Here is a 56,866-nt window from a genome sequence, read left to right as displayed (position 1 = left end):
TGGCCTCCTCGAGGATCGCCTTGTTCAATTCATCGAACTCGCCGTTGGCGCGGCGCACGTAGATGGCGGTGAGCACGAACGCCGAGACGATCAGGCCGACACCCAGGGGAATACCCCAGGTGATCGACGAATCGGGGCTCAACTTGGCACCCAGCAGATGCGGGCCATAGGCGATGAGGAGGATGAAGGCGCAGTAGAGGCCGAGCATGATCGCCGAGAGAATCCAGGCGAAACGCTCGCGCTTGGTGACCAGCTCCTTGAAGCGCGGGCTGTTCTGTATCGAGAGGTAAATGCTGTCGTTCATTGTTTTTGTCCTAGCAGCACAGATTAGGGAGAACCCGACTCCACTTTATGCTGCCGTTGGACGCCAACCAGACGACCTTAGTCTTAGATGCAACGGTGTTTTACAGATTTGGTAACAACCCGTCGTAGATCGCGGGCCAAGCCCACTCCCACGCAGTACTTCGAAATCCGCGGGAGCGGGCTTGGCCCGCGATAGGCATACGCCAACTTCCGATTATTTACCCGTCCACTCCTTGACCCGTTCCGGGTGCTTGGCCACCCAGTCCTTGGCCGCGGCTTCAGGCTTGGCACCCTCCTGGATCGCCAGCATCACCTCGCCGATCTCATCCTTGGACTGCCACTGGAATTTCTTCAGGAACTCGGCCACTTCCGGTGCCTTGCTCGCCAGCTCCTTGCTGCCGATGCTGTTGACCGTCTCGGCCGCGCCATAGACGCCCTTGGGGTCCTCGAGGAACTTCAGCTTCCACTTGGCGAACATCCAGTGCGGCACCCAGCCAGTCACCGCGATGGACTGCTGCTTGGCGTAGGAACGCCCCAGCTCGGCGGTCATCGCCGCGCCAGAACTGGCGGTGAGCTTGTAGCCCGTCAGCTCGTAGTCCTTGATCGCCTGCTCGGTCTTGAGCATCACCCCGGAACCGGCGTCGATGCCGACGATCTTCTGCTTGAAGCTGGTGTCGGTCTTGAGGTCGGCAATGCTGCTGGCCTTGACGTACTCGGGGACGATCAGGCCGATCTTGGCGTCCTTGAAGTTGGGGCCGTAGTCGACCACGTTGTCCTTGTTCTTGGCCCAATACTCGCCGTGGGTCACCGGCAGCCACGCCGACAGCATGGCATCCAGCTTGCCGGTGGCCACGCCCTGCCACATGATGCCGGTGGCCACCGCCTGCAGCTTCACGTCATAGCCGAGTTTCTGCCTGATCACTTCGGCGGCCACGTTGGTGGTCGCCACGCTGTCCGACCAGCCGTCCACGTAACCGATGCTTACTTCCTTGGCCATTGCCTGCGCGGTGCTCATGGCCAATACCAGGGCGGTGCCCACGCCCAGGAAACGTCGCATTCTTGTAATCGTCATCAAGGCATCCCCTCGTCAGGTCTTGGAGAGTGCATCATCGACCTGCCCCCGCGCGCGACCTGCTCTGTCAGCGACCTCCAGCGAACGATCAGCGACAGCACTGTGCCATTAACGCCATCGCGCGCCGTGGCCCTGCGCGATCCTTGCATGCCAAAGGCTTGGCGGCGGGCTACTATCACAGGCCCTTGGGGCGGCACAGCAGCCCCGTATCCGAATTCGACGATGGACCGCCCGATGTCGCGCCTTCTCTACCTGTTCGCCTGCCTGCTGGCCATGCTTGGCCTGGGCGCCCTCTGGCATGGCCTGGGCAAGCCCGTGCACCTGCCCGACGCCGCCAGCCCGACGCACAAGCTGCAATGCGCCTCCTACACCCCATTCGACAAGGACCAGTCGCCGTTCGACCAGCCGTTTCGCTTGCGCCCAGCACGCATGGACGCCGACCTGGCACTGCTCGCCGAGCGTTTCCAGTGCATTCGCACCTATTCGCAGACCGGCCTCGAGGCGATCCCGGCGCTGGCCCGCAAGCACGGCCTGAAAGTGATGCTCGGCGCCTGGGTCAACGCCAACCCGGTCGACACCGACAAGGAAATCGACCTGCTGATCGCCGCCGCCAAGGCCAACCCGGACGTGGTCAGCGCGGTGATCGTCGGCAACGAGGCGTTGCTACGCAAGGAGGTCACCGGCCAGCGCCTGGCCGCGCTGGTCGCCAAGGTCAAAAGCCAGGTGCAGGTGCCGGTGACCTACGCCGATGTCTGGGAGTTCTGGCTGCAACACCCCGAGGTGGCGCCGGCGGTGGACTTCCTGACCATCCACCTGCTGCCGTACTGGGAGGACAATCCGCACGGCATCGACGCGGCGCTGGCCCATGTCGCCGAGGTGCGCCAGGTGTTCGGCAAGCGTTTCGCGCCCAAGGATGTGCTGATTGGCGAAACCGGCTGGCCCAGCGAAGGCCGCCAGCGCGAGACCGCGGTGCCGAGCGGGGTCAACGAGGCGCGTTTCATCCGTGGCTTCGTCGCCCTGGCCGAGGCCAATGGCTGGCGCTACAACCTGATCGAGGCCTTCGACCAGCCGTGGAAACGTGCCAGCGAAGGCGCGGTAGGTGGTTATTGGGGCCTGTACGATGCCGACCGCCAGGACAAGGGCGTGCTCGAAGGGCCGGTGAGCAACCTGGCGCTGTGGCCGCAATGGTGGCTGGCCAGCGCACTGGTGTTGCTGGCCACCCTGGCGTTGGCCGGGCGCCCGGCGGATCGCCGCGCCGCCCTGCTGCTGCCGCTGCTGGCGGCGCTGGGCGCCGCCAGCCTGGGACTGTGGGGCGAGCTGATGCGTACCCATGCGAGGTTCGCCGGGGAATGGCTATGGGCGCTGGCATTGACCGGGTTGAACCTGCTGGTGCTGGCCCACGCGGCCTTGGCCCTGGCCCGGCGCGAGGGCTGGCGGCAACGGCTGTTTGCCTGGCTGCAGGCGCGCGCCGGCATCTGGCTGCTGGCCGCAGGCTTCGCCGCGGCGGTCAGCATGCTGGCGCTGGTGTTCGACCCGCGCTATCGCAGCTTCCCCAGTGCCGCGCTGCTACTGCCGGCGGTAGTTTATCTGCTCCGGCCGGTGCCGGCGCGGCGGGCGGAGGTGGCGTTGCTGGCGTTCATCGTCGGCGCCGGCATAGCACCCCAGTTGTGGCGCGAGGGGCTGGCCAACCAGCAGGCCTGGGGCTGGGCGCTGGTTAGCGTGCTGATGGTCGGGGCACTGTGGCGCAGCCTCAGGTTGCGCCCCGCGCTCACCTCCTGACCAACCGCAAGCCGGCCAAGACCAGCGCAAATACCGCGATGCTCGCGGTATACAGCACCAACGCCGGTACCCCGCACAGCAGCGCCAGCCCTGCCAGCCATCTGCCGCCCCGACGGGGCGTTACCTGGGCCAACAGTGCCAGCCCCAGCGCCGCCCAGGCCATCACCTGAAAGTGAATCGCCAGCCCCATCAGCGACCGTACCCGGCACTGCCAGAGTTCGCCAGGCACCGCGCACAAGCCCACCCAGCGGGCGTCCTCCATCAACCCGTAACGCACGCCATAACTGGCTGCCAGCCACGACGCCAGACACAACACCGCCCAGACCGGCCACGAACGCGTCATCCAGCTCTCCCATTGCGGTAATCGAAATGCTGCATGATCCCCCAGGGGGCGTTGTAAGGCAAAATCATGGCCCTGCAGCTATGTTGCACAAGACACGGATTGCCGGCTGCGGCAACATCTGGCGCGACAAAGGCATGAGCGGCGGGCAACTTTGCACCCGTTGCCATGGTCCTAGCCTGCGTACTGCACGACCTTGCGTTTTCCTGGGGGACTACATGCTTCGATCTTTGCGCCTGGCCGCCCTGCTCGGTGGCCTGCTCGTGACGGCGATCGCTTCGGCGCGGGACATCGACCCGCAAAGCTACGGCTATCCGCTGAAAAACCCGTTCGAGGCGACCATCGCCACCACCCCGCCGGACCAGCGCCCGACGCTGCCCAGCGACGATGACATCGACCAGGCCGATTACAGCCTCAACCTGCGCCCAGAGCGCGAGTTCACCCTGCCGGACAACTTCTGGCCGGTGAAGAAGCTGCGCTATCGACTGGCTCGACAAGACCACCAGGCGCCACTGATCTTCCTCATCGCCGGCACCGGGGCGCCCTATTCCAGCAGCATCAACGAATACCTGAAGAAGCTGTTCTACCAAGCCGGCTACCACGTGGTTCAATTGTCCTCGCCGACCAGCTGGGACTTCATGAGCGCCGCCTCGCGCTTCGCCACCCCCGGCGTGTCGCGCGACGACGCCGAGGACCTGTACCGGGTGATGCAGGCCGTGCGCGCCCAGCACGCGAGCCTGCCGATCAGCGAGTTCTACCTCAGCGGCTACAGCCTCGGCGCGCTGGATGCGGCGTTCGTCAGCCACCTGGACGAAACCCGGCGCAGCTTCAACTTCAAGCGCGTGCTGCTGCTCAATCCGCCGGTCAACCTGTACACCTCGATCAGCAAGCTGGACAAGCTGGTGCAAACCCGAGTCAAGGGCATCGACAAGAGCACCACCTTCTATGAGCTGATGCTGGAAAAACTCACGCGTTACTTCCAGGAAAAGGGCTACATCGACCTCAACGAGGCACTGTTGTACGACTTCCAGCAGTCCCGCGAGCACTTGTCCAACGAGCAAATGGCCATGCTCATTGGCACCTCGTTCCGCTTCTCGGCGGCCGATATCGCCTTCACCTCCGACCTGATCAACCGCCGCGGCCTGATCATCCCGCCGAAGTTCCCGATCACCGAGGGCAGCAGCCTCACGCCGTTCTTCAAGCGGGCCCTGCAATGCGACTTCGACTGCTACCTGACCGAGCAGGTGATCCCCATGTGGCGCGCGCGCACCGACGGCAACAGCCTGCTGCAACTGATCGACCAGGTCAGCCTGTACGCCCTGGAAGACTACCTGCGCAGCAGCCCAAAGATTGCCGTGATGCACAACGCCGACGACGTGATCCTCGGCCCCGGCGACATCGGTTTCCTGCGCCGGGTGTTCGGCGAACGCCTGACGCTCTACCCCCATGGCGGCCATTGCGGCAACCTCAACTACCGCGTCAACAGCGACGCCATGCTGGAGTTCTTCCGTGGTTAACAGACTGCTGCTCGTCACCGCCCTGCTCGCCAGCGCCCAGGCCCTGGCCGACGAAGTCGCGCCACGGGCCAGCGTGGTCGAGGCCGACAACATCGGTACCTTGTCGGCCGAGGCCGATGGGTTTCTCGACCCGCTGCGCGAACTGAAATTCAACCCTGGGCTCGACCAGCGCGAGTTCGAACGCTCGACCCTGGCCGCGCTGAACGTCTACGACCCGCTGGAATCGATGAACCGGCGCGTCTACCACTTCAACTACCGCTTCGATCAGTGGGTATTCCTGCCGGTGGTGGATGGCTACCGCTACATCACCCCCGGCTTCGTGCGCACCGGGGTAAGCAACTTCTTCAACAACCTCGGTGATGTGCCGAACCTGTTCAACAGCGTGCTGCAGCTCAAGCCCAAGCGCTCGGCCGAGATCACCGCGCGGCTGATGTTCAACACCCTGATTGGCGTGGGCGGCCTGTGGGACCCGGCGACCAAGATGGGCTTGCCGCGCCAGAGCGAGGACTTCGGCCAGACCCTGGGTTTCTATGGCGTGCCCGAAGGGCCGTACCTGATGCTGCCGATCCTCGGCCCGTCGAACCTGCGCGACACCACCGGGCTGGTGGTGGACTACGTGGGGGAGAAGGAAATCAACTACCTGGGCGTGCCCGACAGCGCCAGCGACCATCCGGAAATTACCCTGCTGCGGGCGGTGGACAAGCGCTACAACACCAACTTCAGCTATGGCCAGACCAACTCGCCGTTCGAGTACGAGAAGCTGCGCTACGTGTATACCCAGGCGCGCAAGTTGCAGATCGCCGAATAAGGCCCTCCACGCCCCCTGTAGGAGCGGCCTTGTGCCGCGAAAGGGCTGCAGAGCAGCCCCGGGATGTCTGCCCACCTCAAGATTGCCGGGGCCGCAAAGCGGCCCTTTCGCGGCACAAGGCCGCTCCTACAGAGGCAGGTGTGCGACCTGGATCATCAGATCCCCAGGAACTGACACAGCTCGCGCTTCTTGGCCAAGGCATCCTTGCGTCCCAACTCGATCAACTCGCTGCAATAGCTGGCCTCGAACAACAGGTAGCTGAGCACCCCCGCCCCGCTGGTTTTGGTGGCCCCCGGCCCACGCAGGAACAACCTGAGCGCCGCAGGCAATTCACGCCTGTGACGGGCGGCGATCTCGTCCAGAGGCTGGCTGGGCGCCACCACCAGCACCTCGATCGGCGCCAGGCCCAGGCGGCGGGCGTCCAGGTGCGCGGGCAACAGGTGGCTGAGGTGGTTGAGCCGCTGCAACAGCTCGATATCGTCCTCGAGGCTGTCGATGAAGGTGCTGTTGAGCATGTGCCCGCCGATCTGCGCCAGGCTCGGCTGCTGGCCACTGAACAGCCGTTGGCTTGGCAAGGGTGGCGCTGGCCGCTGTGGGTTGCCACTGACGCCCACCACCAGCACGCGGCTGGCGCCCAGGTGCAGCGCCGGGCTGATCGGCGCCGATTGGCGTACTGCGCCATCGCCGTAGAACTCCTCGCCCAGGCGCACCGGGGCGAACAGCAGCGGGATCGCCGAACTGGCCAGCAGGTGGTCGATGGTCAAGGGCGTGGGCATGCCGATGCGCCGATGGCGCAGCCAGGGTTCGATGGTGTCGCGGCCCTGGTAGAAGGTCACCGCCTGGCCGGACTCGTAGCCAAAAGCGGTGACGGCAATGGCACGCAGCTGGTTGCTGGCCAGGGAATGGGCGATGCCGTCCAGGTCCAGGTGCTCGCGCAACAGGCCACGTAACGGGCTGCTGTCGAGCAATGCCACCGGTGCCTGGCCGCCTATGCCCAGCAGGCTGTGGCCAACGAAGCGGCTGGCCTGGCGGATCACCCCGGGCCAGTCGCTGCGCAGCACCAGGTGGCTGCGAAAATTCTGCCAGAAGGCCGTCAGGTGCTGCACCGACTCGCCGAAACGCGTGGCGCCACTGGCCAGCTTGACGGCATTGATGGCGCCAGCGGAGGTGCCGACGATCACCGGGAACGGATTGGCGGCGCCGGCGGGCAGTAGTTCGGCGATGCCGGCCAGCACGCCGACCTGGTAGGCGGCGCGGGCACCGCCGCCGGAGAGGATAAGGCCGGTGGTTGAGGTCATGCATCCTTCCTGGAGTCAGTAGTTGCCAGTACCGGCCCTAGCGCGGGGCAAGCCCGCTCCCACGCAGCCTAGCGCTGTTTCTTGTCGTACAACCGCGGTTCGCCCTCAGGCCGCGACTTGAAGCGTCGGTGCGCCCACAAATACTGCTCCGGGCATTCGCGCAATACGCCTTCGACCCACTGGTTGATACGCAGGCAGTCGACCTCTTCGGTTTCGCCAGGGAAGTCCGCCAGCGGCGGGTGCACCACCAGACGATAGCCGCTGCCGTCCTCCAGGCGCTTCTGGGTGAACGGAATCACCCGCGCCTTACCCAAACGGGCGAACTTGCTGGTGGCGGTGACGGTTGCGGCAGGAATACCGAACAGCGGTACGAAGATACTTTGCTTCATGCCGTAGTCCTGGTCCGGCGCATACCAGATCGCCCGGCCCTTGCGCAGCAGCTTGAGCATGCCGCGCACGTCGTCGCGCTCCACCGCCAGCGAGTCGAGGTTGTGCCGCTCGCGGCCCCGACGCTGGATGAAATCGAACACCGGGTTGCCATGCTCGCGGTACATGCCGTCGATGGTGTGAACCTGGCCCAGCAGCGCGGCGCCGATCTCCAGGGTGGTGAAGTGCACGGCCATCAGGATCGCGCCCTCGCCGTCGCGCTGGGCGGCCTGCAGGTGCTCGAGGCCTTCGATATGCGCCAGGCGCGCCAGGCGGGCCTTGGGCCACCACCAGCTCATCGCCATCTCGAAAAAGGCGATGCCGGTAGAGGCGAAGTTTTCCTTGAGCAGGCGCTGCCGTTCGTCGCCGGACAGCGCCGGGAAGCACAGCTCAAGATTGCGCGCGGCGATGCGTCGGCGCTCGCCGGCCACCCGGTACATCACCGCGCCCAGGCCGCGCCCCAGCCCGAGCAGGGCGCGGTAGGGCAGCTGCGCGACCAGCCACAGCAGGCCCAGGCCCAGCCACAGGGCCCAGAATCGGGGGTGAAGGAAAAGGGGGCGAAAACGCGGGCGTTCCATTGAAGCTTCCGGCAAGACAAGGGCTGGGCATTCTACATCGGTTGCGGGCAATCGGTCTTATCGCTATAAGTCAGGGCACTTTTCTCGCAACAAGCCGTCTATGCAGACCATGAGCCTCAACCAGACACCCGACAACGCCCCCGTGTTCCAGCTCAAGGGCAGCATGCTTGCCATCACCGTGCTGGAACTGGCGCGCAACGACCTAGAATCCCTCGACCGCCAGCTGGCGGCGAAGGTGGCGCAGGCGCCGAACTTCTTCAGCAACACCCCGCTGGTGCTGGCCCTGGACAAACTGCCCGCCGACGAGGGCGCCATCGACCTGCCCGGGCTGATGCGCGTGTGCCGTCACCATGGCCTGCGCACCCTGGCGATCCGCGCCAGCCGCATCGAGGACATCGCCGCGGCGATCGCCATCGACCTGCCGGTGCTGCCGCCGTCCGGTGCCCGCGAGCGCCCGGTCGAGCCTGAGCCCGAGGTGAAGGCGCCCGAGCCTGCCCCCGCGCCACCACCGGCGCCGGCCGAGCCCGAAGTGCGCCCGACGCGGATCATCACCTCGACCGTGCGCGGCGGCCAGCAGATCTACGCCCAGGGCGGCGACCTGGTGGTCACCGGTTCCGTCAGCCCCGGCGCGGAACTTCTCGCCGATGGCAACATCCATGTGTACGGCGCCATGCGTGGTCGTGCCCTGGCAGGTATCAAGGGTAATACCAAGGCACGCATCTTCTGCCTGCAGATGACCGCGGAAATGGTCTCGATCGCCGGCCAGTACAAAGTCTGCGAAGACTTGCGCCGCGACCCGCTGTGGGGCTTGGGCGTACAGGTCAGCCTGTCCGGCGACGTGTTGAACATCACCCGTCTTTAACGGATACTTGCCGGCATTTTTAGCGCAACTTTTTCCTGTTGCCGTTTTTATGTATTTGCAGGGACGCCTGTCCCGTTTATTTAGGGGTGAAACACCTTGGCCAAGATTCTCGTGGTTACTTCCGGCAAGGGGGGTGTGGGCAAGACCACCACCAGCGCCGCTATCGGTACCGGCCTCGCACTGCGCGGGCACAAGACTGTCATCGTCGACTTCGACGTCGGCCTGCGTAACCTCGACCTGATCATGGGCTGCGAACGCCGCGTGGTGTACGACTTCGTCAACGTGGTCAATGGCGAAGCCAACCTGCAACAGGCCCTGATCAAGGACAAGCGCCTCGAGAACCTGTTCGTGCTGGCCGCCAGCCAGACCCGCGACAAGGACGCACTGACCAAGGAAGGCGTCGAGAAGGTGCTGATGGAGCTCAAGGAGCAGTTCGACTTCGTCGTCTGCGACTCGCCCGCCGGTATCGAGAAAGGCGCCCACCTGGCGATGTACTTCGCCGACGAAGCCATTGTCGTGACCAACCCCGAGGTGTCCTCGGTGCGTGACTCCGACCGCATGATCGGCCTGCTGTCGAGCAAGTCGCGTCGTGCCGAGCAAGGCGAAGACCCGATCAAGGAACACCTGCTGATCACCCGCTACCACCCCGAGCGCGTCGAGAAAGGCGAAATGCTTGGCGTCGAAGACGTCAAGGAAATCCTTTCGGTCGAACTGCTGGGCGTGATCCCCGAATCGCAAGCCGTGCTCAAGGCTTCCAACCAGGGCATCCCGGTCATCCTTGACGACCAGAGCGATGCCGGCCAGGCCTATAGCGATACCGTCGACCGCCTGCTGGGCAAGCCAAAGCCGCTGCGGTTCATCGAAGTGCCGAAGCAAGGATTCTTCGCGCGCCTGTTTGGAGGCAAGTAAACCATGAACCTTTTTGACTTCTTTCGTGGCAGACAGAAACAAAGCAGCGCGTCGGTAGCGAAAGAGCGTCTACAGATCATCGTGGCGCACGAGCGTGGCCAGCGCAGCACCCCGGACTACCTGCCTGCCCTGCAGAAAGAGCTGGTCGAGGTGATCCGCAAATACGTCAACATCGGCAACGACGACGTGCAGATCGAACTGGAAAACCAGGGCAGCTGCTCGATCCTGGAGCTGAACATCACCTTGCCCGAGCGCTGATCCAGCAGCTTCGAGCCGATCCTGGGGCTGCTTCGCAGCCCTTTCGCGACACAAGGCCGCTCCTACAGGGTTACGCAACCTCTGTAGGAGCGGCCTTGTGTCGCGAAAGGGCCGCAAGGCGGCCCCAGTGGTTTCCATACGCATAGAGAACCTGCAATGCCGCTGTCGAACATCCAGATCCTTCACGAAGACGCCGCCATCCTGGTGATCAACAAACCGACCCTGCTGCTGTCGGTGCCGGGCCGCGCCGAGGACAACAAGGACTGCCTGATCACTCGCCTGCAGGAAAACGGCTACCCCGACGCCCTGATCGTCCACCGCCTGGACTGGGAAACCTCAGGGATCATCCTGCTCGCCCGCGACGCCGACAGCCACCGCGAACTGTCGCGCCAATTCCACGACCGTGAAACCGAAAAGGCCTACACCGCACTGTGCTGGGGCCAGCCGGCCCTGGACAGCGGCAGCATCGACCTGCCGCTGCGCTACGACCCGCCGACCAAGCCACGTCACGTGGTGGACCACGAACAAGGCAAGCACGCCCTGACCTTCTGGCGCATCGTCGAGCGCCGCGCCGATCATTGCCGGGTCGAGCTGACGCCCATCACCGGGCGCTCGCACCAGCTGCGCGTGCACATGTTGTCGATCGGCCATCCGCTGCTGGGCGACCGGCTGTACGCCAACCCTGAAGCGCTGGCGGCCCATGAGCGGCTGTGCCTGCATGCGTCGATGCTGAGCTTTACCCATCCAGTTTCTGGCGAACGCCTGAAATTCGAGTGCCCGGCACCGTTTTGAAGTTGTTCGCCGGCAAGCCGGCTCCTACAGAGTGCCCGTTGTAGGAGCCGGCTTGCCGGCGAACAGGCCGACACAATTTGTCGAGCAATTACGCTAAACTCGCGCCACTGCTGTCTGGAGTGACTTATGCGCGATGCCCTGAACGCCGGCCTGATCGAATTCCTCAAGGCCTCCCCGACGCCCTTCCACGCCACCGCCAGCCTCGTGCAGCGCCTCGAGGCTGCTGGTTACCAGCGCCTGGACGAGCGCGACAGCTGGGCCACGGTGCCTGGTGGTCGCTACTACGTGACCCGCAACGACTCCTCGATCATCGCCATCAAGCTCGGCAAGCTGTCGCCGCTGCTGGCCGGCATCCGCATGGTCGGCGCCCACACCGACAGCCCGTGCCTGCGGGTCAAGCCGCAGCCTGAACTGCAGCGCCAGGGCTTCTTGCAACTGGGCGTCGAAGTGTATGGCGGCGCCCTGCTGGCGCCATGGTTCGACCGCGACCTGTCGCTGGCCGGTCGGGTGACCTTCCGCCGTGACGGCAAGGTCGAGAGCCAACTGATCGACTTCAAGCTACCAATCGCGGTGATCCCCAACCTGGCGATCCACCTCAACCGCACCGCCAACGAAGGCTGGCCGATCAACCCGCAGAATGAGTTGCCGCCGATACTGGCGCAGGTGGCGGGTGACGAGCGTATCGATTTCCGCGCCCTGCTCACCGAGCAACTGGCCCGCGAGCACGACCTCAACGCCGATGTGGTGCTCGACTACGAGCTGAGCTTCTACGACACCCAGGACGCCGCCCTGATCGGCCTGAACGGTGACTTCATCGCCGGCGCGCGCCTGGACAACCTGCTGTCGTGCTATGCCGGCCTGCAGGCGTTGCTCGGCGCCGACAGCGACGAAACCTGCGTGCTGGTGTGCAACGACCACGAGGAAGTCGGCTCCTGCTCGGCCTGTGGCGCCGACGGCCCGATGCTCGAGCAGACCTTGCAACGCCTGCTGCCGGACAACGACGACTACGTGCGCACGGTCCAGCGCTCGCTGATGGTCTCGGCCGACAACGCCCACGGCGTGCACCCCAACTATGCCGACAAGCACGACGGCAACCATGGGCCCAAGCTCAACGCCGGGCCGGTGATCAAGGTCAACAACAACCAGCGCTACGCCACCAACAGCGAAACCGCCGGTTTCTTCCGCCACCTGTGCATGGCCGAGGAAGTACCGGTGCAAAGCTTCGTGGTGCGCAGCGACATGGGCTGCGGCTCGACCATCGGCCCGATCACCGCCAGCCATCTGGGGGTGCGCACCGTCGACATTGGCCTGCCGACCTTCGCCATGCACTCGATCCGCGAACTGTGCGGCAGCCAGGACCTGGCTCACCTGGTGAAGGTGCTCATGGCGTTCTACCGCAGCCGCGATTTGCCTTGAAATGCCGTTCGCCGGCAAGCCGGCTCCTGCGCAACGCCTGTAGGAGCCAGCTTGCTGGCGAACCAGGCGACGCGGTGAATGGCACCGGCTATGCCGGTGTTCGCCGGCGAGCCGGCTCCTACGCCGTCTGCGACCTGCCCACCCGCAGGCCGACTGGCCGGTGCCCCCTCACCTGTCCCCGGTCAACCCGCTTCGCCGGTAAGCCGCTATGCTTGAAGCATGGCCCCAAAAAACAGAAGGATTCTGTCCATGTCATCGCCGTTCCTGTCCTTGTTCGTGCCGGTGTTCCTGTTCCTGATGCTGCTGACCATCGGTTTCAGCCTGCGCGAGCGCAACGTCGGGGTGCTGATGATGTGGATCGGCACCCTCGGCATCTTTGGCCTCACCTGTTGGAAGATCCTCGAGAAACTGCCGTCGTAAACCTCTACACTCGGGCAATCGTTTGACCTGAGGTAGATTTCCCGGTGCCAGCCTTCCTGCGTTGCATCACGTTGCTGTTCCTGTTGTTCGTCACCCCGGTGCACGCCGCCGGCCTGCCGGGTCTGCTCGGTTCGAGCGCCCCCGCCCAGCCCGAGGCCAGCGAGCCCTTGGGCAAGTCACTGGACGAGGTGATCAAGAACCTGGAAAACGACCAGCAACGGGCCAAGCTGCTGGCTGACCTGAAGAAGCTGCGCGACGCCACCAAGCAATCGCAACCCAGTGTCGAACAGGGCGTGCTCGGCTTGATCGGCGGCGCCCTGCACGACTTCGAAAAGCAGTTCAGCGGCGATGCCAGCCCGTTCAACCGCTGGTCGCAGGAGATCGACCAGGCCCAGGAGGAACTGGCCGCTCTAGTGGTGCCGGTGCACCAATGGCCGGCGATCCTGTTCGGCTTCGCCGGGGTGATCGCGGTCTGGGCCCTGCTGGCCTACGCCTTCAACTGGATCGGCCACCGCGTGCGCCTGCGCTTTGGCCTCACCGAGGAACTGCCCCAGCATCCGCGCACCTGGGACCTGGTGCGCTTCGCCCTGCGCAAGCTCGGGCCCTGGCTGGTGGCGCTGGTGTTCACCGTCTACCTGAGCATCGTGCTGCCCGCCTCGCTGGGCAAGTCGATGGCCATGGTGCTGGCCTACGCGCTGGTGGTCGGCACCCTGTTCTCGGCGATCTGCGTGATAGCCTTCTCGCTGCTCGACGGCCCGCACCGCCACCGCGCCCTGTACATCCTGCGCCACCAGGCGTTTCGCCCGCTGTGGCTGATCGGCAGCTTCGCCGCGTTCGGCGAGGCGATGAGCGATCCGCGCCTGACCACGGCCCTGGGCAGCCACCTGGCCCACGCCCTGGCGACCCTGGCCAATGTCGTCGCCGCGCTGTGCACCGGCTTGTTCATCCTGCGCTTCCGTAGGCCGATCGCCCACCTGATCCGCAACCAGCCGCTGTCCCGGCGCCTGACCCGGCGCACCCTGAGCGACACCATCGAGATCCTCGGCAGCTTCTGGTACATCCCGGCGCTGATCCTGGTGGCGATCTCGCTGTTCGCCACCTTCGTCTCCGCCGGCGACACCAGCACCGCCCTGCGCCAATCGCTGATGTGCACTGTGCTGGTGGTGGTATGCATGGTGCTCAACGGCCTGGTACGCCGCCACGCCGCCAACCCCAAGCGTGCCAACAAGCGCCAGGCGGTGTACGCCGAACGCCTGCGCAACTTCGCCTACCTGCTGGTGCACCTGTTCATCTGGCTGGTGTTCATCGAACTCGGCCTGCGCGTGTGGGGCCAGTCGATGATCGGCTTCGCCGAAGGTGATGGCCATGAGGTGAGCCTGCGCCTGCTGGGCCTGGCCGGCACGCTGATCGTCGCCTGGCTGGTGTGGATCCTTGCCGATACCGCCGTGCACCACGCCCTGGTGCGCTCGCGCCGGGGCATGGCCAACGCCCGCGCGCAAACCATGATGCCGCTGATCCGCAACGTGATGTTCGTGGTGATCTTCATCATCGCGGTGATCGTCGCCCTGGCCAACATGGGCATGAACGTGACCCCGCTGCTGGCCGGTGCCGGGGTCATCGGCCTGGCCATCGGCTTCGGCGCGCAGTCGCTGGTGGCCGACCTGATCACCGGGCTGTTCATCATCATCGAGGACTCGCTGGCCATCGACGACTACGTCGATGTCGGCGGCCACCTGGGCACGGTCGAGGGCCTGACCATCCGCACCGTGCGCCTGCGCGACATCGACGGCATCGTGCACACCATCCCGTTCAGCGAGATCAAGAGCATCAAGAACTACTCCCGCGAGTTCGGCTACGCGATCTTCCGCGTGGCGATCCCGCACAGCATGAATATCGATCAGGCCATCACGCTGATCCGCGAGGTCGGCCAAAAGCTGCGCAACGACCCGCTGATGCGTCGCAATATCTGGTCGCCGCTGGAGTTGCAGGGGGTGGAGAGTTTCGAGTCGGGCTCGGCGATCCTGCGCGCGCGGTTCAAGACCGCGCCGATCAAGCAGTGGGAAGTGTCGCGGGCGTTCAACCTGGCGTTGAAACGCCAGCTCGATGAAGCCGGCCTGGACCTGGCGACGCCGCGGTTGTCGGTGCAGGTGGTGACGGCCGGTGGCGGCGCGGCGGCCGATTAACCTGCAGTGTCGGAGCGGCGCAGGCTTGAGATTGTCTACCCCGCCTCGGCGCGAATGCGGATCGCATCGTGCCGCCAATACTCCAGGTCGCAGTCGATCAGATGCCCATGCTGGTCGCTGTTGACCCGGGTGATATGCAGCCCCGGGCTGCCCGTCGACACCCTCAGCGCCGCCGCCGCCTCGACCGGCAAGGCCGTCGGCAAGATCTCGAAGCGCACCTGCCCGTAATGAATGGCGTACTCCCGCGCATAGATCTCGGTCAGCGACTGGGCCAGGTCCAGGGCGAGGATCCCGGGGAAGTAGCACGGGTTGAGGTAGTGCTCGGCGTACAACACCGCCCGCCCGTCGATGCGCCGTAGCCGGCAGATTCGCACCACGCTGGACAGCGCTGGCAGGCGCAAGCGCGCACAGATCGCCGCCGGCGCCGGTTGCAGGCGCGCTGACAACAGCTCGGTACTGGGTAGGCGCCCCTGGTCACGGACCATGGCATGGAAGTGGCTGCGCTCGATCAGGTCGTAGGTCAGGCGCTGCGGGGCGACGAACCAACCACGCCGTTCCTCGCGGTAGATCAGCCCCTTGGCCTCCAGTTGCACCAGCGCCTCGCGCAGGGTGATGCGCGTGGTGTCGAATACCTCGCTGAGCCGCCGTTCGGCCGGCAGCTTGCCGCCTGGGGTCAGCAGGCCGTGTTCGATCTGCTCCTGCAAGGCATGGCAGATGGCTGTTACCGCGCGCGGTGGCGTCGCTTGCATCGAAAGGTTACCTATCTGGACTAGTCCAGCCCTGAAACAGGGCAGGTGGGGCGTAGTGCAAGCCTAGGCACGGCTGATGAACATCCTGTGACAAAGACCCTCGACAGCACTTTCCAGATCCGCGCCAGCCCACGGAAATCAGGGTTTTCGATCTGGTCTACGCTGTATTTCCAGGGCCAGCGGCCTGCCCTTCACGCCCACTCCTTACATCAAACTGTCACGCAACAGGCCTACCTTGGCTCGAGGCTTGCTGACCTAGACCACAGGTCGCAAGCACAGGATTCCTTCATAACAACGATTGCACGGCACCCCACCCAAGGAGCTTCGGATGAAAAAGTTGTTCATGGCCTCACTGCTCGGTTCAGCCATCGCTTTTTGCACCTCGGCCATGGCCCAGGACCTCAAGGCCCTCGAAGACGCCGCCCGCAAGGAAGGCACGGTAAACAGCGTGGGCATGCCCGATGCCTGGGCCAACTGGAAAGGCACCTGGGAAGACCTGGCGAAAAAATACGGCCTCAAGCACAGCGACACCGACATGAGCTCGGCCCAGGAAATCGCCAAGTTCGATGCCGAAAAGGATAACGCCAGCGCCGATATCGGCGACGTCGGCGCGGCCTTCGGCCCGATCGCCGCCAGCAAGGGGGTCACCCAGCCGTACAAGCCGAGCACCTGGGACCAGGTCCCGGCGTGGGCCAAGGACCAGGACGGTCACTGGGCGCTGGCCTATACCGGCACCATCGCCTTCATCATCAACAAGGACCTGGTCAAGGAAGGCGAACGCCCGACCACCTGGCACGACCTGGAAAAGGGCAAGTACAAGGTCGCCATCGGTGACGTCGGCACCGCCGCCCAGGCCGCCAACGGCGTGCTCGCCGCCGCCATCGCCTACAAGGGCGACGAGCGCAACATCGAGCCAGGCTTGCAGCTGTTCACCAAGCTGGCCCAGCAGAAGCGCCTGTCGCTGGCCAACCCGACCATCCAGACCCTGGAGAAGGGCGAGGTGGAAGTCGGCGTGGTGTGGGACTTCAATGGCCTGAGCTACCGCGACCAGATCGACCCGAAGCGCTTTGAAGTGCTGATCCCCTCGGATGGCTCGGTTACCTCCGGTTACACCACCATCATCAACAAGTACGCCAAACACCCCAACGCCGCCAAGCTGGCCCGCGAATACATCTTCAGCGACGCCGGGCAAACCAACCTGGCCATCGGCCACGCCCGGCCGATCCGCGCCGAGCATCTGAAGCTGCCGGCGGATGTACAGGCCAAGCTGCTGCCCAACGAGCAGTACAAGGCGGCGCAGCCGATCAAGGATGCCGCTGCCTGGGAAGCGACCTCCAAGGCCCTGCCGCAGAAGTGGCAGGAGCAGGTGATCATCGAGATGGAGTAAGGGGGCCGGGTTCTCTGGCAACCTGGACTGGCCTCATCGCCGGCAAGCCGGCTCCTACAAGGAATGCGTCCCTCTGTAGGAGCCGGCTTACCGGCGATGCAGGCAACGCGGTATCTGACTGGAGCGAACATGCAACACAACGTCATCCTGGTCCTGCTCGACGGCCTCAACCACCAGGTCGCGCACCACGCCATGGGCCACCTGCACGCCTATGTCGAGGCCGACCGCGCCGCGCTGTATCGCCTGGAGTGCGAACTGCCGTCGCTGTCGCGGCCTCTGTACGAGTGCATCCTCACCGGCGTGCCGCCCATCGACAGCGGCATCGTGCACAACAACGTCAACCGCCTGTCCAACCAGCGCAGCGTGTTCCACTACGCCCGCGAGGCCGGCCTGGGCACCGCCGCCGCGGCCTACCACTGGATCAGCGAGCTGTACAACCGCTCGCCGTTCGACCCGCTGCGCGACCGCCACACCCACGCACCGAAGCTGCCGATCCAGCACGGCCTGTTCTACTACGCCGACCACTACCCCGATTCGCACCTGCTGGCCGACGCCGAATACCTGCGCCGCCGCCATGCGCCGAACTTCCTGCTGGTGCACCCGATGAACATCGACGACGCCGGCCACCGCCATGGCCTGGACAGCAGCCAGTATCGCAATGCCGCGCGCAGTGCCGACATCCTGCTGGCCGACTACCTGCCGCGCTGGCTCGAGGAGGGCTACCAGGTGCTGGTCACCGCCGACCACGGCATGAACAACGACCGCTCGCACAACGGCCTGCTCGCCGAGGAACGTGAAGTGCCGCTGTTCGTGTTCGGTGAAGCCTTCAGCCTCGACCCTGCGGCCAAGCCGCTGCAGACCGAGCTGTGCGGCACGATCTGCGAACTGCTCGGCGCCGCCCACGACAAACCGGTCTGCCGGGAGTTGCTCAAGTGAATGCAAGCCATCGCGGTCGCTACCTGGCCCTGCTCTGCCTGCTGCCGTTCGCCGTGTTCTTCATCATTTTCCAGATCGCGCCGCTGGCCTGGGTTGCGATAAACAGCCTGCAAAGCGAGAGTGGCTGGGGTCTGGCCAACTTCAGCAAGATCTTCGCCTCGAAGTTCTACCTGCAGGCGTTGCAACGCAGCCTGGAGATCAGCTTCTGGTCGAGCCTGTTCGGCATCGTCATCGCCACCCTCGGCGCCTATTCGCTGCGCCAGGTCGATTCGAAGCTGCGCGATTTCGTCAGTGCCTTCGCCAACATGACCAGCAACTTCTCCGGGGTACCGCTGGCGTTCGCCTTCATCATCCTGCTCGGTTTCAACGGCGCGCTGACCCTGCTGCTCAAGCAAATGGGGCTGCTCGGCGACTTCAGTATCTACTCCAAGACCGGCCTGATCCTGGTCTACACCTACTTCCAGATCCCCTTGGGCGTATTGCTGCTCTACCCCGCCTTCGACGCCCTGCGCGAAGACTGGCGTGAGTCCGCCGCGCTGCTGGGCGCCAGCCATTGGCAGTTCTGGCGGCACATCGGCCTGCCCGTGCTTACCCCGGCGCTGCTCGGCACCTTCGTCATCCTGCTGGCCAACGCCCTGGGCGCCTATGCCACCGTCTACGCCCTGACCACCGGTAACTTCAACGTGCTACCGATCCGCATCGCGGGCCTTGTGGCCGGTGACATCAGCCTCGACCCGAACCTGGCCAGCGCCCTGGCCATGGTGCTGGTGGGCCTGATGACCGTGGTCACGGTGGCCCATCAATGGCTGCTCAAGAGGAGCTACCATGCGCGCTGAAAACAAACCCGGCGGGCTCTACCACCGCGCGGTGGTCTACCTGCTGTTCCTCATCCTGCTGCTGCCACTGGCCGGCACCCTGCTCTATTCGCTGGCCACCAGCTGGTCGGCGACCCTGCTGCCCAGCGGCCTGACCTTCAAGTGGTATGTGGCGCTGTGGAGCGAACCGCGCTTTCTCGCCGCCTTCGGCCAGTCGCTGCTGGTGTGCGTGGGCGCGCTGGTGCTGTCGGTGCTGCTGATCCTGCCGCTATTGTTCGTGGTGCACTACCACTTCCCGAAACTCGACGCGCTGATGAACGTGCTGATCCTGCTGCCGTTCGCGGTACCGCCGGTGGTATCGGCGGTGGGCCTGCTGCAACTGTACGGCAGTGGGCCGCTGGCCATGGTCGGCACGCCGTGGATCCTGATCGGCTGCTACTTCACCATCGCCCTGCCATTCATGTACCGGGCGATCACCAACAACCTGCAAGCCATCAACCTGCGCGACCTGATGGACGCCGCCCAACTGCTCGGCGCCAGCCCCCTGCAGGCAGCGTTGCTGGTAGTGCTGCCGAACCTGCGCAAGGGCCTGATGGTGGCGCTGCTGCTGTCGTTCTCGTTCCTGTTCGGCGAGTTCGTGTTCGCCAACCTGCTGGTGGGCACCCGCTACGAGACCCTGCAGGTATACCTGAACAACATGCGCAACAGCAGCGGCCACTTCAACAGCGCCCTGGTGATCTCCTACTTCGCCTTCGTGCTGGCACTCACCTGGGTTGCCAACCGCTTGAACAAGGACAAGACCTGACATGAGCTTCGTCAGCGTGCAGCAACTGCAAAAAAGCTACGCCGGCAGCCCGGTGTTCGAGAACATCGACTGCCAGATCCAGCGCGGCGAGTTCGTCACCCTGCTCGGCCCCTCGGGCTGTGGCAAGTCCACCCTGCTGCGCTGCATCGCCGGGCTGACCCCGGTGGACAGCGGGAGGATCCTGCTCGACGGCCAGGACCTGGTACCTGTGAGCCCGCAAAAGCGCGGCATCGGCATGGTATTCCAGAGCTACGCGTTGTTCCCCAACATGACCGTGGAGCAGAACGTCGCCTTTGGCCTGCGCATGCAGAAGGTCAAGGCCGAGGAAAGCCAGGCCCGGGTGCGCGAGGTACTCGACCTGGTCGAGCTGGGCAGCTTCGCCGGGCGCTACCCGCACCAGCTGTCCGGCGGCCAGTGCCAGCGCGTGGCCCTGGCCCGCTCGCTGGTCACCCGCCCACGCCTGCTGCTGCTCGACGAGCCGCTGTCGGCGCTGGATGCACGCATTCGCAAGCACCTGCGCGAGCAGATCCGCGCGATCCAGCGCGAGCTGGGGCTGACCACCATCTTCGTCACCCACGATCAGGAAGAGGCGCTGACCATGTCCGACCGCATCGTCCTGATGAACCAGGGGCGCATCGTCCAGAGCGGCGACGCCGAAACCCTCTACACCGCGCCCGTGGACCTGTTCGCCGCCGGTTTCATCGGCAACTACAACCTGCTCGACGCCGACAGCGCCAGCCGCCTGCTGCAACGCCCGGTGACCGCGCGCCTGGCGATCCGCCCGGAGTCCATCAGCCTGGGCCTGAACGGCGATCTGGACGGCGAGATCCGCAGCCACAGCCTGCTCGGCAACGTCATCCGTTACCGTGTCTGGGTGCGCGACGTCGAATTGGTGGTGGATGTGCTCAACCGCTGCGCCAGCGATCTGCACGCGGACGGTAAACGGGTATCCTTGTCGATCGACCCCACGGCGCTACGGGAAGTGGCCTAAGGAGATTCAACCCATGGCATTGGCAATTTTCGATCTGGACGAAACCCTCATCCACGGCGACTGCGCGTCGTTGTGGAGCGAGCAGATGGCCCGACTGGGCTGGGTCGACGGCAAGAGCTTCCTCAAGCGCGATCATGAGTTGATGGAAGCCTACGGCAAGGGCCACCTGCGAATGGAGGACTACATGGCCTTCAGCCTGGAGCCCATCGCCGGGCGCACGCTGGAAGAGGTCGAACACCTGGTCGAGCCTTGGGTGGAGGATGTGATCGAGCCGATCATCCATGGCAATGCCTGCCGCTGCATCGCCGAACACCGCCAGCGCGGTGACCGGGTCCTGATCATCTCGGCGAGCGGCGTCCATCTGGTCGGGCCGATCGCGGCGCGGCTGGGGGTGGATGAATACCTGGCCATCGAGCTGGAGGCGGTGAACGGCGTGTACACCGGCAAGACCCATGGCGTGCTGACTTACCATGAGGGCAAGATCACCCGCTTGCTGGAATGGCTGGACCAGGAGCAGGAGAACCTGGAGGGGGCAAGTTTCTATTCCGATTCACGCAACGACTTGCCGTTGTTGCTGAAGGTGGATCATCCGCGTGTGGTGAATCCGGATCCGGTATTGCGCGAGCATGCCCAGATCAATGGCTGGCCGATTTTAAGTTGGTCGTGATGCCGCTGTTCGCCGGCAAGCCGGCTCCTACACCGAACCTGTAGGAGCCGGCTTGCCGGCGAACAGGCCTAGCTCAGGCTCGAATCGATCACCATCACCAACTTGCCCGACACCTGGTTGCTCTCAAGCTCGGCATACGCCGCCTGGGCGAATTCAACCGGGTAGCTATCGACCAACTGCGGCGACAACCGCCCTTCGCTGAACAACGGCCACACCTGCTGTTGCAGCTCGCGCAGCAACTCAGCCTTGAAGCCATCGTCACGGTTGCGCAGGGTCGACCCGGTGATTTGCAGGCGCTTGCCCAGCACCAGCGCCAGGTCCAGCTCGAACTTGCGACCGCTCATCAAGCCAATGATCACCCAGCGCCCATCGCGGGCCAGCGCCTTGAGGTTCAACGGCCCGTAACCGGCGCCCACCGGGTCGAGGATCACATCGAACGGCCCAAGCTGCTCCAGCTCGTCGAGGTTGGCGTTGCGCACCACGCCACCCGCCGCGCCCAAGCCCTGGCAGTAGGCCAGGCGCTCCGGCGAACCGACGCTGACCCACACCGGGCTGGCGAAGGCCTTGCATAGCTGGATGGCCGCCGAACCCACGCCACTGGCGCCAGCATGCACCAGCACCTTCTCGCCAGGCTTCAGGCCACCGAGCTGGAAGATGTTCAACCAGGCCGTGGCATATACCTCAGGCAGCGCCGCCGCCTCGTGCAGGCTCAGGCCTTCGGGCACCGGCAGCACGTGACGGGCATCGACCACCACCTCCTCGGCCATGGCCCCGCTGGCCAGCAGCGCGCACACCCGGTCGCCCACGCGCCAGTCGGCGCCGGCGCCCACTTCCTCGATTACCCCGGCGCATTCCAGGCCCATGTAGGGGCTGGCACCTGGCGGTGGAGGGTACAGCCCCTTCATTTGCAACAGGTCGGCGCGGTTCAGCCCCGCCGCGGCCACGCGGATGCGTACCTGCCCGGCATCACAGGCCGGGCGTTCGGCCTCGACCCAGGCCACATGTCCGTCAACGCCTTGCAATGCCTTCACAGTGCCTCCATAGTTGAATCATATGACTGAGCCTGGGCGAGCATGTCCCAGGCTTTTTGCAGTATGCGTCCGGCTCCCCTGGAGCCGGCGAACGGAAAAGACGGCCTACTATGCGTGATCAATTGCCTCCACGTCGAATGAGCATGAAGCATTTCCTCCCCAGCACCGCCCTGGCCCTGATGATCGGCCTGGGCAGCCTCACGCTCGGTGGCAATGCGGCCGCCGCCAACAAATGGGACAGCCTGCAGCCAGACCGCGACGAAGTGGTGGCCAGCCTCAATATCGTCGAGCTGCTCAAGCGTCACCACTACAGCAAGCCGCCACTGGACGACGCCCGTTCGGCCATCATCTACGACAGCTACATCAAGCTGCTCGACCCGTCGCGCAGTTATTTCACCGCCGCCGACATCGCCGAGTTCGACAAGTGGAAGACCCAGTTCGACGATTTCCTCAAAAGCGGTAACCTCGACCCTGGCTTCACCATCTACAAGCGCTACCTGGACCGCGTGAAGCAGCGCCTGGACTACGCCCTCGGCGAGTTGAACAAGGGCGTCGACAAGATCGACTTCACGGTGAAGGAAGACCTGCTGGTCGAGCGCAAGGATGCGCCGTGGATGAAGGACCAGGCCGCCCTCGACGAACTGTGGCGCAAGCGCGTCAAGGATGAGGTGCTGCGCCAAAAGATCTCCGGCAAGGACCTCAAGCAGATCCAGGACACCCTGACCAAGCGCTACAAGAACCAGCTGGCGCGCCTGAACCAGACCCGTGCCGAGGACATCTTCCAAGCCTACATCAACACCTTCGCCCAGTCCTACGACCCGCACACCAACTACCTGTCGCCGGACAACGCGGAAAACTTCGACATCAACATGAGCCTGTCGCTCGAAGGCATCGGTGCGGTGCTGCAAAGCGACAACGACCAGGTCAAGATCGTGCGTCTGGTGCCGGCCGGCCCTGCCGCCAAGACCAAGCAGGTCGCCCCCGCCGACAAGATCATCGGCGTGGCCCAGGGCAACAAGGAAATGGTCGACGTGGTCGGCTGGCGCCTGGACGAAGTGGTCAAGCTGATTCGCGGCCCGAAAGGCTCGGTGGTGCGCCTTGAAGTGATCCCGGCGAGCAACGCGCCGAACGACCAGACCAGCAAGATCGTCTCGATCACCCGCGAAGCGGTGAAACTCGAGGAGCAGGCAGCGAAGAAGTCGGTGCTCAAGCTCAAGCAGGATGGTCGCGACTACAAGCTGGGCATCATCGAGATTCCAGCCTTCTACCTCGACTTCAAGGCCTACCGCGCAGGCGACCCGGACTACAAGAGCACCACCCGCGATGTGAAGAAGCTGCTGACCGAGCTGCAGAAGGAAAAAGTCGACGGCGTGGTGATCGACCTGCGCAACAACGGCGGTGGCTCGCTGCAGGAAGCCACCGAACTGACCAGCCTGTTCATCGAGAAAGGCCCGACCGTGCTGGTGCGCAACGCCGACGGCCGCGTCGACGTGCTCGAGGACGAGAACCCCGGTGCCTTCTACAAGGGCCCGCTGGCGCTGCTGGTCAACCGTCTCTCGGCCTCGGCCTCGGAGATCTTCGCCGGCGCCATGCAGGACTACCACCGCGCGCTGATCATCGGTGGCCAGACCTTCGGCAAGGGCACCGTGCAGACCATCCAGCCGCTCAACCATGGCGAGCTGAAACTGACCCTGGCCAAGTTCTACCGGGTTTCCGGGCAGAGCACCCAGCACCAGGGCGTGCTGCCGGACATCGCCTACCCATCGATCATCGACACCAAGGAAATCGGCGAAAGCGCGCTGCCCGAGGCCATGCCATGGGACACCATTCGCCCGGTGGTCAAGCCGGCCTCCGACCCGTTCAAGCCGTTCCTGGCTCAGCTCAAGGCGCAGCATGACGCGCGCAGCGACAAGGATGCCGAGTTCGTCTACATCCGCGACCGCCTGGCCCTGACCCAGAAGCTGATGAACGAGAAGACCGTCAGCCTCAACGAACAGGAGCGTCGTGCCCGCCACGACCAGATCGAGGCCAAGCAACTGGCCCTGGAGAATATCCGCCGCAAGGCCAAGGGCGAAGAGCCGCTCAAGGAACTGAAAAAGGAAGACGAGGACGCGCTGCCGGCCGAGCCGGACGACACCAAGCCGGAAGACGACGCCTACCTGTCGGAGACCGGTCGCATCCTGCTCGACTACCTCAGCCTGAGCACCTCGGTGGCCAAGCACTGAGTGATGGCGAAATAATGTGATCTGTCATCAAACAGTCATCGGACTGTCGTGAAATAGAAGGGCCGGGCGTGCAAGCGTCCGGCCTTTTTTCATTCAGGAAGCAGGCCATGACCATCAACGAACAGCTCAGCGCATTGAGCGCCATCCTGGCTCAACGTAGCGTCCACAGCTTGTTCCAGCCCATCGTCTGCCTTTCCGAACGCCGCGTGCTCGGCTATGAAGCCTTGAGCCGCGGCCCGTCCAACAGCCCCCTGCACTCGCCGCTCAACCTGTTCGCCATTGCCCGCCAGGCCGGGCGCCTGAGCGAGCTCGAGGTGCTGTGTCGGGAAACCGCCTGCCGGCGCTTCAGCGAACTGAACCTGGGCGGCAAACTGTTCCTCAACGTCTCGCCCGAGTCGCTGCTCGAACCCCACTACCCGTCCGGGCAAACCCTGAAAATGCTCGAGGCCGTCGGCCTGCCGCCGAGCCGGGTGGTCATAGAGCTGACCGAACAGACCCCCACCGAAGACTTCCAACTGCTGTTCAACGCCCTGCACCACTACCGCGACATGGGTTTTTCCATCGCCCTGGACGACCTGGGGGCCGGCTATTCGAGCCTGCGCCTGTGGTCGGAACTACGCCCCGACTATGTGAAGATCGACCGCCACTTCATCGACGGCATCCATCAAGATCCGCTCAAGCGCGAGTTCGTCGGTTCGATCCTGCAAATCGCCCGCGCCTCCCGGGCCCAGGTGATCGCCGAAGGGATCGAGCTGGGCGAGGAGCTGGCGGTGCTCGGCGAGATGGGCGTGGACCTGGTGCAGGGCTATCTGCTCGGCCGCCCGCAAGAATTCCCGCCCTGCGACCCGCTACCCTTGCTGCCGCAGGCAAGCGCCGGCGTCGTGGCCCTGGGCGAGGACAACGGCGACCTCGACGCGCTGCTTATCCAGCAGCCGGCGGTGCCGCTGGAAACACCTACTCAGCAGGTGCTCGAAGCCTTTCGCCGGCAGGCCAACCTCAATTCCCTGGCGGTGCTGGATGAGCGTGGCAAGCCGTATGGCATCGTTCACCGGCATTCCCTGGCCGATGCGCTGCTACAGCCGTTCGGCACCGACCTGTTCGCACGCAAGCCGATCAGCCGGCTGATGAGCCAGGACTTTCTTGCCGTGGAGCGCGGGCAGTCGCTGCAACAGGTCAGCCGCCTGCTCACCAGCCGCGCCCGCCAGCGGATCGAGGAAGACTTCATCATCACCCAGAGTGGTCGCTACCTGGGTCTGGGTCGTGTGATCGATGTGCTCAAGCTGATCACCGAACAGAAGATCCAGCAGGCTCGGCATGCCAACCCGTTGACCTTGCTGCCGGGCAACGTGCCAATCCAGCAATGCCTCGCGCGCCTGCTGCAACAACGGCGCGAGGCGGCGGTGTGCTATGTCGACATCGACAGTTTCAAACCCTTCAACGACATCTATGGCTACGCCCGCGGCGACGAGGTGCTGTTGAGCCTGGCGCAATGCCTGAACGACAGCGTCGACCCGCAGCGAGACTTCGTCGGGCATATCGGCGGGGACGATTTCATGCTGGTATTGGGCTCGGCGGACTGGCGCGAGCGCTTGCAGATGCTGGTGGAGGCGTTCACACGCCAGTGCCGGCGCTTTTACCGCGCCGAGCACCTGGAGGCCGGCTGCTTCATCGCCCACAACCGCCAGGGGCAGCGCGAGACGTTCGCCCTGCTGTCATTGTCGATCGGCGTGGTGTGGCTGACGCCGCGCAGCGGCGGCCAGCTGGATGCCGGGCAACTGGCCGAGCTGGCCTCCCAGGCCAAGCGCCAGGCCAAGGAAAGCAGCGGTTCGAGCCTGAGCCTGATCGAAGCCTGAACCCCAGCCATTGCACCTGCCTCGGGCCCGTAGGAGCCAGCGTTGCTGGCGAACCAGGCGACGCGGTGGGTGGCAGAGCCGCTCAGGCCTCTTCCGGATAACGGTACTCGAACACTCGCACCACCTCCGAGGCATGCCACGACGCCGCCTCCATGCCATCCACCGGCCCGGAGAAACGCCCCAGGCGCTCGACACACTCGAAAAAGCCCGTGCGTGGCAGGCGGCTGGCTCCCTGGCTGATCACCAGCGAACTGCGCAGCGGTTGCTCGGCGCGGGCATCGAGCAGCGCCAGGTATTCCAGGGCCGCGGTAAGGGTCTGCATGGCCGGGCTGGGCAGTTGCAGGCGCTCCAGCAGCGCCCGGTAGGTGAGCAGGTGGCGTTGCCGGCGGGCCAGGTCGAGCTCGGTCAGCAGGCTCTGCCATTGCTGACGGCTGATCCTGACCTGGCTCATGACGGCTCGCTCCAGCCCGCCACCCCCAGGTGCCAGGCCAGGCTGCGCAGGATCGCGGCATCGGGGCGGCGCTCGCCGGCCTCGATCAGCGCCAGGTAGGCCGGGCTGATCCCGACGCTGCGCGCCAGTTGCTCGGGCGCCAGGCCCTTGGCCTCACGCAACGACGCCAGCTGGTCCAGGGCGGACAAGCTGGCGTCTGCGGGTTCGGCGGCGACCTTGTGTGCGGCGGGCGCTGCGCCAGGTGCCTGGCCGGCGGCGGCCAGCAACGCCTGGTACTGCTCCCAGGGAACGACTGCGTACTCGGGCTGACCGTCCCGGCTGATGACCTGAATACCCATACAACCCCCTTGACGTTGGACTACGGCATGTAATCCATAGGCATAACCCTTATGCCAATTATATTACCAACCTCGGGGGCATGCCGTGAATCAGTTGCCGGGGCGCTCCAGGCGCAACGCTTCGGGGCTATTGGGCAGGCGCTCGACCACCCGCAGCCGCTCCGGCGCCTGGCTGGCGCGCCAGGTCTTGAAGCGGGCCAGCTCGTCGGCCACGGTCTTGAGCACCCAACCCAGCACGGCGATGTCGTCAAGCAGGCCGACCCCCAGCAACCAGTCGGGAATGGCGTCCAGCGGGCTGACGAAGTACAGCAAGCCAGCGACGATGGTCACCAGTGCCTTGGGGCTGACGGCACGGTACTCGCCGCGCCACCAGGCCAGGCACAGCGCCTGCATCAGGCCCAGGTCCTCACGCAACTGACCGAGCTTGGGGCCTTTGCGGGCCACGGCGAACAACAGGGCCGGCAACCGCCCGCGGCTGAGCAGGCGCTCGGCCAGGGGCAGGAAGCGGGCGAAATTCCAGGGTGCGCTCATGAGACCTCCAGAGGAGCAGGCAGGTTATCCACATTTATTGTGGATAACCTTGTGAACAGGGCGGCGTTGGCGCCGCGTCGTGCCCGCCAGGCAAGGGCCGGGAACGGATCGGGCGTTTTTTACACAACCGTTGCAACGGCGCAAACGTTTTGCGACAGGCACACCCGCGATTACGCCGTGGCATTGCTTGCGACAGTGAATGACGCCGCCGGTTCGCGTCAAGCAGCCGAAAACGACGACGCCCCGTCAAAACGGGGCGTCGTTGCAGCAGCAGACTGGCGCTTACTTGGCCGGGGCGGCTTCGGCGTCGGCCTTGGCCGGGTCCTTGATGCCCAGCAGCTCCAGGTCGAACACCAGCACCGAGTTGGCCGGGATCAGCGGGCTTGGGCTCTGGGCGCCGTAGGCCAGCTCGGCCGGGATGTACAGCTTGTATTTTTCGCCGACATGCATCAGTTGCAGGCCTTCGACCCAACCTGGGATCACGCCGCTGACCGGCAGGTCGATCGGGCTGCCGCGCTCGACGGAGCTGTCGAACACCTTGCCGTCGGTGAGCTTGCCTTCGTAGTGGACGGTGACCACATCGGTCGGCTTGGGCTGCGGGCCGTCGGCCTTCTTGACCACTTCATACTGCAGGCCCGAGGCGGTGGTGACCACGCCAGGCTTCTTGGCGTTTTCCTCGAGGAATTTCTTGCCGGCCGCGGAGGCTTCTTCGCTGGCCTTGGCCAGGCGCTCTTCGGCGCGCTTCTGCAGGGCGGTGAAGGCCTCGACCAGTTCCTCGTCCTTGATGCGCTGTTCTTTCTTGCCAACAGCGTCTTCGATGCCTTGGGCGACGGCTTTGGAATCCAGGTCGTCCATGCCTTCCTGGGCCAGGCTCTTGCCCATGTTCAGGCCGATACCGTAGGAGGCTTTCTGTGCCGGAGTCTTCAGCTCGACGCTGCTGGTCTGGGCGTCGCAGCCCGCCAGGACCAGGCCTACCAGGGCAACCGCAGCCGCCAAACGATGCTGTTTCATGCTATTTCCTTGTTCATGCGCCATGAGGGCAATCAGGGTAAAGCCGCGAGCTTAGCAGGCGGCCGCGACCAATGGCTACCGGCATAAGAGCGGGTTGTGGGCTGGAAGTTCCTGGGTTAAAGGTTGTTCATGATCGCGCTTGCAGCCAATGGCCAGTATTGATGGCTTCGCCAGGGTTTGCCCGGAGATGTTCAAGCCCATGGAGGCCGCCCAGCTTCAAGGGTATCCACCCTGCCGATACTCCCCCGCCACCTCGCGCAATACCTCGCACACCCACTGCGCCGCCAGGCCCTGGGGCACCGCAGCGTTGCGACAGATACCCACCGAGCCCCCCGGCTCGCGCACCCCGAGGTCAAGTTCGGCCAGCTCGCCGCGCGCCAGGTCGATCAGCACCGCATCGCGCGGCGCCACCCACACCGCGTCGCTGCCCAGCACATAGCGCCGGCTCAGCGCCAACGACAGCGTCTCCAGGCGTTGTGCCGCCACGCCGATCGCGCCTTGCACGAACAGGCTGTCGGCATGCTGGCGAATGGTCGTCCCCGACGGCGGCAACACTTGCGCGTACTGCCCCAGCAGTCCCCGGTCGACTGGCTGGCGCGCCAGCAACGGGTGCCCGGGGCGCACCACCAGGGCCATCGACTCGCTGTACAGGTGTTCGAACGACAACCCCTGAATACGCGGGCTGTCAGTCATGCGCCCGACCACCAGCTCCAGCTCGCCCACATGCAACTGCCCAAGCAACTGCGCACTGACCCCGGTGACCACGCTGATCACCAAGGCTTCATGGCGCTGGTGCAGGCGGCACAGCACCTCGGGCATCAGCAGGCCTTCGACCGTGGACAACACACCGATACGCACCTGAGATGGCTGCAAGGCCTCGCCGCGCACACTGCCAACGCCTTCGCGCAGGGCGTGCACGCTGGGCCCGGCATAACGCAAGAAGCGCGCCCCCGCCGCGGTCAGCGATACGCCCTGGCGGCCGCGCTCGAACAGCCGGGTCTCGAGCAGGTCCTCGAGCTCCTTGAGCGTCTTGGAGATTGCCGGCTGGCTGATCGCGAGCACGTCGGCGGCCCTGGCCAGGCTGCCCTGCCGGGCAATCTCCAGGAAGCACAACAGATGACGGAACTTGATGCGGGTATCGAGGTTCATGCCTGGCAGTGTATCCGCGCGCCGGGCCTGCAAGCCATGGTGATTCGGTGACTTGCGTCACTCGGCGCCAGCCACGCGCTTGCAGGCTCGGTGCCGAAGCTTTAGCGTGTGCCGCTTCAACGCATGGAGCAGCGCTATGGCCGCCTACCTGACCCAGGACCTGATCCTGGACCTGGGCGATGAAACGCCCGAAGACACCAGCATGAACATGCTCGCTTTTCGCGAACGCGGCACCAGCCTGGTGATCGCGCGCAGCCCACTACCCGAGGGGCAGACCCTGGAAAGCCTCTACCAGCAGCAACTGGCGCAACTGCGCGAACGCCTTGCGGCGGTCATCAGCGAACCACAGCCGGTCAGCGCCGGTGTGGCCCGCGACATCCACGGCCTGGAAACCAGCCTGCAGTTCAAGCGTGCAGATGTGGTCTCCTACCAGCGCCAGTTGGCCTACGCTCCTGCCGGCCAAGCCCGTTTCGTCGCGGTGAGCTACAGCAAGCAAACACCACTGGAGCCCGCTGACCTTGCCCATTGGGAGACGATCAAGGCCGGTTTGCGACTGAACTGACCACCCTTTCAGAGATGGCTCATGGATGACAGCCTGCACGCCGCCCGCCAGGGCGATCTGATCCTGCACCCGCCGTTGATGGCCGATTTGGTCAGCGCAGTCAGCGAGGCGGTTATCTACGCGGCAGCCACGGCGGCCGTGGCCGCCGCGATTGGCGGTGCAGTGGTGGCCGTAGTCGGAACTGGCGGCGCCGCCGCGGCGCTTACGCCATTGATCGCCGGCGCGCTGGTCGGCGCTGCAGCCATGCTGCCCGGCGGGGAGGAGAAGAGCCTGGGTGATCGCGTCAGCCAGTTCAGCGACTGGCTGGGCGGGGCGATGTTCCCACCAGAACCGCATGGCCGGATCGAAACCGGCTCGGGCAACACTCGCATCAACGGCAAGCTGGCCGCGCGCGCCGCAGGCATCAGCATCGGGCCGGCCGGTGATGCCGAACCAGCACCGCAGCCGTCGTTCCTCGAGACCGTCAGCGGCTACGCCATGACGGCCGGCATGATGCTCATGCCGGTGCTGGGGCTCGCCTCGGCCATCAACGATATCTTCAACCCCCCCGTCAGCACGCCGGCCGATGCCAACACCGAGCCCCGTCCGCTGGACAAGGTCACGTGTAAAAAGCACCCGCCAATGCCAGAACAGTTTCTCGCGCAAGGCTCGGACAAGGTCTTCATCAATGGCCAGCCCGCCTCCAGGGTCGGCGATAAAAGCACCTGCGACGGCCCTGTGGGCATGACCTTCTCGCCTGATGTACGCATCGGCGGCAAAACCATGACCGTACGCGATATTCGTGATGGCAAGAGCGCACTGGCGAAGATCGTCGGCATAGTGGCCGGCATGCTGCTGTCACGCAAGATGAAAGGCGGGTGCAGCGTAGGCAACCCGGTGATGCCTTCCAGCGGCAGCAAGACCCAGGCAGGCCCCGAGGATCTCGATTTCAGCCTGCCGGGTTTGCTGCCGATCGAGTGGCAACGTAGCTACGACAGCGACGACCTGCGCGAGCACGGATTGTTCGGCAAAGGCTGGAGCGTGCCGTACGAAGCGTACATCGAACGTATCGTTCACCCCCAAGGCGGTGAGTTGTGGGTCCACATCGACGAGCAAGGCGTGCGCATGGAACTGGGCCGCCTCGCCACAGGCAGCGCCTTCGTCAGCGTGCTCGACGGGCGCGCGTTCTTTCAGCTGGAAACAGGCCTGACGATCGTCGAAGACATCAACAGCGGCCAGTACCAAGTGTTCCAGGTCGACCCACGGGTGCCTCGACGCTCGCGCTTGGTCAAGGTAGGCGATCGCAATCTGAACATGCTCGATCTGCTGTATGACGAGCGCGGTCGCCTGCAGTACCTGGCCGACACCTACGGTCGCACGTGCATCGAGCTGCACTACGACGCCGCGCATCCTGAACGCGTCGGCGAAGTCCAGCGCCTGCTGTTGGCAAGCGGCGCGGACTTTGTCGTGCAACAGCGCGAAACCCTGGCCAGCTACCAGTACACCGCGCACGGCCAACTGGCGGTGGTGATGGACTCCACTGGCCGGGAGGTCCGCCGATTCAGCTACACAGACGAAGGTTTGATGGCCAGCCACACGCTGGCCAGCGGCGCAGTACGCCATTATGCCTGGGCCCGCTTCGAGGTCCCGCGACAAGGTCCAAGCCCGAAGCGCCTCGACGGTACGCCGTACGCGCTGCCTGTTGTGCTGGAGGCTCAGCCAAGTCATCAGTGGCGGGTTGTACGGCACTGGGGCAGCGACGGCGAACACTATGAGTTGAGCTACGACCTCGAGCTAGGCCACACCCAGGTTCGCGATAGCCTTGGCCGCGAGGAGCATTACTTTTGGGGGCCACTGGCCGAGGTCTATCGTCACATCGATGCCTTGGGCAACATCTGGCAATGGGACATGGTTGCTGGCCAGGTTCTACGCATGATCGATCCCCTTGGCCAGGAACACCACTATAGCTATGACAATCTCGGTCGGCTGATTGCCATACGCGACCCACTGGGCCGAGTCCAGAGCTGCACCTATACCGAGCACTGGGCGCTGCCAGTAAGCCTGACCGATAGCGCAGGCCATACCCTGCGCATCATCTACGACCGCCACGGCAACCCACTTGTCGTGCGTGACCCACTGGGCCGCGAAACCCAATACCAGCATGACAGCCATGGACGCTTGGTGCAGATCATCGACGCCCAGGGCCGGCAACGGCAGCTGAGCTGGAACGATCGCGGGCAGATAACTGCCGAGCGTGACTGCTCCGGCCAGCTCACCACCTATAGATACGATGCGCGCGGACACCTGAGCGATACCAGCAACGCGCGCGGCGAACGCAACCGCTTCGAGCACGATGCACGAGGCCACTTGCGGCTGTGGCAACACCCCGATGGCCGCCAGGAACATTATGACTTCGACGCAGCCGGGCAACTTGTGCGACATCGCGATCCAGCAGGCCAGGTCACGCAATGGCGCTACGATCCCAGCGGCCGAGTGACCGAACGCATAGACGCCATTGGCCTGGCAATCGGCTTCAGCTACGACGCCTTCGGCCGTATTTTGCAAGTGCGCAATCAGAATGGTGAACACTACCACTTCGCGTGGGATGCGCTCGACCGCGTCAGTAGCCAACGCAACCTCGATGGCAGTGGCTACAGCTTCAGCTATGCCGCCACGGGTGAGCCGACCCGCATCTTGCAGTATCCAACCCAGGAAGCGGAGCCAGCCATGCCCGGTAGCCCGCCGGATCGGGACGCCGCAGTGTTGCAGCAAAGCTTCGAGTACGACGCCAGTGGCCGCTGCATACGCAAAACGACCGCCGATGGCGTAACAGACTATGCCTGGGATAGCGCCGACAACCTTGTGCAAATCGTCTTTGCCGATCTGCACGGCACCACCCAGCAACTGCATTTCGCTTATGACGCACTTGGGCAGCTCTGCACGGAAACCTGTGGCGACGGTCAATTGCACTACCTGCACGATGAACTGGGCAACCTGCAGAGCCTCCTGCTCCCCGATCAGCGCCGCATCAACCACCTCTACTACGGCAGCGGTCATTTGCATCAGGTCAACCTGGATGGCCGGGTGATCTGTGACTTCGAACGCGACGAACTGCACCGTGAGGTACTGCGCACCCAGGGCCGGTTGCTGACCCGTAGCCGCTATGACAGTTGCGGCCGCCTGCTGCAACGGAGCCTGCATGCCCCTGAGCGCCCCTCCCAGGCCATGGCGCTGCTGCAGAAGGACTACCAATACGACGCCGCCGACAATCTGATCGCCGAGCTGTTTACCCAGAGCCCGCAGACCACAGGCCAAACCATGCCAGGCCAGCCAATGCTCGGGGCACTGGGCGGTTTCAGCCTGCACACCAGCGTCGGCTATGACCTGGGACCTACCGAGCGCGTGCATGGCGTACGCCGACATCAACGCGATCGACCAGCCCTGCAAGTGCAGACCTACGCCTATGATGGTGCCGATAACCTGCTGGACGGCTACCGACTCAAGGGCCATGTGCTCCACGACCGGCTCAAGGTCTACCAGGACAAGCACTATCGTTACGACCGCCATGGCCGTTTGAGCGAAAAACGTAGCGGCCGTCATTTGCTGCAACGTTTCGAATACGATGCCGAACACCGTGTAGTACGCATTCATCAGCACCGCGGTACCGTGCATGAACGCATCGAGTTCACTTACGATCCGCTAGGGCGTCGCACGCACAAGGCGCTGTACCGCAACGACCACCCGACACCGGTGAGCCAGAGCACATTCCACTGGCAGGGGCTGCGCCTGCTGCAGGAGTGTCAGGACGGCCAGCCCTGCTTGTATCTCTATGCCGACAGCGAGAGCCACGAACCGCTGGCCAGGCTCGATGGTGCTGCCGGCCACGAGCAGGTGCGTTACTTCCATCTCAATCTGGCAGGGCTACCGGAGCAAATGACCGATGAGGCCGGCGACAGCCTGTGGCACGCCACCTGCCAAGCCTGGGGTGGGCAAGAGGAGGAATGGCATGCCCCCCACACCCGTGTCAGGCAGAACCTTCGCTTGCAGGGCCAGTACCTGGACCGCGAAACCGGGTTGCACTACAACACCTTCAGGTATTACGACCCTGATATCGGGCGCTTCACCCAGCCCGATCCCATCGGACTGCGTGGCGGGCTGAACCTTTACCGTTATGCCGCCAATGCCCTGACCTGGATCGACCCGCTGGGGTTGGCGTGCTACCGCAATATCTACTTCAATGCCTTCCCGCGGATGAAAAAATTCATTGGCAAACTGAAGTTGGAGGTCCATCACCGCGTCCCCCAGATGTACATCGGCGCCGGCAAGCTGTTCCCCGAGTCGATGCGTACGTCGCTTTCCAACCTGCAGGGTTTGCCACGCAACATCCACCGCAAGGTGGTTTCGCCGATGTGGACGGCATTCCGCAAGCAGCACCCCAAACCCACGCGCGCGCAGGTGGTGAAGAAAGCGATGGAAATCGACAAAGTTGTCAGCGAACACATCAACAAGGTGAACTAGGCATGAAAGTATTGGTAGACAGGCTCGCGCTGCTGGCAGAGCGTCATCCCAAGATCAAGCTGTATCGCGGCCAGGGCGCCATGGTGGTGCTCAAGAACATGGGCAAGGTGACCGGTGGCCTTGACCGCCAGTACCAGGCATTTCTCACCGAGACCAACGGCGCGTCGGTTCTCGATTACTGCTTCCTGGGCTTCAAGAATCCTGAGCTGGGCCTGAACCTGTACGACAACATCATGGAAATGTGGGCGCTGGACAGCCTCCTGGCGATGAAATTCTGGGCTTTCGCCGGCACCAGCGCCGGCGAAAGCTTTGGCTACCTGGCACGCAAGAACGCCCACGGCTCGCACTTCATCGGCCTGTATCGCGAAAGCCAACCCGAAACCGTCACGGTGATCGCCTCATCGTTCGAGTATTTTCTCGCCGCTTTCATCGACAAGGTCGAAACCCTGCTGGGCACTGGTGATGACACCTACTGGCTGCCAGATGACGCCTGGGCCGTGCCCAACCCGGCCGACACGGAGCTGGCCAGCTACCTCGACGCCTGTGGCGCCAGCCATTACCCGCTTGACCAGGATTGAGCCACCCTGCGGATTCAGGCGCGGGACAATTCGACCTGCTCACCCTGGATCCGCACCCGCCAAACCGGCAGCGCCTGGCCCGGATCCTCCAGGCAGCAGCCATTACGCAGCGAGAAATGCTGTTTGTACAAAGGCGACGCGACAACGGGCTCACCCTGCAGACTGGCCAGCAATCCGCGCCCGATGACATTTGCTCCGGAACGCGGATCACGGTTGCCGACGGCATAAATTGCCTGCGCCTGCCCCGGCAGGTAGAACAACGCCACCTGCTCGCCGGCATGCCACACCACCACCCCGGAATCGGCCACCAGGTCATGGGCAGCGCACACACTGTGCCAGGTGGTCTCGGATTGCACAGCCCTGTTGCTCTGGTTCATCACACAGCCTCCTCATGGGTCGGAATCAGGTGCAGCGGCGCCACCGGGCGGCGCTGGCCGCGTTCGCGGACGAAGTGCACGTCGGGGTCGGCGCGCTGGTCATTGACGAAGGTACGGAAGCGCTTGAGTTTTTCCGGGTCGCTCAAGGCATTGGCCCATTCACACTGGTACTGCTCGACCACATGCTGCATCTGCGCCTCGAGCTCGCTCGCCAGGCCCAGGCTGTCATCGATCACCACCTGCTTGAGGTAGTCCAGGCCACCCTCGAGGTTTTCCCGCCACACCGAGGTGCGCTGCAGCTTGTCGGCGGTGCGGATGTAGAACATCAGCACGCGGTCGATCAGCCGTACCAGGGTCTCGTCGTCCAGGTCGGTGGCGAACAGCTCGGCGTGGCGCGGGCGCATGCCGCCATTGCCGCACACGTAGAGGTTCCAGCCCTTGTCGGTGGCGATCACGCCGATGTCCTTGCTCTGCGCCTCGGCGCATTCGCGGGTGCAGCCGGACACCGCGAACTTGAGCTTGTGCGGCGAGCGCAAGCCCTTGTAGCGGTCCTCCAGGCGCAGGGCCATGGCCACGCTGTCTTGCACGCCGTAGCGGCACCAGGTGCTGCCGACGCAGGACTTCACCGTGCGCGTCGACTTGCCGTAGGCGTGCCCGGTTTCAAAGCCTGCGGCGATCAGTTCGCCCCAGATCAGCGGCAGCTCGTGCAACTGCGCGCCGAACAGGTCGATACGCTGGCCGCCGGTGATCTTGGTGTAGAGGTCGTATTTTTTCGCCACCTGGCCGATCACGATCAGCTTGTCCGGGGTGATCTCGCCACCGGGAATGCGCGGCACCACCGAGTAGGTGCCGTTCTTCTGCATGTTGGCCATGAAGGTGTCGTTGGTGTCCTGCAACGGCACCAGCGCCGGGTCCATGATCGGCTGGTTCCAGCACGAGGCGAGGATATTGCCCACTGCCGGCTTGCAGATGTCGCAGCCGACATGGCCCTGGCCGTGGCGGGCGAGCAGGTCGCCGAAGGTGCGGATGCCTTCGACCCGCACCAGGGCGTAGAGCTCCTGGCGGGTGTAGGCGAAGTGCTCGCACAGGCTTTTGTCCACGCTCACGCCGCGGGCGCTCAGCTCGTGCTCGACCACCTGCTTGAGCAGTGCCGCGCAACCACCGCAACCGCTGGCGGCCTTGGTGCAGGCCTTGACCGCGGCGAGGTCGGCGCAGCCGCCGTCGATGGCGGCGCACACCGCGCCCTTGCTGACGTTGTGGCATGAGCAGAGGGTCGCGGCGGCGGGCAAGGCGTCGGCACCCAGGGCGGGCGCGCCGCCGCCTTGGGGCAGGATCAAGGTGGCCGGGTCGACCGGCAGCTTGATGCCGTTCTGGGCGTATTGCAGCAAGGTGTCGTAGTAGCTGTTGTCACCCACCAGCACGGCGCCGAGCACCTGCTTGCCGCTGGCATCCACCACCAGCCGCCGGTACGAGGCACTGGCCTCGTCGATGAAGCGGTAGCTGCGCGCGCCCGGCGTGACGCCCTGGGCGTCGCCGATCGAGCCGACATCGACGCCCAGCAGCTTGAGCTTGGTCGACAGGTCGGCGCCGCTGAACCCGTTCACCGCCTCGCCCATCAGCAGTGCCGCCAGGTTGCGCGCCATGGCGTAGCCCGGCGCGACCAGGCCGAACACGCTGCCGCTCCACGAGGCGCATTCGCCGATGGCGAAGATCCGCGGGTCGCTGGAGCGGCAGTGGTTGTCGATCACCACGCCGCCGCGGGCGGCGACCTCCAGGCCGCAGGCGCGACCGAGGGCGTCCTGCGGGCGGATACCGGCGGAGAACACCACCAGGTCGGTTTCCAGGTGCTCGCCGCCGTCGAAGTTCATCCGGTAGCGGTACTGCTCGCCCGCGCTGATCGACTGGGTGGCGCGGGCCAGGTGCACGCCGACGCCCAGCGCCTCGATGCGCGCGCGCAATGCAGCGCCGCCTTCGCCGTCGAGCTGTACCGGCATCAACCGTGGGGCGAACTCCACCACATGGGCTTCCAGGCCCAAAGACTTGAGAGCGTTGGCCGCCTCCAGGCCGAGCAGGCCACCGCCGACCACCACGCCACGGCGGGCATCGCTGGCGGCGGCGCGGATCGCGTCGAGGTCGTCGAGGGTGCGGTAGACTAGCCGTGCGTCGCCGCTGGAGCCCTCGATGGGTGGCACGAACGGGTAGGAGCCGGTGGCCAGGATCAGTTGGTCATAGCCGTAGCGACCTACGTCGGTGACCAGCTCCTGACGCTGGCGGTCTATCGCCACTACCGCTTCGCCCAGGTGCAGGTGCACGCCGTTGTCCGGGTAATAGCCTGGCGCGCACAGGGCCAGGGTCTCGGCGCAACTGCCAGTGAAGTACTCCGACAGGTGGACCCGGTCGTAGGCCCGCTGGCGTTCCTCGCCAAACACATGCAACTCGAAGCGGGCCAGGGCGCCGCGCTCGATCAGTTGCTCGACGCAGTGATGGCCGACCATGCCATTGCCGACGATGACCAATCGTGGTCGTTGTGCCTCGTTCGCTGTTGCCTGCATAGCCGTTCCTCGCTCACGGAAAACGCAAAAAGGCGCCTGGAGCCGAAGCTCCAGGCGCCTTTGCCTGTACTCATCAGTTGGGGGCCCTGGACGATCGCCGTTGATCGGGGGGGCTGTTGTCGCTGGATCAAAGCAGGGACTGTGCCAATTGCCTGGAACTGAATGAGCCAGTGCCAGCGGCGAACCCCAGGGCCGGCGTATCCGCGGCCTTCCTTCGCGGGGCAAGCCCGCGCCCACGTAACGTCCAGCAGCGGCAAAACGAACCATCCCGGTGCGGCGCTCACCACACTGGTGCGCTCAGTACACATCCCGCCGATAGCGCTTGTCCCGCGCCAGCCCCTCGACATAAACCTGCGCCGCCTCGGCAGCCATGCCACCGTGCTCGGCCACTACCTTACGCAAGGCGGCGTCCACATCCTTGGCCATGCGCTGGGCATCGCCACAGACATAGACCACCGCCCCCGCCTCGAGCCACTGCCACAGCTCGGCGCCGTGCGCCAGCAGGCGCTGCTGCACGTAGACCTTCTCAGCCTGGTCGCGGGAGAACGCCGTGCTCAGGCGCAGGTGCCCGCTCGCTGCCCAGGCCTGCAACTGCTCGCGGTAATAGAAATCGCAGGCGCCATGCTGCTCGCCGAAGAACAGCCAATTGCCGCCGCTCGCCCGGCGCTGTTCGCGCTCCTCGAGAAAACCACGAAACGGCGCGATACCGGTGCCGGGGCCAATCATGATGATCGGCGTGGCATCGTCCTGCGGTAGCTGAAAGTGCTTCGACGGTTGCGGAAAAATCGCCACCTCCAGGGCCGTCGCCCGGTCGGCGAGAAAAGTCGAGCACACGCCCTTGCGCGCCCCGTAGCGCACGGTGGCGACGGTCAGGTGCACCTGGTCGGGATGGGCCAAGGGGCTGGAGCTGATCGAGTACAGGCGCGGCTGCAAGGGTTTGAGCAACGCCAGCCAGCGGGCCAGGGGCAAACGCTGGGGGAACGCTTGCAGGACATCGGCCAGCTGCCGGCCCCACAGCCAGTCCTTGAGCTCGGCACTGTACTCAGGCAGCAACAGACGGCGCAGGCCCTCGGCCTGCTCGGCGAACACCTCGAGCAGCGGCCGGCTGACCCGGGTGATGTCCAGGTGGCGCTCCAGCGCGGTGCGCAGCGCCATCGGCGCCTGGCCCTGGAGCTCAACCTGGACCTGGCCATCGAGCGCCATCAACGCCAACAGTTCATCGACCAGTGCCGGGCAATTGCGCGGCCATACCCCCAGGGCATCGCCGGGCTGGTAGCTCAGGCCGCTGCCGCGCAGGTCGAACACCAGTTGCCGCGTCTCCTTGCGCGAGCCCGGGCCATTGAGCAGGCGGTTCTCCAGCAGCGGCGCCAACCAGGGCTGGGGTTTGCCGACGCGGGTTGGCGGCGGCGCCACGGCGGGCGCCGGCGCGCTACCGCCCAGTTCCGGCAGCAAGGCATCCAGCCAGGCGGCGAAAGCCGCTTCGCAATCAGGCTCGCAATCGACCCGCGCCAACAGGCGCCGGGCACCGAGGTCGGCCAGGCGTTGGTCGAGCTTGCGGCCGAAACCGCAGAACTGCTCATAGCTCGAATCGCCCAGGGCCAGCACTGCATACGGCAGGGCGGCGCAGCTAGCGCCCTGCTCTTGCTGCAGCGCCTGCCAGAATGCCGCGCCGCTGTCCGGAGCCTCGCCATCGCCGAAGGTGCTGGCAATCAGCACCAGGCTGGCGGCGCCCTGCAGCTGTGCCGGGTGAATGTTCTGCATGCAACTGAGCGCCACGGCCAACCCCGCCTCGCGCAAACGCTGCGCGCAGCGCTCGGCCAGGCCCTCGCCGTTGCCGGTCTGCGACGCCCACAGCACATGATGCCGAGGGGCCTCGGCGGTGCTCCCCGGCACAGCCTGCGCCGGGTAGAACAGGCCCGCCAGCAGGCCGTCGACGAACAGCCGCCGGGCCGGCGCCAAGGGCGCGCCGGGCGGCAGGCTGGGCACGCCGAGGCGCTGCGCCTGGTCAAGGCCAAGCAGGAAGCCTTGCAGGTAGTGGCGCTCGTCTTCGGCCAACACCGGTGCCGGCAACACCTCCAGGCCAAGCAGGCGGGACAGGGTGGCAGTGGGCATGGTGGCAGGCTCCGGGTGGCTAAGGTCGAGGGCGTCGATACGTTCGCCGGACAACCGTTCAAGGGCCACGGCGCAGTGCTTGAAGGCCGGTTGCAAGGACGTCGGGTCGACCGCGTCGCAGGTCAGCGCATTGATCGCCAGGCCCTCGCCGTACAGGTCGTTCCAGTGAAACGGCGCAAAACAGTTGCCGGGCTGCACCCGATCGCTGAGGCGTGCCGGCAGCCGTGCCTGGCCACGGCGCGAACGCAACGCCACCTGGTCCTTGTCGTGAATGCCCAGGCGCAGCGCATCGCTGGGGTGGATCTCGACGAAAGGGCCAGGTTCGAGCCTGTTCAGGCTCGCCACCTTGCCGGTCTTGGTCAGGGTATGCCATTGGTGCTGCACCCGGCCGGTATTGAGCACGAAAGGGAAGGCATCGTCGGGCAGCTCCGCCGGTGGCAACCAGGGCCGGGCGAAGAATTGCGCCTTGCCGCTGGGCGTGGGAAACACCAGCGTTCCCTCGCTGACATAGCGCAACGGGCTGCGGTGGTCCTCGCGCCCCGGCGCGCTCGGCCATTGCCGCGGCCCCTGGCGCAGGTCGGCATAACCGATACCGCGCAGGTCGTAGCCGCTGGCCGGGTTGTGGAAGCGGCGGATTTCGTCGTACACCGCCTCGGCGTCGGGGTAGTCGAACGCCTGGGCATAGCCCATGGCACAGGCCACCCGGGCGATCAGCCGCCAATCCTCCAGGCTCTCGCCGGGCGGCTCCACCGCCCGCGGCGCCAGGGTCAGGTTGCGCTCGCTGTTGATCATCACCCCATCGCCCTCGGCCCATAGAGCCGCCGGCAGGAGGATATCGGCGTAACGCTGGGTCTCGGTGTCGAGGAAAGCATCCTGGCTGATCACCAACTGCGCCTGGCGCAGGCCGTCGATCACCTGTTGGCGATTGGCGACGCTGGCCACCGGGTTGCTGCAGATGATCCAGCAGGCCTTCACCTCGCCACGCTGCATCTGCTCGAACAACGCCACCGTGCCCTCCCCGCCCTCGCTGCGCAGGGTGCCAGCCGGCAGCTGCCATTGCCGCTCGACGAAGGCGCGGTCGCCGGCCTCCAGCGCCGAGCGTTGCCCGGGCAACCCCGGGCCCATGTAGCCCATCTCGCGCCCGCCCATGGCATTGGGCTGGCCGGTCAGCGAGAACGGGCCACTGCCAGGCCGGCAGATGGCGCCAGTGGCCAGGTGCAGGTTGCACAGCGCGTTGCTGTGCCAGGTGCCGTGGATGCTTTGGTTCAGGCCCATGGTCCAGCAGCTCATCCACGCCCCGGCCTCGCCGATCAGCCGCGCGGCCTCACGAATCGCGGCGGGGTCCAGGCCGGTGATGGCGGCGACCCGCTCGGGGGTATAGTCCTCGAGAAAGGCCGGCATGGCCTCCCAGCCTTCGGTGTGCCGGGCGATAAACCCGGCATCGGTGTGGCCGTTGGCATGCAGCAGGTGCAACAGGCCGTTGAGCAGCGCCAGGTCGGTGCCCGGGCGCAGCGCCAGGAACAGATCGGCCTTGTCGGCGGTGGCGGTGCGCCGTGGGTCGACGACGATCAGCTTGGCACCAGCCTTGAGCCGGTCGAGCAGGCGCAGGAACAGGATCGGATGACAGTCGGCCATGTTCGCGCCGATCACCAGGAACACCTCGGCCCGCTCGAAATCCTGGTAGCTGCCGGGCGGCCCATCGGCACCCAGCGATTGCTTGTAGCCACTGCCGGCGCTGGCCATGCACAGCCGCGAGTTGGACTCGATGTGGCGAGTGCGGATAAAGCCCTTGGCCAGCTTGTTGGCCAGGTACTGGGCTTCCAGCGACATCTGCCCGGAGACATACAGCGCCAGCGCATCGGCGCCATGGTTGTCGATGATCTCGCGCAGCCGCCGCGCCGCCTCGGCGATGGCCTGGTCGAGGCTGCTGCGCACCGGCTCCTGGCTGCGCTCGCGGCGCACGAAGGCCTGGGCCATGCGTCCGCTGGCCAGCGGGATATGGGCAGTCAGGCCCTTGGTACACAACCGGCCAAAATTGCTCGGGTGCTGTTTGTCGCCGCTGACCTTGGTCACCTTGCCGGCGCTGACGCTCATGACGATACCGCACCCGACCCCGCAATACGGGCAGACACTGCGCACCTCGCTGCTGCTCATGGGTGTTCTCCTGCACGAACGACAAAGGCGCCGGCTGCTCCCGCTTGGCTGATCGCAAGCAGGGCAACACGGCGCCTTCGTCGTGATGAAATGGGCCATCGACGTTGATGGCCCGTATCCAGGACATTCAGCAAAAGCCGGGCCATCTCTTGATCACGCCGCAACCACGCCAGCGGCGCGCTGCCCCGGCGATTGCGCGTGCACCACGGCAGGGAGCGCTGCACCAGCGGGTGGCATGAACAGCGCCACGACTATATGATTCGCATACGTTTCATATAAACAGGTAAAGCACCATGGGCATCGTCAAGATCGCCGACGACCTCCACGAAGACCTGCGCGTGGCCAGCGCCGCCTTGTCGCGCTCGATCAACGCCCAGGCCGAACACTGGATCCGCCTCGGCATGCTCGCCGAGCTGCACCCGCAAGCCACCTACCAGGAACTGCTGCGCCAGCTGCTGCGCCAGGAGCAAGCCAACCTCAAGGAATTGCTGCGATGAGCCAGGTCATCCTCAAGGACGCCGCGCAACTGGCGCTGATGCGCCGCGCCGGCCAGTTGCTGGCACAGGTGTTCGCCGACCTCGACGGTTTCATCCGCCCCGGCGTGACCACGATGCAGATCAACGATCGCGCCGAAGCCTTCATCATCGAGCGCCTCAAGGCACGCCCTGCGAGCAAGGGCCAGTACGGCTTTCCCTACGCGCTGAACACCTCGGTGGACCATGTGGTCTGCCACGGCATGCCCAAGGCCGACGAGGTGCTGGGTGAAGGCTCCATCGTCAATGTCGACATCACCCTGGAACAGGGTGGCTATATCGCCGACTCGTCGAAAATGTACGCCATCGGCCAGATCGACGACCAGGCCCGGCGGCTGGTCGACACCACCTACGCGGCCTTATGGAAAGGCATCGAACAGGTTCGCCCTGGCGCCACCCTGGGCGATATCGGCCATGCCATCCAGACCCATGCCGAGGCGGCGGGCTACAGCGTGGTGCGCGAATACTGCGGGCATGGCATCGGCACCCAGATGCACGAAGCGCCCGAGGTGCTGCACTACGGGCAACGGGGCATGGGCCTGGCATTGCAAGCGGGCATGGTGTTCACCATCGAGCCGATGATCAACCAAGGTGGGCGCGGTACCCGTGGCCTGCGCGATGGCTGGACGGTGATCACCCGCGACCACAGCTTGTCGGCACAGTGGGAGCACACCGTGGCGGTGACCGAAACCGGCTATGAGGTGCTGACGTTGCGCGAGGAAGAGCGGCTGGGCGCGAAGCCCTGAGAGAGAGTGCCTGGGGGGCTGCCGGCTTGGATGTCTTGGCATCAGCCCCCAAGACAGCCTGCAGAAACAGCAGACACAAAAAAAGCGACCCTAAGGTCGCTTTCTCTGTTGCTTCCGGGTGTTCAGTGGGCCCTGGAAGCTAAATATGGCGCGGCGGACGGGACTCGAACCCGCGACCCCCGGCGTGACAGGCCGGTATTCTAACCGACTGAACTACCGCCGCGCTATACATCGAGTGGTGGGTGATGACGGGATCGAACCGCCGACCCTCTGCTTGTAAGGCAGATGCTCTCCCGGCTGAGCTAATCACCCTTCGTCTCGGTGTGGCGCGCATTCTACGGAGGGCCTGCCACCCTGGCAAGCACTTTTTTAAACTTTTTTAAAAAAAATTCTCAGGCCTTTCAAAGACCTAGCAATGCCGGGTGTTTCTTCCTCTCTATAAGGTGCTGGCCGTATGACAGGGTTGGCCTTCAACCGCCGCTCGGAGAATAATGCCCGCCTTATGTATTAAGGAGAGATCCCCCCTCATGTGGTTCAAGAACCTGCTGTCCTATCGCCTGACCCAGGAAGTACCGTTCGAGGCGCAAGCCCTGGAAACCGCCCTGGCCAGCAAGCCGGCCCGCCCCTGCGCCAGCCAGGAACTGACCACCTACGGTTTCGTCGCACCGTTCGGCAAGGGCGCTGACGCGCCGCTGGTGCACGTCAGCGGCGAGTTCATGCTGATCGCCGCCCGTAAGGAAGAACGTATCCTGCCCAGCAGCGTGGTCAACGATGCGGTCAAGGAGAAGGTCGAGGAAATCGAGACCGAGCAGATGCGCAAGGTCTACAAGAAGGAGCGCGACCAGATCAAGGACGAGATCATCCAGGCATTCCTGCCGCGTGCGTTCATCCGCCGCTCGATGATCTTCGCCGCCATCGCCCCGCGCCTGGGCATGATCCTGGTCAACTCGGCCAGCGCCAAGCGCGCCGAAGACCTGCTGTCGACCCTGCGTGAAGTGATCGGCTCGCTGCCAGTGCGCCCGGCCACGGTGAAGATCGCGCCGAGCGCGACCATGACCGACTGGGTCAAGTCGCAGCAGGCCGCCGAGGGCTTCTATGTACTCGACGAATGCGAACTGCGTGACACCGCCGAAGACGGCGGCATCGTGCGCTGCAAGCGCCAGGACCTGACCGGCGAGGAAATCCAGCTGCACCTGAGCACCGGCAAGGTGGTCACCCAGTTGGCCCTGGCCTGGCAGGACAAACTGTCGTTCGTACTCGACGACAAGATGGTGATCAAGCGCCTGAAGTTCGAGGAGCTGCTGCAGGAGCAGGCCGAACAGGACGGTGGCGACGAAGCGCAACAGCAGTTCGACGCCAGCTTCACCCTGATGATGATGACCTTCACCGAGTTCCTCCCGCTGCTGTTCGAGGCCCTGGGTGGCGAAGAGATCCCGCAGGGGGTCTGATTACTGGGGCGCTTCCCGTAGGAGCCTGGCCGGCTCCTACATACAAATAGAACAAGGACCTGCCCATGCGTGCCCTCGCCGCTCTCAGCCGCTTCGTCGGCAATACCTTCGCCTTGTGGGTGCTGCTGTTCGCCTGCCTGGCCTTCGTCATGCCGCAGTGGTTCATCGCGCTGAAGGTGGCCATCGTGCCCTTGTTGGGCCTGGTGATGTTCGGCATGGGCCTGACCCTCAAGCTCGACGATTTCGCCGCCGTCGCCCGCCAACCCTGGCGGGTGGCGCTAGGGGTGGTGGCGCACTTCGTGATCATGCCGGGCATGGCCTGGTTGCTGTGCCAGTTGTTCCAGCTGCCAGCGCAGATCGCCGTCGGCGTGATCCTGGTCGGCTGCTGCCCAAGCGGCACGGCGTCCAACGTGATGGTCTGGCTGTCCCGCGGCGACCTGGCGCTGGCGGTGGCGATCGCCGCGGTGACCACCCTGCTCGCGCCACTGCTGACCCCGGCGCTGATCTGGTTGCTGGCCTCGGCCTGGCTGCCGGTTTCGTTCATGGACATGTTCTGGTCGATCCTGCAGCTGGTGATGCTGCCGATCGTGCTCGGCGTGCTCGCCCAGCGCCTGCTTGGCGCCCGGGTGCATCTGGCGGTGCAGGTACTGCCGCTGGTGTCGGTGGTGAGCATCGTGATGATCGTCTGCGCGGTGGTGGCGGCCAGCCAGGCGAAGATCGCCGAGTCGGGGCTATTGATCATGGCCGTGGTGATCCTGCACAACAGCTTCGGCTTCCTGTTGGGCTACCTCACCGGCAAGTTGTGCAACTTGCCGCTGGCCCAGCGCAAGTCGCTGGCGCTGGAGGTGGGCATGCAGAACTCGGGGCTGGGCGCGGCGCTGGCGGCGGCGCATTTCTCGCCACTGGCGGCAGTGCCCAGTGCGTTGTTCAGCGTGTGGCACAACCTATCCGGGGCGCTGCTGTCGACCTGGTTCCGGCGCCTACAGGAGCCTGTCGTCGTCGAGCAGCCCGCCCCTGCACCATGACCTGCGCAGACGCTGGCCTTGCTGACAAGGACAGGTGCAATCCGCGCCGGGCCGGCGATTTTGTCATCAATGATTAGCCAGATGCTTCACTGTTGGTTAAGGTCATCACACCCCGCAACCCAGGCCGCCCCATGGACATCAAACAGCTCAAGTTCCTCATCGCCCTCGACCAGACCCGCCACTTCGGCCAGGCCGCGGCGCTTTGCCATATCACCCAGCCGACCCTGTCCATGCGCCTGCGCAACCTCGAGGATGAGCTCGACCTGGTGCTGGTCAAGCGTGGCCAGCGCTTCGAAGGTTTCACCGAAGCTGGCGAGCGCATCCTGGCCTGGGCCCGCACCTTGCTCGCCGCCCACGACGGCCTGCAGGCCGAGGCCGCCAGTTGCCGCGGCCAGGTGGTCGGCAGCCTGCGCCTGGGTACCGTGCCGCTGGCCAGCTTCAACCCGATGGCGTTGCTGATGCCGCTGCGTGAAAAATACCCCGAGCTGCACTTCCAACTGTCGTCACTGAGCTCCGAACAGGTCATCGACGGCCTGAGCCGCAACCAGCTCGACCTGGGCATCTGTTACCTCGACCAGGTCAACACCAGTTTCTTCGAGGTGATCGAGCTGAGCACCACCACCATGGGCCTGTTGCACGACACCCGGCATTTCCAGTTCGAGGCCGATGCCCTACGCTGGGACGACCTCGGCGAGCTGCCGCTGGGCCTGCTGAGCAAGGGCATGCACTACCGCCAGTCGCTGGACCTGAGCTTCCGTAGCCGGGGCCTGGAACCCAACGCCGTGCTCGAGAGCGACTCGACCTTCCAACTGATCCAGGCGATCAATACCGGTGTGTGCTGCGCGATCATGCCGCTCGATTGCGGGCTGGAGGAATTGAGCCAGCACATGCGCATCATCCCCGTGCAGGAAGCCAGCATCCATAGCCCGATCGGCCTGCTGCTGCGCCGCAGCGAACCCCGTTCGGCAATCGCCGAGCAGTGTTTCGACGAGGCAAAAGCCCTGTTTCAACCTTCCTGAGCCGTCGCCTGCCGATACTGCCGCGGGCTGAAGCCGGTCAGTTGCTTGAACTGCCGGCTGAAAGCGCTGTGGTCGGTGTAGCCGCAGCGCAGGGCGACCTCGATGATCGGCAGGTCGCTGTGTAGCAGGTGATGGGCGTGCTCCAGGCGCGCCTTGTGGATCATCTGCCGCGGCGTGAGGTGGAACACTTTCTTGCAATAGCGCTCCAGTTGCGCCACCGAGATGCCAGCGATGCGGGTCAGTTCACCGAGGCTGATCGGTTGGTGGAAGTGCTGACGGATGTGTTCGTCCACCGCCGCCAGGCGCTGGTAGGCGGGGTGGCTGTCGGCGGCTGACTGCAGGTCGACCGAGATGCCGACCAGGCCGATGATTTCGCCCAGCTGGTTGTACAGCGGGCGCTTGTGGGTCAGGCACCAACCGGGCTCGCGGCTGCCGTACAGGTGCAGCTCGAGCTGGTCTTCAAGTACCAGCCCTTCCTTGAGCACACGACGGTCCTGCTCGGTATAGCCGGGGCCCAGCTGTGCCGGAAACACTTCGGCGCTGGTCTTGCCCAGCAGCGGTTGCAGGCATTTTAGGCCGCAGCGCTGGACCAGAGTGTTGTTAGCCAACACGTAGCGTGCGGCCGGGTCCTTGATGAAGATTGCGGCGTTGGGGATGGCGTCAAGGATCGGCAGCAGCAACGACACACCGGCCAGCAGCGCCTCGAGGGTGGCGGGGCGGTGCTGGTCGAGGGTTACCAGGGGGTTGTCGGTCATCTGTCGGCTCATTGTAGGAGCGGCCTTGTGTCGCGAAAGGGCTGCGCAGCAGCCCCGGGATCTGTGCCTTCATGCAAAATTGCCGGGGCCGCTCTGCGGCCCTTTCGCGACACAAGGCCGCTCCTACAGGGGGCGGTGATTGCAGCTGACACCACTTCACCAAACCCCTGTCCATTATGGCTTTCAGCCTATCTCTGGGCACTTCCACCCCGCCACCGCTTTTTGCCAATTGTGCTGATTTCGTCACTCACTCTGCAGAAAACCGTCAAGAACCGAGCCCCCGATCGGTCCACTCTATGCCCCACGCAAGCCGCCCCATGACCTACAAGAACGCGGCATATGCCGCCGCATCGTGACATCAGACCTGCCTATCCAAAACCTACAAGAAGGCGCACCCATGTCAGGCAAATTCAAGAAACAGCTGTCATTGCTGGACCTCACCTTCATCGGCCTCGGCGCCATCTTCGGCTCGGGCTGGCTGTTCGCCGCCAGCCACGTCTCGGCCATCGCCGGCCCGGCCGGCATCCTCTCCTGGTTCCTCGGCGGTTTCGCCGTGCTGCTGCTGGGCATCGTCTACTGTGAGCTCGGCGCCGCCCTGCCACGGGCCGGCGGCGTGGTGCGCTACCCGGTGTACTCCCACGGCCCGCTGCTTGGCTACCTGATGGGCTTCATCACCCTGATCGCCTTCTCCAGCCTGATCGCCATCGAGGTGGTCGCCTCGCGCCAGTACGCCGCGGCCTGGTTCCCGGCCTTGACCAAGAGCGGCTCCAGCGACCCGACGGTGCTCGGCTGGCTGGTGCAGTTCGCCCTGCTCGGGCTGTTCTTCGTGCTCAACTACCGCAGCGTGAAGACCTTCGCCAAGGCCAACAACCTGGTCAGCGTGTTCAAGTTCATCGTGCCGCTGCTGGTGATCGGCGTGCTGTTCACCTTCTTCAAGCCGGAAAACTTCGAGGTCCAGGGCTTCGCCCCGTTCGGCCTGTCCGGGGTGGAAATGGCGGTGTCGGCCGGCGGCATCATCTTCGCCTACCTGGGCCTGACCCCGATCATCTCGGTGGCCAGCGAGGTGAAGAACCCGCAGCGCACCATCCCCATCGCGCTGATTCTCTCGGTGCTGCTGTCTACCGCGATCTATGCCCTGCTGCAACTGGCGTTCCTCGGCAGCGTGCCAACCGAGATGATTGCCAACGGCTGGGCCGGGGTGACCAAGGAACTGGCCCTGCCCTACCGTGACATCGCCCTGGCCCTGGGCGTCGGCTGGCTGGCCTACCTGGTGGTGGCCGACGCGGTGATCTCGCCCAGCGGCTGCGGCAACATCTACATGAACGCCACCCCGCGAGTGATCTACGGCTGGGCGCAGACCGGCACCTTCTTCAAGTACTTCACCCGCATCGACGAGCAGTCCGGCATCCCGCGCCCGGCGCTGTGGCTGACCTTCGCCCTGGCGGTGTTCTGGACCCTGCCGTTCCCGTCGTGGGAGGCGCTGATCAACGTGGTCTCCGCCGCCCTGGTGCTGAGCTACGCCGTGGCCCCGGTGTCCGTGGCCGCCCTGCGCCGCAGCGCCCCGGACATGGCCCGGCCGTTCCGGGTCAAGGGCATGGGCGTGCTCGGCCCGCTGTCGTTCATCATCGCCGCGCTGATCGTCTACTGGTCGGGCTGGAACACCGTGTCCTGGCTGCTGGCGCTGCAGATCGTGATGTTCGTGCTGTACCTGCTGTGCCGACGCTTCGTGCCTACCGAACACCTGTCGCTGGGCCAGCAGGTGCGCTCGTCGGCCTGGCTGATCGGCTTCTACGCCGTGACCATTTTCCTCTCCTGGCTGGGCAGCTTCGGTGGCCTGGGCGTGATCGGCCACCCGCTGGATACCGTGGTCGTGGCTGCCAGTGCCTTGGGCATCTACTACTGGGGCGCCGCCACCGGCGTGCCGGCGCGGCTGGTGCGCCTCGATGGCGACGACGAAAGCGAAGCCAGCAGCGAAACCCATGCCGACGGGCAACCCACCGCTGTCGCCTCCTGACCCACTACACAATGGACACGCTGATGAAACAGCTTCATGTCATCGACTCCCACACCGGCGGCGAACCGACCCGCCTGGTGATGAAGGGCTTCCCGCCACTGCACGGTCATAGCATGGCCGAGCAGCGCGACGAACTGCGCGAGCTGCACGACCACTGGCGCCGCGCCTGCCTGCTGGAGCCGCGCGGCAACGATGTGCTGGTGGGCGCGCTGTACTGCCCCCCGGTGTCTGCGGATGCCACCTGCGGGGTGATCTTCTTCAACAACACCGGCTACCTGAACATGTGCGGTCACGGCACCATCGGCCTGGTCGCTTCACTGCGCCACCTCGGCCTGATCGAGCCTGGCGTGCACAAGATCGACACGCCGGTCGGCCAGGTCAGCGCCACCTTGCATGACGACGGCTCCGTCACTGTCGGCAACGTGCCGTCCTACCGCTACCGCCGGCAGGTAGCGGTGCAAGTGCCTGGGCATGGCCAGGTGCGTGGCGACATCGCCTGGGGCGGCAACTGGTTCTTCCTGGTCTGCGACCACGGCCAGCGTATCGAGTTGGACAACCGCGAAGCCCTCACCGACTACACCTGGGCCCTGCTCAAGGCCCTCGAAGCACAAGGCATCAGCGGCGAGGACGGCGCCCCGATCGACCATGTCGAGCTGTTCGCCGACGACGCCGAAGCGGACAGCCGCAACTTCGTCATGTGCCCCGGCAAGGCCTACGACCGCTCGCCCTGTGGCACCGGCACCAGCGCCAAGTTGGCGTGCCTGGCCGCCGATGGCAAGCTCGCCGAAGGCCAGACCTGGGTCCAGGCCAGCATCACCGGCAGCCAATTCCAGGGCCGCTACGAACGCGACGGCGAACGCATTCGCCCGTTCATCACCGGCCGCGCCCACATGACCGCCGACAGCAGCCTGCTGATCGACGAACAGGATCCCTTCGCCTGGGGCATCTGACCCCGTTCATTTCCCACTGAATACCGCCAGGAGTGACAACAATGACCGACAACATCTTCACCGGCACCATGCCCGCCCTGATGACCCCCTGCACCGCCGAGCGCAAGCCGGACTTCGACGCCCTGGTGCGCAAGGGCCGCGAACTGATCGACGCCGGCATGAGCGCGGTGGTGTACTGCGGCTCGATGGGCGACTGGCCGCTGCTGACCGAGGCCGAGCGCCAGGAAGGCGTGGCGCGCCTGGTGGCCGCCGGCATCCCGACCATCGTCGGCACCGGCGCGGTGAACACCCGCGAAGCCGTATCCCATGCCGCCCACGCCGCCAAGGTTGGTGCCGCCGGCCTGATGGTCATCCCCCGCGTGCTGTCCCGCGGCGCCTCGCTGATCGCCCAGAAGCACCACTTCTCGGCAATCCTCGCCGCCGCGCCGAAGCTGCCGGCGGTGATCTACAACAGCCCCTACTACGGCTTCGCCACCCGCGCCGACCTGTTCTTCGAACTGCGCCGCGAGTACCCGAACCTGATCGGCTTCAAGGAGTTCGGCGGTGGCGCCGACCTGCGCTACGCCGCCGAACACATCACCTCCCAGGATGATGCCGTGACCTTGATGGTCGGCGTCGACACGCAAGTGGTGCACGGTTTCGTCAACTGCAACGCCACCGGCGCCATCACCGGTATCGGCAACGCCCTGCCGCGCGAGGTGCTGCAACTGGTCAGCCTGAGCAAGCGCGCCGCCAAGGGCGATGCCAAGGCCCGGCGTCAGGCACGTGAGCTGGAGTCGGCGCTGGCGGTACTGTCATCGTTCGATGAAGGCTGCGACCTGGTGCTGTACTACAAGCACCTGATGGTGCTCAACGGCGACACCGAGTACCGCCTGCACTTCAACGAAACCGATGCCCTCAGCGACGCCCAGCGCAACTATGCCGAGCAGCAGTACGCGCTGTTCCGCAGCTGGTACGCCAACTGGTCGGCCGAGCAGAACCAGGCCTGACTCCAGGAGCTGCTTCGCCCCCATCGCCAGCAAGCCAGCGCCCACAAGCCTCAAGCCTTGCGCAGTACCTGTGGGAGCCGGCTTGCCGGCGATGGGCCGCACAGCGGCCCGCTTTCTCCCGAACTCAATCCCAAAGGACGCATCATGACCCTGACAGGCAACCTGCTGATCGGCCAGCGTGCCGTGCCCGGCAACCGCGAAGCGATCCGTGCCATCGACCCGAGCAGCAACCAGGCCCTGGAACCCGCCTATGCCGGCGCCAGCGGCGAACAGGTGGCCCAAGCCTGCGCCCTGGCCTGGGCGGCATTCGATGCCTACCGCGAAACGCCCCTCGAACAGCGCGCCCACTTTCTCGAAACCATCGCCGAACAGATCGAAGCCCTGGGCGATGCGCTGATCGACCGCGCCCACGCCGAGACCGGCCTGCCCAAGGCCCGCCTGCTGGGTGAGCGTGGCCGCAGCTGCGCCCAGTTGCGCACCTTCGCCCGTGTGGTACGCGCCGGAGAGTGGCTGGATGTGCGCGTGGACAATGCCCTGCCCGAGCGCCAGCCCCTGGCCCGCCCCGACCTGCGCCAACGCCAGGTGGCCCTGGGCCCGGTGGCGGTGTTCGGTGCCAGCAACTTCCCCCTGGCCTTCTCGGTGGCCGGTGGCGACACCGCCTCGGCCCTGGCTGCGGGCTGCCCGGTGGTGGTCAAGGCCCACGGCGCCCACCCCGGCACCAGCGAGCTGGTTGGCCAGGCCGTGGCCCGGGCAGTCGCGCAGTGCGAACTGCCCGAGGGCGTGTTTTCCCTGCTATACGGCGCAGGCCATGAAGTGGGCATCGGCCTGGTCACCGATCCACGCATCAAGGCGGTCGGTTTCACCGGTTCACGCAGCGGTGGCCTCGCCCTTTGCCAGGCGGCCCAGGCGCGCCCGGAGCCGATCCCGGTCTATGCCGAAATGAGCGCTATCAACCCGGTGTTCCTGTTCGATGGCGCCTTGCGCACGCGCAGTGAAGCCCTGGCGCAAGGCTTTGTCACTTCGCTGACCCAAGGCGCCGGCCAGTTCTGCACCAATCCCGGGCTGCTGGTCGCCCGACAGGGCCCGGCCCTCGAGCGCTTCCTGGTTGCCGCCAGCGCCCATGTTAACCAAGCGGCAGCGCAGACCATGCTCACCCCAGGTATCGCCCATGCCTATGCTGACGGCGTGGCAGCATTGAGCGAAAACCAAAACGCCCGCTGCGCGGCGAGTGGCCTGCCGGCGCAGGGGCCGAACCAGGGCCAGGCTCAGTTGTTCGTCACCACCGCTCAGGCGTTTCTTGCCGACCCTATGCTGCAAGCCGAAGTGTTCGGCGCCGCCTCGCTGGTGGTGGCATGCGACAACGATGAGCAAATCCGCCAGGTGGCCGAGCATCTGGAAGGCCAACTGACCGCCACCCTGCACCTGGACGAGGCCGATCTGCACAGCGCCCGCCGCCTGCTGCCGACCCTCGAACGCAAGGCCGGGCGGATCCTGGTCAATGGCTGGCCGACCGGGGTCGAGGTCAGCGATGCCATGGTCCATGGCGGCCCGTTCCCAGCCACCTCGGACGCCCGCGGTACCTCGGTGGGCACTGCGGCGATCCTGCGCTTCCTGCGCCCAGTGTGCTACCAGGACTTCCCCGACACCCTGCTGCCCGGCGCATTGCAGCAGGCCAATCCGCTGCACCTGCGGCGGCTGCTCGATGGCCTGCGGGAAGCCTGAACCATGACCGCCACTGACACGGACATCGCCGTGGTCGGCGCCGGCATCGTCGGCGTCGCCTGCGCCCTGCAGCTGGCACGCCAGGGCCGCCGGGTGCTGCTGATCGATCGCCAGGCACCGGGCCACGGCGCTTCGTATGGCAACGCCGGGCACCTGGCCACCGAGCAGGTGTTTCCCATCGCCGACCTGTCGATCCTCAAGCGCCTGCCATCCATGCTGCTGGACCCGATGGGCCCGCTGCGCCTGGACTGGAAGTACCTGCCGCGCGCCCTGCCCTGGTTCACCCGGCTGCTGCTGAACCTGCGTCCGGCGCCGTTCCAGCGCAGCGTGGCGGGCATTCGGGCGTTGAATGAAAACAGCCTTGGCGCCTGGCAACGGCTGCTCGCATCCATCGACCGCAGCCCCTTGCTCAAGGAAGACGGTTCGCTGCTGGTGTTCGAACGCCATGAGTCGCGCCAGGCCCTCGCGGCGTTGCGCGCCCGCATGCAGGCACAGGGCGTACCCGTGGACCTGTGGTCGGCAGAGGCAGTGAGCGAAGCGGCGCCGCAGTTGAGCCCGTCGATCCTGGGTGGCTTGTTCTTCCCGCGTACCGGTCACTTCCTCGACCCCTATCAAGTGGTCTGCGAACTGTTCAACGCCGCCAGGGCCAGCGGCGTACGCTTTCTGCGCGCCGAGGTCAGTGGCGGCCGGGTGCATGGCCAGGGCGTCAGCCTTGCCAGCGACCAGGGCCTCGTCGAGGCCAGCCAGGTGTTGGTCAGCGCCGGCGCCCACTCGGCCAAGCTCACCGCCACCCTGACCGGCCGGCGGGTGCCCCTGGATACCGAGCGCGGCTACCACCTGATGCTGCCGGCGGAGCAGCAGCGCCTGCCGTTTGCCGTCACCTCGCTGGAGCGCAAGTTCATCATGACGCCCATGGCCGACGGCCTGCGCCTGGCCGGCACGGTGGAGTTCGCCGGGCTCGCGGCGCCGCCGAGCATGCAACGGGCGTGGCAGCTGCACAGGTTGAGCAAGGGTTTGTTCCGGCGTGAGCTGGATGCCGAGGGGGCGACGCCGTGGATGGGGTTCCGGCCGTCGTTGCCGGATTCGCTGCCGGTGATCGACCGGGTAGCCGATGGCAAGGTGTTGCTGGCGTTCGGGCACCAGCATTTGGGGTTGACCCAGGCGGCGGTGACGGCGCAATGGATGGGGCGCTTGGTAAATGGCGAAGACTGCCCGCAAATCAGCGCCTATCGATTGAGCCGGTTTTGAAACGGGGGCCGCGTGGCGGCCCCTGCCTTACTCAGCGATAGCGCTCGAGCCAGTGCGCATAAGGTGCTGGCAAGGTCCACGAGGCCTTGTCCACGCCCAGGGCCTTGGCGGCGGCATACGGCCAGTGCGGGTCAGCCAGGTGCGCACGCCCCACCGACACCAGGTCCAGCTGGTTGGCCTGCAACGCCCCTTCAGCCAGCTCCGGGGTGCCGAAGCCCCAGGCCGAGGTTACCGGCAACTTCGCTTCACGGCGCACCCGCTCGGCGATCGGCCCCATGAACGCCGGGCCCCACGGGATATTGGTCTCGGCAATGGTGAAGCCAACGCTAACGCTCAGCAGATCCAGGCCACCGGCCTTGAATCGGCGGGCCAGTTCGATGGACTCCTGCAAGGTCTGCTCGTCACGGCCGTCATACTCCAGCACGCCGAAGCGAGCGGTCAGCGGCAGGTTCTCCGGCCATACCTCGCGCACGGCGGCCAGGGTTTCCAAAAGGAAGCGCGTGCGGTTGTCGAAGCTGCCGCCGTAGGCATCGGTGCGCTGGTTGGAATGCTCGGAGAAGAAGCTCTGGCCCAGATAGCCGTGGGCAAAGTGCAGCTCGATCCATTGGAAACCGGCATCGCGGGCACGCCGTGCGGCATCGACGAAGTCCTGCTTGACCCGGGCGATATCGTCCAGGGTCATGGCCTTCGGCACTTTCGGCAGGTGGGCGCCGAAGGCGATGGCGGAGGGGGCAATGATGTCCCAGCCGCGGGCATCGTCGGCGGCGATGTGGTCGTCACCTTCCCAGGGGCGGTTGGCGCTGGCCTTGCGCCCGGCGTGGGCGATCTGGATGCCCGGCACCGAGCCGGCGGCCTTGATTGCCTTGACCACCGGCACGAACGCCTGGGCCTGGGCATCGTTCCAGATACCGGCGCAACCGGGGGTGATGCGCCCTTCCGGCGACACCGCGGTGGCCTCGACCACCACCAGGCCGGCGCCACCACGGGCCAGGCCCGCGTAATGCACCTGGTGCCAGTCATTGATCAGGCCGTCCTCGGCCATGTATTGGCACATCGGTGGAATGGCGATGCGGTTGCGCAGGTTGAGGTCTTTGAGGGTGTAGGGTTCGAACAATGCGGCCATGGCGAGACTCCAGGGGACGGGATACGATTGTTCGATCATATTCGAACTTTGGTATTTTGTGAAACCCCCGCTATCATGTGTGCCATGCGAGCCTATACCCACCCCAACCCTGAAGACCTGACGCTGGAGCGCCTGCTGTACGCCCTGAGCGATCCACTACGCCTGCAAATCGTGCGCTACCTGGCCAGCGTCGCCGAAGCCAGTTGCGGCGAGCTGGACGGCGGCCGCCCTAAGTCGAGCATGTCCCATCATTTTCGCGTGTTGCGCGATTCCGGCTTGGTCCACACCCGCAATGTCGGCACCACGCATATGAACTCGCTGCGCAGAGAAGCCCTGGACGGACGCTTCCCTGGGCTGCTGGCAAAAATCCTCGAACAGCGCTAGGCGTGTAGGAACCAGCCTTGCTGGCGAACAGGCAAGGCGGTCGATGGCACTGGCAGTGCTGGTGTTCGCCGGCAACCCGGCTCCGACAACGCTCATGCAATACGCAGGCGCAAAAAAACCACGAGGCCGCCAGGGGCGATCCTCGTGGTCGATGTTGCCGGGCAAGCCCGGCAAGCAT

49 protein-coding genes and 2 tRNA genes (1 of these 51 only partly in view) are annotated in these 56,866 nt (G+C 65.3%); 32 read left to right on the top strand and 19 right to left on the bottom strand.

The window, feature by feature from the left end:
- Positions 1–304, bottom strand: the 5' portion of a protein-coding gene (locus ACODS5_RS12215; protein ID WP_134689284.1) for a DUF485 domain-containing protein. The gene continues 8 nt to the left of window position 1, outside the view; only the first 304 of its 312 coding nucleotides appear in the window; it begins with the start codon at positions 302–304; the stop codon falls past the left edge of the window.
- A gap of 213 nt (positions 305–517) precedes the next feature.
- The gene (locus tag ACODS5_RS12210; RefSeq protein ID WP_253095653.1) at positions 518–1,375 is read right to left on the bottom strand and encodes a glycine betaine ABC transporter substrate-binding protein; all 858 of its coding nucleotides are present in this window, start codon (positions 1,373–1,375) and stop codon (positions 518–520) included.
- A 222-nt stretch (positions 1,376–1,597) separates the two neighbouring features.
- On the opposite strand from ACODS5_RS12210, the gene ACODS5_RS12205 reads away from it, so the two are divergent.
- Positions 1,598–3,154: a glycoside hydrolase family 17 protein gene (locus ACODS5_RS12205; protein WP_489108778.1), complete on the top strand. Its 1,557-nt coding sequence runs from the start codon at positions 1,598–1,600 to the stop codon at positions 3,152–3,154.
- Here the strand turns inward: ACODS5_RS12205 and ACODS5_RS12200 are convergent.
- A complete protein-coding gene (locus tag ACODS5_RS12200) occupies positions 3,144–3,497 on the bottom strand; it encodes a hypothetical protein (RefSeq protein WP_134689288.1) in 354 nt (117 codons plus the stop codon). The genes ACODS5_RS12205 and ACODS5_RS12200 overlap by 11 nt on opposite strands.
- Before the next feature lie 215 nt (positions 3,498–3,712).
- On the opposite strand from ACODS5_RS12200, the gene ACODS5_RS12195 reads away from it, so the two are divergent.
- Both ACODS5_RS12195 and ACODS5_RS12190 read left to right on the top strand, forming a co-directional pair.
- Positions 3,713–5,011, top strand: a complete 1,299-nt coding sequence (locus ACODS5_RS12195) for a serine/threonine protein kinase (RefSeq protein ID WP_134689290.1) — start codon at positions 3,713–3,715, stop codon at positions 5,009–5,011.
- Positions 5,004–5,819 (top strand): MlaA family lipoprotein, encoded by an 816-nt coding sequence (locus ACODS5_RS12190; RefSeq protein WP_134689292.1) that lies wholly within the window; start codon positions 5,004–5,006, stop codon positions 5,817–5,819. Before ACODS5_RS12195 ends, ACODS5_RS12190 begins: the two co-directional genes overlap by 8 nt.
- 155 nt (positions 5,820–5,974) lie before the next feature.
- On the opposite strand, the gene ACODS5_RS12185 is transcribed toward ACODS5_RS12190, so the two are convergent.
- Together ACODS5_RS12185 and ACODS5_RS12180 are read right to left on the bottom strand one after the other, a co-directional pair.
- On the bottom strand, positions 5,975–7,117 hold the full coding sequence (locus ACODS5_RS12185; protein ID WP_134689294.1) for a patatin-like phospholipase family protein: 1,143 nt from the start codon (positions 7,115–7,117) through the stop codon (positions 5,975–5,977).
- Between the two features lie 68 nt (positions 7,118–7,185).
- Positions 7,186–8,121 (bottom strand): lipid A biosynthesis lauroyl acyltransferase, encoded by a 936-nt coding sequence (locus ACODS5_RS12180; protein ID WP_489108777.1) that lies wholly within the window; start codon positions 8,119–8,121, stop codon positions 7,186–7,188.
- A 100-nt stretch (positions 8,122–8,221) separates the two neighbouring features.
- On the opposite strand from ACODS5_RS12180, the gene minC reads away from it, so the two are divergent.
- The 7 genes from minC (at position 8,222) to ACODS5_RS12145 (ending at position 14,961) form a co-directional block, all read left to right on the top strand.
- Positions 8,222–8,983: a septum site-determining protein MinC gene (gene minC, locus ACODS5_RS12175; protein WP_134689297.1), complete on the top strand. Its 762-nt coding sequence runs from the start codon at positions 8,222–8,224 to the stop codon at positions 8,981–8,983.
- A gap of 96 nt (positions 8,984–9,079) precedes the next feature.
- A complete protein-coding gene (gene minD, locus ACODS5_RS12170) occupies positions 9,080–9,892 on the top strand; it encodes a septum site-determining protein MinD (protein ID WP_110736460.1) in 813 nt (270 codons plus the stop codon).
- A 3-nt stretch (positions 9,893–9,895) separates the two neighbouring features.
- Positions 9,896–10,150 (top strand): cell division topological specificity factor MinE, encoded by a 255-nt coding sequence (minE, locus tag ACODS5_RS12165; RefSeq protein WP_134689299.1) that lies wholly within the window; start codon positions 9,896–9,898, stop codon positions 10,148–10,150.
- A gap of 156 nt (positions 10,151–10,306) precedes the next feature.
- Positions 10,307–10,942 (top strand): RluA family pseudouridine synthase, encoded by a 636-nt coding sequence (locus ACODS5_RS12160; RefSeq protein WP_134689301.1) that lies wholly within the window; start codon positions 10,307–10,309, stop codon positions 10,940–10,942.
- Positions 10,943–11,068: 126 nt separating this feature from the next.
- A complete protein-coding gene (locus ACODS5_RS12155; RefSeq protein WP_134689303.1) occupies positions 11,069–12,358 on the top strand; it encodes a M18 family aminopeptidase in 1,290 nt (429 codons plus the stop codon).
- Positions 12,359–12,607: 249 nt separating this feature from the next.
- Positions 12,608–12,778 (top strand): hypothetical protein, encoded by a 171-nt coding sequence (locus ACODS5_RS12150; protein ID WP_167388396.1) that lies wholly within the window; start codon positions 12,608–12,610, stop codon positions 12,776–12,778.
- Positions 12,779–12,822: 44 nt separating this feature from the next.
- Positions 12,823–14,961 (top strand): mechanosensitive ion channel domain-containing protein, encoded by a 2,139-nt coding sequence (locus tag ACODS5_RS12145; protein WP_489108776.1) that lies wholly within the window; start codon positions 12,823–12,825, stop codon positions 14,959–14,961.
- 35 nt (positions 14,962–14,996) lie between these two features.
- Here ACODS5_RS12145 and ACODS5_RS12140 read toward each other — a convergent pair whose 3' ends face one another.
- A complete protein-coding gene (locus ACODS5_RS12140; protein ID WP_134689306.1) occupies positions 14,997–15,710 on the bottom strand; it encodes a UTRA domain-containing protein in 714 nt (237 codons plus the stop codon).
- A gap of 328 nt (positions 15,711–16,038) precedes the next feature.
- Here ACODS5_RS12140 and ACODS5_RS12135 point away from each other — a divergent pair, with 328 nt between their 5' ends.
- The 6 genes from ACODS5_RS12135 (at position 16,039) to ACODS5_RS12110 (ending at position 21,311) form a co-directional block, all read left to right on the top strand.
- Complete coding sequence (locus ACODS5_RS12135) at positions 16,039–17,097, top strand: ABC transporter substrate-binding protein (protein WP_134689308.1); 1,059 nt, start codon at positions 16,039–16,041, stop codon at positions 17,095–17,097.
- Between the two features lie 129 nt (positions 17,098–17,226).
- Positions 17,227–18,033 (top strand): alkaline phosphatase family protein, encoded by an 807-nt coding sequence (locus ACODS5_RS12130; protein ID WP_134689310.1) that lies wholly within the window; start codon positions 17,227–17,229, stop codon positions 18,031–18,033.
- Positions 18,030–18,869: an ABC transporter permease gene (locus ACODS5_RS12125; protein WP_023631600.1), complete on the top strand. Its 840-nt coding sequence runs from the start codon at positions 18,030–18,032 to the stop codon at positions 18,867–18,869. The genes ACODS5_RS12130 and ACODS5_RS12125 overlap by 4 nt, the downstream gene beginning before the upstream one ends.
- On the top strand, positions 18,859–19,653 hold the full coding sequence (locus tag ACODS5_RS12120; RefSeq protein WP_489108775.1) for an ABC transporter permease: 795 nt from the start codon (positions 18,859–18,861) through the stop codon (positions 19,651–19,653). Before ACODS5_RS12125 ends, ACODS5_RS12120 begins: the two co-directional genes overlap by 11 nt.
- Before the next feature lies 1 nt (position 19,654).
- Positions 19,655–20,644: an ABC transporter ATP-binding protein gene (locus ACODS5_RS12115; protein ID WP_134689313.1), complete on the top strand. Its 990-nt coding sequence runs from the start codon at positions 19,655–19,657 to the stop codon at positions 20,642–20,644.
- Between the two features lie 13 nt (positions 20,645–20,657).
- Entirely contained in the window at positions 20,658–21,311 is a 654-nt protein-coding gene (locus ACODS5_RS12110) for an HAD family hydrolase (RefSeq protein ID WP_489108774.1), read from the top strand.
- Positions 21,312–21,379: 68 nt separating this feature from the next.
- Here ACODS5_RS12110 and ACODS5_RS12105 read toward each other — a convergent pair whose 3' ends face one another.
- Positions 21,380–22,342, bottom strand: a complete 963-nt coding sequence (locus tag ACODS5_RS12105; protein WP_134689316.1) for an NAD(P)H-quinone oxidoreductase — start codon at positions 22,340–22,342, stop codon at positions 21,380–21,382.
- A 143-nt stretch (positions 22,343–22,485) separates the two neighbouring features.
- On the opposite strand from ACODS5_RS12105, the gene ACODS5_RS12100 reads away from it, so the two are divergent.
- Both ACODS5_RS12100 and ACODS5_RS12095 read left to right on the top strand, forming a co-directional pair.
- Positions 22,486–24,567 (top strand): carboxy terminal-processing peptidase, encoded by a 2,082-nt coding sequence (locus ACODS5_RS12100; RefSeq protein ID WP_167659422.1) that lies wholly within the window; start codon positions 22,486–22,488, stop codon positions 24,565–24,567.
- Between the two features lie 107 nt (positions 24,568–24,674).
- Positions 24,675–26,420: a bifunctional diguanylate cyclase/phosphodiesterase gene (locus tag ACODS5_RS12095; RefSeq protein ID WP_489108773.1), complete on the top strand. Its 1,746-nt coding sequence runs from the start codon at positions 24,675–24,677 to the stop codon at positions 26,418–26,420.
- 82 nt (positions 26,421–26,502) lie between these two features.
- On the opposite strand, the gene ACODS5_RS12090 is transcribed toward ACODS5_RS12095, so the two are convergent.
- The 5 genes from ACODS5_RS12090 to pcaQ all read right to left on the bottom strand — a co-directional run bounded on the left by ACODS5_RS12090 (position 26,503) and on the right by pcaQ (position 29,900).
- Positions 26,503–26,871, bottom strand: a complete 369-nt coding sequence (locus tag ACODS5_RS12090) for a hypothetical protein (protein ID WP_134689322.1) — start codon at positions 26,869–26,871, stop codon at positions 26,503–26,505.
- Positions 26,868–27,209 carry a helix-turn-helix domain-containing protein gene (locus ACODS5_RS12085; protein WP_134689324.1) on the bottom strand — a complete coding sequence of 114 codons (342 nt, stop codon included), beginning with the start codon at positions 27,207–27,209 and terminating at the stop codon, positions 26,868–26,870. The genes ACODS5_RS12090 and ACODS5_RS12085 overlap by 4 nt, the downstream gene beginning before the upstream one ends.
- Positions 27,210–27,299: 90 nt before the next feature.
- Positions 27,300–27,740, bottom strand: a complete 441-nt coding sequence (locus ACODS5_RS12080; RefSeq protein WP_489108772.1) for a YkvA family protein — start codon at positions 27,738–27,740, stop codon at positions 27,300–27,302.
- Positions 27,741–28,022: 282 nt separating this feature from the next.
- Positions 28,023–28,751, bottom strand: coding sequence for a BamJ family beta-barrel-assembly machinery protein (gene bamJ / locus ACODS5_RS12075; RefSeq protein ID WP_134689328.1), 729 nt, complete (start codon positions 28,749–28,751; stop codon positions 28,023–28,025).
- 216 nt (positions 28,752–28,967) lie between these two features.
- Positions 28,968–29,900, bottom strand: coding sequence for a pca operon transcription factor PcaQ (gene pcaQ / locus ACODS5_RS12070; protein ID WP_489108771.1), 933 nt, complete (start codon positions 29,898–29,900; stop codon positions 28,968–28,970).
- A 136-nt stretch (positions 29,901–30,036) separates the two neighbouring features.
- On the opposite strand from pcaQ, the gene ACODS5_RS12065 reads away from it, so the two are divergent.
- Genes ACODS5_RS12065 through ACODS5_RS12055 form a run of 3 tightly spaced genes read left to right on the top strand, consistent with a single transcriptional unit; the run spans position 30,037 to position 35,537 of the window.
- The gene (locus ACODS5_RS12065) at positions 30,037–30,462 is read left to right on the top strand and encodes a DcrB-related protein (RefSeq protein WP_134689331.1); all 426 of its coding nucleotides are present in this window, start codon (positions 30,037–30,039) and stop codon (positions 30,460–30,462) included.
- Positions 30,463–30,483: 21 nt separating this feature from the next.
- Positions 30,484–34,959 (top strand): RHS repeat-associated core domain-containing protein, encoded by a 4,476-nt coding sequence (locus ACODS5_RS12060; protein WP_489108770.1) that lies wholly within the window; start codon positions 30,484–30,486, stop codon positions 34,957–34,959.
- 2 nt (positions 34,960–34,961) lie between these two features.
- Entirely contained in the window at positions 34,962–35,537 is a 576-nt protein-coding gene (locus ACODS5_RS12055) for an SMI1/KNR4 family protein (RefSeq protein ID WP_489108769.1), read from the top strand.
- 14 nt (positions 35,538–35,551) lie between these two features.
- On the opposite strand, the gene nirD is transcribed toward ACODS5_RS12055, so the two are convergent.
- From nirD to ACODS5_RS12040, 3 genes are all read right to left on the bottom strand, one after another.
- Entirely contained in the window at positions 35,552–35,914 is a 363-nt protein-coding gene (nirD, locus tag ACODS5_RS12050; RefSeq protein WP_489108768.1) for a nitrite reductase small subunit NirD, read from the bottom strand.
- Complete coding sequence (gene nirB, locus ACODS5_RS12045; protein WP_489108767.1) at positions 35,914–38,466, bottom strand: nitrite reductase large subunit NirB; 2,553 nt, start codon at positions 38,464–38,466, stop codon at positions 35,914–35,916. The genes nirD and nirB overlap by 1 nt, the downstream gene beginning before the upstream one ends.
- Before the next feature lie 297 nt (positions 38,467–38,763).
- On the bottom strand, positions 38,764–42,732 hold the full coding sequence (locus ACODS5_RS12040; protein ID WP_489108766.1) for a bifunctional nitrate reductase/sulfite reductase flavoprotein subunit alpha: 3,969 nt from the start codon (positions 42,730–42,732) through the stop codon (positions 38,764–38,766).
- A 293-nt stretch (positions 42,733–43,025) separates the two neighbouring features.
- On the opposite strand from ACODS5_RS12040, the gene ACODS5_RS12035 reads away from it, so the two are divergent.
- Positions 43,026–43,229, top strand: a complete 204-nt coding sequence (locus tag ACODS5_RS12035; protein WP_134689341.1) for a ParD-like family protein — start codon at positions 43,026–43,028, stop codon at positions 43,227–43,229.
- Positions 43,226–44,011 carry a type I methionyl aminopeptidase gene (gene map, locus ACODS5_RS12030; RefSeq protein WP_134689343.1) on the top strand — a complete coding sequence of 262 codons (786 nt, stop codon included), beginning with the start codon at positions 43,226–43,228 and terminating at the stop codon, positions 44,009–44,011. Before ACODS5_RS12035 ends, map begins: the two co-directional genes overlap by 4 nt.
- Positions 44,012–44,157: 146 nt before the next feature.
- On the opposite strand, the gene ACODS5_RS12025 is transcribed toward map, so the two are convergent.
- Positions 44,158–44,234 (bottom strand) — tRNA-Asp (locus ACODS5_RS12025).
- Positions 44,235–44,247: 13 nt separating this feature from the next.
- Positions 44,248–44,323, bottom strand: a tRNA-Val gene (locus ACODS5_RS12020).
- 215 nt (positions 44,324–44,538) lie between these two features.
- On the opposite strand from ACODS5_RS12020, the gene rdgC reads away from it, so the two are divergent.
- From rdgC to ACODS5_RS12005, 3 genes are all read left to right on the top strand, one after another.
- The gene (gene rdgC, locus ACODS5_RS12015; RefSeq protein ID WP_134689345.1) at positions 44,539–45,459 is read left to right on the top strand and encodes a recombination-associated protein RdgC; all 921 of its coding nucleotides are present in this window, start codon (positions 44,539–44,541) and stop codon (positions 45,457–45,459) included.
- 65 nt (positions 45,460–45,524) lie between these two features.
- Positions 45,525–46,484, top strand: a complete 960-nt coding sequence (locus ACODS5_RS12010) for a bile acid:sodium symporter family protein (protein WP_489108765.1) — start codon at positions 45,525–45,527, stop codon at positions 46,482–46,484.
- 131 nt (positions 46,485–46,615) lie between these two features.
- The gene (locus ACODS5_RS12005) at positions 46,616–47,503 is read left to right on the top strand and encodes a LysR family transcriptional regulator (RefSeq protein ID WP_134689349.1); all 888 of its coding nucleotides are present in this window, start codon (positions 46,616–46,618) and stop codon (positions 47,501–47,503) included.
- Here the strand turns inward: ACODS5_RS12005 and ACODS5_RS12000 are convergent.
- Positions 47,491–48,258 (bottom strand): PAS domain-containing protein, encoded by a 768-nt coding sequence (locus ACODS5_RS12000; RefSeq protein ID WP_489108764.1) that lies wholly within the window; start codon positions 48,256–48,258, stop codon positions 47,491–47,493. The two genes, ACODS5_RS12005 and ACODS5_RS12000, sit on opposite strands and share 13 nt — an antisense overlap.
- Positions 48,259–48,655: 397 nt before the next feature.
- On the opposite strand from ACODS5_RS12000, the gene ACODS5_RS11995 reads away from it, so the two are divergent.
- The 5 genes from ACODS5_RS11995 (at position 48,656) to ACODS5_RS11975 (ending at position 55,181) form a co-directional block, all read left to right on the top strand.
- A complete protein-coding gene (locus ACODS5_RS11995; RefSeq protein WP_489108763.1) occupies positions 48,656–50,272 on the top strand; it encodes an APC family permease in 1,617 nt (538 codons plus the stop codon).
- Between the two features lie 23 nt (positions 50,273–50,295).
- Positions 50,296–51,222: a 4-hydroxyproline epimerase gene (locus ACODS5_RS11990; RefSeq protein WP_489108762.1), complete on the top strand. Its 927-nt coding sequence runs from the start codon at positions 50,296–50,298 to the stop codon at positions 51,220–51,222.
- Positions 51,223–51,263: 41 nt separating this feature from the next.
- Positions 51,264–52,211: a dihydrodipicolinate synthase family protein gene (locus tag ACODS5_RS11985; protein ID WP_489108761.1), complete on the top strand. Its 948-nt coding sequence runs from the start codon at positions 51,264–51,266 to the stop codon at positions 52,209–52,211.
- Between the two features lie 144 nt (positions 52,212–52,355).
- Positions 52,356–53,933 carry an aldehyde dehydrogenase (NADP(+)) gene (locus ACODS5_RS11980; RefSeq protein ID WP_489108760.1) on the top strand — a complete coding sequence of 526 codons (1,578 nt, stop codon included), beginning with the start codon at positions 52,356–52,358 and terminating at the stop codon, positions 53,931–53,933.
- 3 nt (positions 53,934–53,936) lie between these two features.
- Complete coding sequence (locus tag ACODS5_RS11975; protein ID WP_489108759.1) at positions 53,937–55,181, top strand: NAD(P)/FAD-dependent oxidoreductase; 1,245 nt, start codon at positions 53,937–53,939, stop codon at positions 55,179–55,181.
- A gap of 31 nt (positions 55,182–55,212) precedes the next feature.
- On the opposite strand, the gene ACODS5_RS11970 is transcribed toward ACODS5_RS11975, so the two are convergent.
- Positions 55,213–56,304: an NADH:flavin oxidoreductase/NADH oxidase gene (locus ACODS5_RS11970; protein WP_134689365.1), complete on the bottom strand. Its 1,092-nt coding sequence runs from the start codon at positions 56,302–56,304 to the stop codon at positions 55,213–55,215.
- A 48-nt stretch (positions 56,305–56,352) separates the two neighbouring features.
- Between ACODS5_RS11970 and ACODS5_RS11965 the strand changes: the two genes are divergently transcribed.
- On the top strand, positions 56,353–56,688 hold the full coding sequence (locus tag ACODS5_RS11965; RefSeq protein WP_134689586.1) for an ArsR/SmtB family transcription factor: 336 nt from the start codon (positions 56,353–56,355) through the stop codon (positions 56,686–56,688).
- The last annotated feature ends 178 nt before the right edge of the window (positions 56,689–56,866 follow it).

This window comes from Pseudomonas sp. FG47, assembly GCF_057809115.1.
The sequence above is the reverse complement of the archived record's forward strand: the minus strand, read 5'-3'. Positions and strand labels throughout refer to the sequence as shown.

What these genes read in the sequence shown, in the direction of transcription:
- ACODS5_RS12210 (WP_253095653.1), bottom strand. Translation starts at nt 1,375, where the DNA reads ATGACGATTACAAGAATGCGACGTTTCCTGGGCGTGGGCACCGCCCTG.
- ACODS5_RS12205 (WP_489108778.1), top strand. Translation starts at nt 1,598, where the DNA reads ATGGACCGCCCGATGTCGCGCCTTCTCTACCTGTTCGCCTGCCTGCTG.
- ACODS5_RS12200 (WP_134689288.1), bottom strand. Translation starts at nt 3,497, where the DNA reads ATGACGCGTTCGTGGCCGGTCTGGGCGGTGTTGTGTCTGGCGTCGTGG.
- ACODS5_RS12195 (WP_134689290.1), top strand. Translation starts at nt 3,713, where the DNA reads ATGCTTCGATCTTTGCGCCTGGCCGCCCTGCTCGGTGGCCTGCTCGTG.
- ACODS5_RS12185 (WP_134689294.1), bottom strand. Translation starts at nt 7,117, where the DNA reads ATGACCTCAACCACCGGCCTTATCCTCTCCGGCGGCGGTGCCCGCGCC.
- ACODS5_RS12180 (WP_489108777.1), bottom strand. Translation starts at nt 8,121, where the DNA reads ATGGAACGCCCGCGTTTTCGCCCCCTTTTCCTTCACCCCCGATTCTGG.
- minC (WP_134689297.1), top strand. Translation starts at nt 8,222, where the DNA reads ATGCAGACCATGAGCCTCAACCAGACACCCGACAACGCCCCCGTGTTC.
- minE (WP_134689299.1), top strand. Translation starts at nt 9,896, where the DNA reads ATGAACCTTTTTGACTTCTTTCGTGGCAGACAGAAACAAAGCAGCGCG.
- ACODS5_RS12160 (WP_134689301.1), top strand. Translation starts at nt 10,307, where the DNA reads ATGCCGCTGTCGAACATCCAGATCCTTCACGAAGACGCCGCCATCCTG.
- ACODS5_RS12155 (WP_134689303.1), top strand. Translation starts at nt 11,069, where the DNA reads ATGCGCGATGCCCTGAACGCCGGCCTGATCGAATTCCTCAAGGCCTCC.
- ACODS5_RS12150 (WP_167388396.1), top strand. Translation starts at nt 12,608, where the DNA reads ATGTCATCGCCGTTCCTGTCCTTGTTCGTGCCGGTGTTCCTGTTCCTG.
- ACODS5_RS12140 (WP_134689306.1), bottom strand. Translation starts at nt 15,710, where the DNA reads ATGCAAGCGACGCCACCGCGCGCGGTAACAGCCATCTGCCATGCCTTG.
- ACODS5_RS12135 (WP_134689308.1), top strand. Translation starts at nt 16,039, where the DNA reads ATGAAAAAGTTGTTCATGGCCTCACTGCTCGGTTCAGCCATCGCTTTT.
- ACODS5_RS12130 (WP_134689310.1), top strand. Translation starts at nt 17,227, where the DNA reads ATGCAACACAACGTCATCCTGGTCCTGCTCGACGGCCTCAACCACCAG.
- ACODS5_RS12120 (WP_489108775.1), top strand. Translation starts at nt 18,859, where the DNA reads ATGCGCGCTGAAAACAAACCCGGCGGGCTCTACCACCGCGCGGTGGTC.
- ACODS5_RS12115 (WP_134689313.1), top strand. Translation starts at nt 19,655, where the DNA reads ATGAGCTTCGTCAGCGTGCAGCAACTGCAAAAAAGCTACGCCGGCAGC.
- ACODS5_RS12110 (WP_489108774.1), top strand. Translation starts at nt 20,658, where the DNA reads ATGGCATTGGCAATTTTCGATCTGGACGAAACCCTCATCCACGGCGAC.
- ACODS5_RS12100 (WP_167659422.1), top strand. Translation starts at nt 22,486, where the DNA reads ATGAAGCATTTCCTCCCCAGCACCGCCCTGGCCCTGATGATCGGCCTG.
- ACODS5_RS12095 (WP_489108773.1), top strand. Translation starts at nt 24,675, where the DNA reads ATGACCATCAACGAACAGCTCAGCGCATTGAGCGCCATCCTGGCTCAA.
- ACODS5_RS12090 (WP_134689322.1), bottom strand. Translation starts at nt 26,871, where the DNA reads ATGAGCCAGGTCAGGATCAGCCGTCAGCAATGGCAGAGCCTGCTGACC.
- ACODS5_RS12085 (WP_134689324.1), bottom strand. Translation starts at nt 27,209, where the DNA reads ATGGGTATTCAGGTCATCAGCCGGGACGGTCAGCCCGAGTACGCAGTC.
- ACODS5_RS12080 (WP_489108772.1), bottom strand. Translation starts at nt 27,740, where the DNA reads ATGAGCGCACCCTGGAATTTCGCCCGCTTCCTGCCCCTGGCCGAGCGC.
- bamJ (WP_134689328.1), bottom strand. Translation starts at nt 28,751, where the DNA reads ATGAAACAGCATCGTTTGGCGGCTGCGGTTGCCCTGGTAGGCCTGGTC.
- pcaQ (WP_489108771.1), bottom strand. Translation starts at nt 29,900, where the DNA reads ATGAACCTCGATACCCGCATCAAGTTCCGTCATCTGTTGTGCTTCCTG.
- ACODS5_RS12065 (WP_134689331.1), top strand. Translation starts at nt 30,037, where the DNA reads ATGGCCGCCTACCTGACCCAGGACCTGATCCTGGACCTGGGCGATGAA.
- ACODS5_RS12060 (WP_489108770.1), top strand. Translation starts at nt 30,484, where the DNA reads ATGGATGACAGCCTGCACGCCGCCCGCCAGGGCGATCTGATCCTGCAC.
- ACODS5_RS12055 (WP_489108769.1), top strand. Translation starts at nt 34,962, where the DNA reads ATGAAAGTATTGGTAGACAGGCTCGCGCTGCTGGCAGAGCGTCATCCC.
- nirD (WP_489108768.1), bottom strand. Translation starts at nt 35,914, where the DNA reads ATGAACCAGAGCAACAGGGCTGTGCAATCCGAGACCACCTGGCACAGT.
- nirB (WP_489108767.1), bottom strand. Translation starts at nt 38,466, where the DNA reads ATGCAGGCAACAGCGAACGAGGCACAACGACCACGATTGGTCATCGTC.
- ACODS5_RS12040 (WP_489108766.1), bottom strand. Translation starts at nt 42,732, where the DNA reads ATGAGCAGCAGCGAGGTGCGCAGTGTCTGCCCGTATTGCGGGGTCGGG.
- ACODS5_RS12035 (WP_134689341.1), top strand. Translation starts at nt 43,026, where the DNA reads ATGGGCATCGTCAAGATCGCCGACGACCTCCACGAAGACCTGCGCGTG.
- map (WP_134689343.1), top strand. Translation starts at nt 43,226, where the DNA reads ATGAGCCAGGTCATCCTCAAGGACGCCGCGCAACTGGCGCTGATGCGC.
- rdgC (WP_134689345.1), top strand. Translation starts at nt 44,539, where the DNA reads ATGTGGTTCAAGAACCTGCTGTCCTATCGCCTGACCCAGGAAGTACCG.
- ACODS5_RS12010 (WP_489108765.1), top strand. Translation starts at nt 45,525, where the DNA reads ATGCGTGCCCTCGCCGCTCTCAGCCGCTTCGTCGGCAATACCTTCGCC.
- ACODS5_RS12005 (WP_134689349.1), top strand. Translation starts at nt 46,616, where the DNA reads ATGGACATCAAACAGCTCAAGTTCCTCATCGCCCTCGACCAGACCCGC.
- ACODS5_RS12000 (WP_489108764.1), bottom strand. Translation starts at nt 48,258, where the DNA reads ATGACCGACAACCCCCTGGTAACCCTCGACCAGCACCGCCCCGCCACC.
- ACODS5_RS11995 (WP_489108763.1), top strand. Translation starts at nt 48,656, where the DNA reads ATGTCAGGCAAATTCAAGAAACAGCTGTCATTGCTGGACCTCACCTTC.
- ACODS5_RS11990 (WP_489108762.1), top strand. Translation starts at nt 50,296, where the DNA reads ATGAAACAGCTTCATGTCATCGACTCCCACACCGGCGGCGAACCGACC.
- ACODS5_RS11985 (WP_489108761.1), top strand. Translation starts at nt 51,264, where the DNA reads ATGACCGACAACATCTTCACCGGCACCATGCCCGCCCTGATGACCCCC.
- ACODS5_RS11980 (WP_489108760.1), top strand. Translation starts at nt 52,356, where the DNA reads ATGACCCTGACAGGCAACCTGCTGATCGGCCAGCGTGCCGTGCCCGGC.
- ACODS5_RS11975 (WP_489108759.1), top strand. Translation starts at nt 53,937, where the DNA reads ATGACCGCCACTGACACGGACATCGCCGTGGTCGGCGCCGGCATCGTC.
- ACODS5_RS11970 (WP_134689365.1), bottom strand. Translation starts at nt 56,304, where the DNA reads ATGGCCGCATTGTTCGAACCCTACACCCTCAAAGACCTCAACCTGCGC.